Source organism: Pseudomonas sp. S2_E02, assembly GCF_054668355.1.
Map to the genome: position 1 here is coordinate 1,259,065 of NZ_CP162761.1, position 57,193 is coordinate 1,316,257.

Annotated in this window: 54 protein-coding genes and 3 pseudogenes (2 of these 57 running past the window's edge); 30 read left to right on the forward strand and 27 right to left on the reverse strand. The window is 59.0% G+C overall.

The features are described from left to right. The 3 genes from AB4O01_RS05600 to AB4O01_RS05610 form a co-directional block, all read right to left on the reverse strand. Window positions 1–2,238, reverse strand: the 5' portion of a protein-coding gene (locus AB4O01_RS05600) for a transporter substrate-binding domain-containing protein (RefSeq protein ID WP_460090935.1). The gene continues 1,395 nt to the left of window position 1, outside the view; 2,238 of the gene's 3,633 nt are visible here — the first part of the coding sequence; it begins with the start codon at window positions 2,236–2,238; its stop codon lies off the left edge, out of view. Between the two features lie 7 nt (window positions 2,239–2,245). Next, window positions 2,246–2,953: a response regulator transcription factor gene (locus tag AB4O01_RS05605; protein ID WP_099759160.1), complete on the reverse strand. Its 708-nt coding sequence runs from the start codon at window positions 2,951–2,953 to the stop codon at window positions 2,246–2,248. 174 nt (window positions 2,954–3,127) lie between these two features. Beyond that, window positions 3,128–4,348: an EAL domain-containing response regulator gene (locus AB4O01_RS05610; protein WP_116256129.1), complete on the reverse strand. Its 1,221-nt coding sequence runs from the start codon at window positions 4,346–4,348 to the stop codon at window positions 3,128–3,130. A 321-nt stretch (window positions 4,349–4,669) separates the two neighbouring features. Between AB4O01_RS05610 and AB4O01_RS05615 the strand changes: the two genes are divergently transcribed. The 3 genes from AB4O01_RS05615 (at window position 4,670) to AB4O01_RS05625 (ending at window position 8,759) form a co-directional block, all read left to right on the forward strand. After that, window positions 4,670–5,275: a fimbrial protein gene (locus AB4O01_RS05615; protein ID WP_093431558.1), complete on the forward strand. Its 606-nt coding sequence runs from the start codon at window positions 4,670–4,672 to the stop codon at window positions 5,273–5,275. 68 nt (window positions 5,276–5,343) lie between these two features. Then, on the forward strand, window positions 5,344–6,093 hold the full coding sequence (locus tag AB4O01_RS05620; protein ID WP_093431555.1) for a fimbrial biogenesis chaperone: 750 nt from the start codon (window positions 5,344–5,346) through the stop codon (window positions 6,091–6,093). 197 nt (window positions 6,094–6,290) lie between these two features. Beyond that, on the forward strand, window positions 6,291–8,759 hold the full coding sequence (locus AB4O01_RS05625) for a fimbria/pilus outer membrane usher protein (RefSeq protein WP_460092221.1): 2,469 nt from the start codon (window positions 6,291–6,293) through the stop codon (window positions 8,757–8,759). A 73-nt stretch (window positions 8,760–8,832) separates the two neighbouring features. On the opposite strand, the gene AB4O01_RS05630 is transcribed toward AB4O01_RS05625, so the two are convergent. Together AB4O01_RS05630 and AB4O01_RS05635 are read right to left on the reverse strand one after the other, a co-directional pair. Continuing rightward, a complete protein-coding gene (locus AB4O01_RS05630; RefSeq protein ID WP_008077533.1) occupies window positions 8,833–9,342 on the reverse strand; it encodes a nucleoside deaminase in 510 nt (169 codons plus the stop codon). A 31-nt stretch (window positions 9,343–9,373) separates the two neighbouring features. Further along, a complete protein-coding gene (locus tag AB4O01_RS05635; RefSeq protein ID WP_116256127.1) occupies window positions 9,374–10,705 on the reverse strand; it encodes a nucleobase:cation symporter-2 family protein in 1,332 nt (443 codons plus the stop codon). A gap of 214 nt (window positions 10,706–10,919) precedes the next feature. Between AB4O01_RS05635 and AB4O01_RS05640 the strand changes: the two genes are divergently transcribed. Then, window positions 10,920–11,834: a LysR family transcriptional regulator gene (locus tag AB4O01_RS05640; RefSeq protein ID WP_460090937.1), complete on the forward strand. Its 915-nt coding sequence runs from the start codon at window positions 10,920–10,922 to the stop codon at window positions 11,832–11,834. A 52-nt stretch (window positions 11,835–11,886) separates the two neighbouring features. Here the strand turns inward: AB4O01_RS05640 and AB4O01_RS05645 are convergent, their stop codons facing one another. From AB4O01_RS05645 to AB4O01_RS05660, 4 genes are all read right to left on the reverse strand, one after another. Continuing rightward, window positions 11,887–14,976 (reverse strand): efflux RND transporter permease subunit, encoded by a 3,090-nt coding sequence (locus tag AB4O01_RS05645; RefSeq protein WP_460090938.1) that lies wholly within the window; start codon window positions 14,974–14,976, stop codon window positions 11,887–11,889. Continuing rightward, window positions 14,973–16,082, reverse strand: a complete 1,110-nt coding sequence (locus tag AB4O01_RS05650; protein WP_460090939.1) for an efflux RND transporter periplasmic adaptor subunit — start codon at window positions 16,080–16,082, stop codon at window positions 14,973–14,975. The genes AB4O01_RS05645 and AB4O01_RS05650 overlap by 4 nt, the downstream gene beginning before the upstream one ends. Window positions 16,083–16,407: 325 nt before the next feature. Beyond that, a complete protein-coding gene (locus AB4O01_RS05655; protein WP_460090940.1) occupies window positions 16,408–17,034 on the reverse strand; it encodes a TetR/AcrR family transcriptional regulator in 627 nt (208 codons plus the stop codon). Between the two features lie 58 nt (window positions 17,035–17,092). Beyond that, on the reverse strand, window positions 17,093–18,259 hold the full coding sequence (locus AB4O01_RS05660) for an MFS transporter (protein ID WP_460090941.1): 1,167 nt from the start codon (window positions 18,257–18,259) through the stop codon (window positions 17,093–17,095). A gap of 94 nt (window positions 18,260–18,353) precedes the next feature. Between AB4O01_RS05660 and AB4O01_RS05665 the strand changes: the two genes are divergently transcribed. Then, entirely contained in the window at window positions 18,354–19,259 is a 906-nt protein-coding gene (locus tag AB4O01_RS05665; protein WP_460090942.1) for a LysR substrate-binding domain-containing protein, read from the forward strand. Window positions 19,260–19,320: 61 nt separating this feature from the next. On the opposite strand, the gene AB4O01_RS05670 is transcribed toward AB4O01_RS05665, so the two are convergent. The 3 genes and pseudogenes from AB4O01_RS05670 to AB4O01_RS05680 form a co-directional block, all read right to left on the reverse strand. Next, window positions 19,321–19,650, reverse strand: a complete 330-nt coding sequence (locus AB4O01_RS05670; RefSeq protein ID WP_460090943.1) for a hypothetical protein — start codon at window positions 19,648–19,650, stop codon at window positions 19,321–19,323. Window positions 19,651–19,694: 44 nt separating this feature from the next. Then, window positions 19,695–19,938: pseudogene (locus tag AB4O01_RS05675) on the reverse strand (hypothetical protein). A 141-nt stretch (window positions 19,939–20,079) separates the two neighbouring features. Further along, complete coding sequence (locus AB4O01_RS05680; RefSeq protein ID WP_460090944.1) at window positions 20,080–21,510, reverse strand: aldehyde dehydrogenase family protein; 1,431 nt, start codon at window positions 21,508–21,510, stop codon at window positions 20,080–20,082. Window positions 21,511–21,632: 122 nt separating this feature from the next. On the opposite strand from AB4O01_RS05680, the gene AB4O01_RS05685 reads away from it, so the two are divergent. Continuing rightward, the gene (locus AB4O01_RS05685; protein ID WP_460090945.1) at window positions 21,633–22,535 is read left to right on the forward strand and encodes a LysR family transcriptional regulator; all 903 of its coding nucleotides are present in this window, start codon (window positions 21,633–21,635) and stop codon (window positions 22,533–22,535) included. A 93-nt stretch (window positions 22,536–22,628) separates the two neighbouring features. Here AB4O01_RS05685 and AB4O01_RS05690 read toward each other — a convergent pair whose 3' ends face one another. Both AB4O01_RS05690 and AB4O01_RS05695 read right to left on the reverse strand, forming a co-directional pair. Further along, entirely contained in the window at window positions 22,629–23,222 is a 594-nt protein-coding gene (locus tag AB4O01_RS05690) for an NADPH-dependent FMN reductase (RefSeq protein ID WP_460090946.1), read from the reverse strand. Next, window positions 23,219–24,076, reverse strand: coding sequence for a sterol desaturase family protein (locus AB4O01_RS05695; RefSeq protein ID WP_093431520.1), 858 nt, complete (start codon window positions 24,074–24,076; stop codon window positions 23,219–23,221). Before AB4O01_RS05695 ends, AB4O01_RS05690 begins: the two co-directional genes overlap by 4 nt. 67 nt (window positions 24,077–24,143) lie before the next feature. Here AB4O01_RS05695 and AB4O01_RS05700 point away from each other — a divergent pair, with 67 nt between their 5' ends. Further along, entirely contained in the window at window positions 24,144–25,106 is a 963-nt protein-coding gene (locus tag AB4O01_RS05700; protein ID WP_320336756.1) for an AraC family transcriptional regulator ligand-binding domain-containing protein, read from the forward strand. A gap of 153 nt (window positions 25,107–25,259) precedes the next feature. On the opposite strand, the gene AB4O01_RS05705 is transcribed toward AB4O01_RS05700, so the two are convergent. Further along, complete coding sequence (locus AB4O01_RS05705; RefSeq protein ID WP_093431515.1) at window positions 25,260–25,649, reverse strand: winged helix-turn-helix transcriptional regulator; 390 nt, start codon at window positions 25,647–25,649, stop codon at window positions 25,260–25,262. A 113-nt stretch (window positions 25,650–25,762) separates the two neighbouring features. On the opposite strand from AB4O01_RS05705, the gene namA reads away from it, so the two are divergent. After that, the gene (namA, locus tag AB4O01_RS05710) at window positions 25,763–26,803 is read left to right on the forward strand and encodes an NADPH dehydrogenase NamA (protein WP_257355143.1); all 1,041 of its coding nucleotides are present in this window, start codon (window positions 25,763–25,765) and stop codon (window positions 26,801–26,803) included. A gap of 40 nt (window positions 26,804–26,843) precedes the next feature. Next, window positions 26,844–27,227: a nuclear transport factor 2 family protein gene (locus tag AB4O01_RS05715; protein WP_093431509.1), complete on the forward strand. Its 384-nt coding sequence runs from the start codon at window positions 26,844–26,846 to the stop codon at window positions 27,225–27,227. 123 nt (window positions 27,228–27,350) lie between these two features. Here AB4O01_RS05715 and AB4O01_RS05720 read toward each other — a convergent pair. After that, window positions 27,351–27,476 (reverse strand): annotated as a pseudogene (locus tag AB4O01_RS05720) (zinc-binding dehydrogenase); the annotation flags it as partial. Between AB4O01_RS05720 and AB4O01_RS05725 the strand changes: the two are divergent. Both AB4O01_RS05725 and AB4O01_RS05730 read left to right on the forward strand, forming a co-directional pair. After that, window positions 27,471–27,782 (forward strand): annotated as a pseudogene (locus tag AB4O01_RS05725) (LysR substrate-binding domain-containing protein); the annotation flags it as partial. The pseudogenes AB4O01_RS05720 and AB4O01_RS05725 sit on opposite strands and share 6 nt — an antisense overlap. A 170-nt stretch (window positions 27,783–27,952) precedes the next feature. Beyond that, window positions 27,953–28,414: a hypothetical protein gene (locus tag AB4O01_RS05730; RefSeq protein WP_099759175.1), complete on the forward strand. Its 462-nt coding sequence runs from the start codon at window positions 27,953–27,955 to the stop codon at window positions 28,412–28,414. Between the two features lie 16 nt (window positions 28,415–28,430). Here the strand turns inward: AB4O01_RS05730 and AB4O01_RS05735 are convergent, their stop codons facing one another. Further along, window positions 28,431–29,675 carry an MFS transporter gene (locus tag AB4O01_RS05735; RefSeq protein ID WP_093431704.1) on the reverse strand — a complete coding sequence of 415 codons (1,245 nt, stop codon included), beginning with the start codon at window positions 29,673–29,675 and terminating at the stop codon, window positions 28,431–28,433. Window positions 29,676–29,904: 229 nt separating this feature from the next. Here AB4O01_RS05735 and AB4O01_RS05740 point away from each other — a divergent pair, with 229 nt between their 5' ends. The 5 genes from AB4O01_RS05740 (at window position 29,905) to AB4O01_RS05760 (ending at window position 36,007) form a co-directional block, all read left to right on the forward strand. After that, complete coding sequence (locus tag AB4O01_RS05740; RefSeq protein ID WP_116256113.1) at window positions 29,905–30,837, forward strand: AraC family transcriptional regulator; 933 nt, start codon at window positions 29,905–29,907, stop codon at window positions 30,835–30,837. Window positions 30,838–30,912: 75 nt separating this feature from the next. Continuing rightward, on the forward strand, window positions 30,913–31,368 hold the full coding sequence (locus AB4O01_RS05745) for a (2Fe-2S)-binding protein (RefSeq protein ID WP_064118102.1): 456 nt from the start codon (window positions 30,913–30,915) through the stop codon (window positions 31,366–31,368). Next, window positions 31,368–33,620 (forward strand): xanthine dehydrogenase family protein molybdopterin-binding subunit, encoded by a 2,253-nt coding sequence (locus AB4O01_RS05750; RefSeq protein WP_460090948.1) that lies wholly within the window; start codon window positions 31,368–31,370, stop codon window positions 33,618–33,620. Before AB4O01_RS05745 ends, AB4O01_RS05750 begins: the two co-directional genes overlap by 1 nt. Window positions 33,621–33,637: 17 nt before the next feature. Beyond that, on the forward strand, window positions 33,638–34,990 hold the full coding sequence (locus tag AB4O01_RS05755) for a c-type cytochrome (RefSeq protein ID WP_257355147.1): 1,353 nt from the start codon (window positions 33,638–33,640) through the stop codon (window positions 34,988–34,990). Window positions 34,991–35,002: 12 nt separating this feature from the next. Continuing rightward, window positions 35,003–36,007, forward strand: a complete 1,005-nt coding sequence (locus tag AB4O01_RS05760; RefSeq protein WP_460090950.1) for an XdhC family protein — start codon at window positions 35,003–35,005, stop codon at window positions 36,005–36,007. 9 nt (window positions 36,008–36,016) lie between these two features. On the opposite strand, the gene AB4O01_RS05765 is transcribed toward AB4O01_RS05760, so the two are convergent. Next, entirely contained in the window at window positions 36,017–36,604 is a 588-nt protein-coding gene (locus AB4O01_RS05765; RefSeq protein ID WP_460090951.1) for a TetR/AcrR family transcriptional regulator, read from the reverse strand. Window positions 36,605–36,827: 223 nt separating this feature from the next. Between AB4O01_RS05765 and AB4O01_RS05770 the strand changes: the two genes are divergently transcribed. The 10 genes from AB4O01_RS05770 (at window position 36,828) to AB4O01_RS05815 (ending at window position 47,311) form a co-directional block, all read left to right on the forward strand. Next, entirely contained in the window at window positions 36,828–37,616 is a 789-nt protein-coding gene (locus tag AB4O01_RS05770; RefSeq protein WP_034154110.1) for an SDR family NAD(P)-dependent oxidoreductase, read from the forward strand. A 107-nt stretch (window positions 37,617–37,723) separates the two neighbouring features. Then, a complete protein-coding gene (locus AB4O01_RS05775) occupies window positions 37,724–38,722 on the forward strand; it encodes an NADP-dependent oxidoreductase (protein ID WP_460090953.1) in 999 nt (332 codons plus the stop codon). 118 nt (window positions 38,723–38,840) lie between these two features. Beyond that, window positions 38,841–39,653 carry a DUF1206 domain-containing protein gene (locus AB4O01_RS05780; protein ID WP_460090954.1) on the forward strand — a complete coding sequence of 271 codons (813 nt, stop codon included), beginning with the start codon at window positions 38,841–38,843 and terminating at the stop codon, window positions 39,651–39,653. Between the two features lie 116 nt (window positions 39,654–39,769). Further along, entirely contained in the window at window positions 39,770–40,672 is a 903-nt protein-coding gene (locus AB4O01_RS05785; protein ID WP_194935109.1) for a bestrophin family protein, read from the forward strand. 315 nt (window positions 40,673–40,987) lie between these two features. Continuing rightward, on the forward strand, window positions 40,988–41,545 hold the full coding sequence (gene folE / locus AB4O01_RS05790; RefSeq protein ID WP_034154114.1) for a GTP cyclohydrolase I FolE: 558 nt from the start codon (window positions 40,988–40,990) through the stop codon (window positions 41,543–41,545). Window positions 41,546–41,626: 81 nt separating this feature from the next. Then, complete coding sequence (locus AB4O01_RS05795) at window positions 41,627–42,169, forward strand: DUF3833 domain-containing protein (protein ID WP_460090955.1); 543 nt, start codon at window positions 41,627–41,629, stop codon at window positions 42,167–42,169. Continuing rightward, window positions 42,166–42,876: an SDR family NAD(P)-dependent oxidoreductase gene (locus AB4O01_RS05800; protein ID WP_427120171.1), complete on the forward strand. Its 711-nt coding sequence runs from the start codon at window positions 42,166–42,168 to the stop codon at window positions 42,874–42,876. Before AB4O01_RS05795 ends, AB4O01_RS05800 begins: the two co-directional genes overlap by 4 nt. Before the next feature lie 14 nt (window positions 42,877–42,890). Beyond that, complete coding sequence (locus AB4O01_RS05805; protein WP_034154117.1) at window positions 42,891–43,196, forward strand: DUF6482 family protein; 306 nt, start codon at window positions 42,891–42,893, stop codon at window positions 43,194–43,196. A gap of 325 nt (window positions 43,197–43,521) precedes the next feature. After that, the gene (locus tag AB4O01_RS05810; protein ID WP_460090956.1) at window positions 43,522–45,927 is read left to right on the forward strand and encodes a glucose/quinate/shikimate family membrane-bound PQQ-dependent dehydrogenase; all 2,406 of its coding nucleotides are present in this window, start codon (window positions 43,522–43,524) and stop codon (window positions 45,925–45,927) included. A gap of 85 nt (window positions 45,928–46,012) precedes the next feature. Next, on the forward strand, window positions 46,013–47,311 hold the full coding sequence (locus tag AB4O01_RS05815) for a carbohydrate porin (RefSeq protein WP_460090957.1): 1,299 nt from the start codon (window positions 46,013–46,015) through the stop codon (window positions 47,309–47,311). Between the two features lie 63 nt (window positions 47,312–47,374). Here AB4O01_RS05815 and AB4O01_RS05820 read toward each other — a convergent pair whose 3' ends face one another. Then, a complete protein-coding gene (locus AB4O01_RS05820; RefSeq protein WP_175559574.1) occupies window positions 47,375–47,629 on the reverse strand; it encodes a hypothetical protein in 255 nt (84 codons plus the stop codon). Between the two features lie 166 nt (window positions 47,630–47,795). After that, a complete protein-coding gene (locus AB4O01_RS05825; RefSeq protein ID WP_093431462.1) occupies window positions 47,796–48,443 on the reverse strand; it encodes a hydrolase in 648 nt (215 codons plus the stop codon). Between the two features lie 178 nt (window positions 48,444–48,621). Here AB4O01_RS05825 and AB4O01_RS05830 point away from each other — a divergent pair, with 178 nt between their 5' ends. Then, a complete protein-coding gene (locus AB4O01_RS05830) occupies window positions 48,622–49,545 on the forward strand; it encodes a LysR family transcriptional regulator (protein ID WP_460090958.1) in 924 nt (307 codons plus the stop codon). A gap of 38 nt (window positions 49,546–49,583) precedes the next feature. After that, window positions 49,584–50,045: an L-alanine exporter AlaE gene (gene alaE / locus AB4O01_RS05835; RefSeq protein WP_460090960.1), complete on the forward strand. Its 462-nt coding sequence runs from the start codon at window positions 49,584–49,586 to the stop codon at window positions 50,043–50,045. 86 nt (window positions 50,046–50,131) lie between these two features. Here alaE and AB4O01_RS05840 read toward each other — a convergent pair whose 3' ends face one another. From AB4O01_RS05840 to AB4O01_RS05870, 7 genes are all read right to left on the reverse strand, one after another. Continuing rightward, entirely contained in the window at window positions 50,132–50,494 is a 363-nt protein-coding gene (locus AB4O01_RS05840; protein WP_460090961.1) for a hypothetical protein, read from the reverse strand. Window positions 50,495–50,585: 91 nt separating this feature from the next. After that, on the reverse strand, window positions 50,586–51,074 hold the full coding sequence (locus AB4O01_RS05845; RefSeq protein WP_460090962.1) for a DUF2867 domain-containing protein: 489 nt from the start codon (window positions 51,072–51,074) through the stop codon (window positions 50,586–50,588). 138 nt (window positions 51,075–51,212) lie between these two features. After that, complete coding sequence (locus tag AB4O01_RS05850; RefSeq protein ID WP_460090963.1) at window positions 51,213–52,559, reverse strand: glutamine synthetase family protein; 1,347 nt, start codon at window positions 52,557–52,559, stop codon at window positions 51,213–51,215. Between the two features lie 21 nt (window positions 52,560–52,580). Beyond that, entirely contained in the window at window positions 52,581–53,138 is a 558-nt protein-coding gene (locus tag AB4O01_RS05855) for a helix-turn-helix domain-containing protein (RefSeq protein WP_093431445.1), read from the reverse strand. Between the two features lie 13 nt (window positions 53,139–53,151). Further along, a complete protein-coding gene (locus AB4O01_RS05860) occupies window positions 53,152–54,441 on the reverse strand; it encodes an NAD(P)/FAD-dependent oxidoreductase (RefSeq protein ID WP_460090964.1) in 1,290 nt (429 codons plus the stop codon). A gap of 56 nt (window positions 54,442–54,497) precedes the next feature. Beyond that, entirely contained in the window at window positions 54,498–55,826 is a 1,329-nt protein-coding gene (locus AB4O01_RS05865) for an ATP-binding protein (RefSeq protein WP_460090965.1), read from the reverse strand. Then, a complete protein-coding gene (locus AB4O01_RS05870; RefSeq protein WP_320336738.1) occupies window positions 55,823–56,530 on the reverse strand; it encodes a response regulator in 708 nt (235 codons plus the stop codon). Before AB4O01_RS05870 ends, AB4O01_RS05865 begins: the two co-directional genes overlap by 4 nt. 162 nt (window positions 56,531–56,692) lie before the next feature. Here AB4O01_RS05870 and AB4O01_RS05875 point away from each other — a divergent pair, with 162 nt between their 5' ends. Further along, the gene (locus AB4O01_RS05875; protein ID WP_093431433.1) at window positions 56,693–57,010 is read left to right on the forward strand and encodes a hypothetical protein; all 318 of its coding nucleotides are present in this window, start codon (window positions 56,693–56,695) and stop codon (window positions 57,008–57,010) included. Next, window positions 57,010–57,193, forward strand: the 5' end (the start) of a protein-coding gene (locus AB4O01_RS05880) for a DUF3313 domain-containing protein (protein ID WP_095049047.1). 476 nt of this gene lie beyond the right edge of the window; the window shows 184 of its 660 coding nt (coding positions 1–184); it begins with the start codon at window positions 57,010–57,012; its stop codon lies beyond the right edge, outside the window. The genes AB4O01_RS05875 and AB4O01_RS05880 overlap by 1 nt, the downstream gene beginning before the upstream one ends.

The window sequence follows — 57,193 nt, forward strand, 5'->3', positions numbered from 1 at the left end:
ATCGAAGTGGCCCTGCTCGGCGCGCTTGAGGGTGAGTTCGAGCATGCCGATCACGGCACTCATCGGCGTACGGATCTCGTGGCTCATGGTCGCGAGGAACGTGGTTTTGGCGCGGCTTGACTCATCGGCCAGCTCTTTCGCCGAACGCAACTCCTCGATCAGTTCGCGGCGTTCGCTGATGTCGATCCAGCCGCAGATCACGCCTCTGACTTCCCCCGTCGTGTCGTGATAAGGCTGGATCCAGTGATAAATGATCAGCCGCGTTTCACCGACATGCAGCGTGCGATCCACCTCGTAAGGTTCGTCCCGCTCGATGACGCGCAGATAGTCATCGTGAAATTGCAACGCTTCCTGGCGATTGCGCTTGCCGCTTTCGAGCACGGTCTTGCCGATCACGTCTTTTTCCAAAAGGCCAAACGTCTGCAGATAATTGTTATTGCAGGTGACAAGCCGACCTTCCCGATCGCGTACGTAAATGGGATGCGGCGTGCCGTTGATCAGCGCCCCCATGAACTTCAGTTGATCGCCGAGCAAGCGCTCTGCCCGACTGCGTTCGCGGATCTGCCGGCGAATATAGAAATTCCACGCCAGCGATCCGAGGATAATCAAGAAGGCACCAGCGCTGATTTGATAGATCAACACCTTGTAATCGCGCCACGACAGTCCCGAGAACGCGGCAATGGGACGCCAACGGTTGAGAATCACGTCCAGCTCGTCTGGTGGAATGCTCAGCAGAGCCTTGTTCAGAATGCTGACCAGTTCGGTATCGGCGCGCCGGGCGGCGAAGGCGAGGAAACCCTTGTTCATGCCGACGATGTTGGAGATGCGCAAACTGTCACTGTAGATGTGAGCGATGTAGTAGCGCGCACCGTGCAACGTGGTAATCATCGCGTCCGCTCGCCCATCCTTCACGTCAGCCAGCGCCCCCAGCACTGTCTCGCTGTCGACAATTTCAATGTCGGGATAATCCTTGAGCAACTCACGCTCCGCCGAACTCTCGGGAACGGCGACGCGCTTGCCGCGTAGCTCCTGCAGGCTTGAAGGCGCGCCAGCGTCCTTGGCGGTGACGATCACAAAAGGACTGGCGAGGAACGGGTGGGTGAAACGCATACCGACTTCACGGGAGACGGTTGGCGTCAGCAACGAGATATCGGCGCTGCCATCCAGCAGGCGTGTGCTCAAGCTGGAAAAGCTGTCGGTGCGCTTCACATCGATCTGCAAACCAGTGCGCCGCTGAATCAGTTCCAGCAGATCGGCGCCGATTCCGCCAAAGTTGCCATCGCCATCAAAGAACGCAAATGGCGCCTGATCATCATTGATCACGAACCGCGCGACCGGGTGCAGCTCAAGCCAGCGTGCTTCGCCGGGTGTCAGATCGATACGTTTGGGTGTCAGTGCCCCGCCGCCACCGGACCAGCGCTTGGTGATTTCGGCTATCTTGCCGTCACCCATCGACTCGATGACCGAGTCGATCAGACGCAGCAGTTGATCATTACCTCGGCGCAGGGCAAAGCTGAAACCGTTGGTTTGCGTTTTGACGAAAGAGTGCAGGCGCACATAGTTGAAGTAGTTGAGGTTGATCAGATAGTTGCTGGACACCGTGTCGCCCAGAAACAGATCGACTTTGCCAAAGGCCAGCGCAGCCAGTGCCAACTCGTTCGATGGGAAAAGTACGAACTCGGCGTTGGGATACAAGCCATGCAGCTGACTGGATGGCAGGTAATCGTCGGCAACCGCAATACGCAAACCGGCCAGATTGGCCGGCATCGGTCGCCGATCATCGCCGCGCATGAACATTGCCGGCACGTCTTCGACATAAGGCTTGCTGAGCGTAACGAGGCCGTCGATCAACTCGAAACTGTTGGAGCTGCCCAACATGTCGATGTCGCCACGTTCAAGCGCCGCCATGGCATCGCGACGGTCGGGATATGCCTTGACGGTAACTTCGACATGCAGGGCCTGACCGATAATGCAGGCGATGTCGGCGGCAATCCCCTCATAACGCGTACCGCTGGCGGTCATGACATAGGGCGGGAAATCCGGAAGCGCCGATCCCAATACGAGGCTGCGTTTCTGCCGCAGCCAACTCCAGTCTTCATTGCTCAGATCGACCTGCACCTCCTTGCAGTCTGATCGACCGAACACCTGCAGAGTGCGCGGCTCTGCTGCCCACAACGACCCGCTACCGAATACGAAAAGCACACTGACGAGCAAAACACCGCGCAACAGATGAAACATAAGCGAGTTATCCCTGGTTGTCGGCTGTCAGGCTGTGCTGCAACTTGAACAGCTCTGCATCACCACGAATGCCAAGCTTTTTGAAAGCGGCCTGTTTTTGCCCACTGATGGTTTTGCGACTGCGCGAGAACTTCAAAGCGATCTGCGTCACCCCCATGCCCTCGAGACAGCAGCGCAAGACTTCTTTCTCCTTCGGCGACAGCAAAGGATTGCTCAGAAAATCGTCGCTGTGCACCGCGCCGTCATCATTGGCACCAGCAGGCTCATCGACCGACGCAGGCAGCACATCAAGCTCGAAGGCCATTGCCGGCGACAGGTACAACTGGCCGGACGCTGCGCAGCGGATGCCCGTGATCAGGTCATCGACTGGCTGGGACTTGCCGAAGAATCCACTGACGCCCGCTCCGATCGCCATGTTCACCACCGCCGGGCGCTCTTCAGAGGATGAGACGAGGATGCGCATGTCTGGATATTGCTTGCGCAGCAGGCGAATCAGATTAAGCCCGTCCAGCTCGCCATCGTGCAGCTTGTAGTCGAGTATCAGCAGGTCGATGTCGACCTCGCGCAATCCAGCGAGCAACTGCGCGCTGCTCCCGTACACACCCACGACACTGAACTCGGCTTCGCGCGTCAACCGCGATTTCATCGCCAGACGTATGAGCGAGTGATCATCAAGGATGGCAACGCGTAACGGATTCACGACTGACCAATGCATGAGCAGCTCCATGATGAGGAGGGTTGAAGGATCATCAGCACTTGGCAACCGCAGCCGATCCCGGGCATCACCGAAGCTTTCAGGTGCATCTGATTGATTTCTCGGCACATGATGATTGTTTTAAAGACACGACGAAATAGGGCTTTGTCCCAAAAGTCAGACCGCGAGCGCGCATCAAAGGTCGGACGTACCTATTGCGCGGCGCCAGGACGACTTTTGACCCTCGAAGCGCCAATCGACCAGGTGCGCCCAATTCATGGGTCGAGCATAGAAGAAGCCCTGCCCCCACTGGCAACCGAGTCGAGCCAGGTGATGAACCTGGTCTGCGGTTTCAATACCTTCTGCGACCACACGCATGTCCAGCTCGCGCGCCAGGGCCAAGGCACCGTGGATGACCGCACTGTAGCGAGCCTGCTGGAAATTCTGCACGAAGCCGGCGTCGAGTTTGATTTCGTTGAACGGCATCTGACACAGTCGCTCCAGCGAAGAATAGCCGACACCGAAATCATCGATTGCCAGGCTGAAGCCGAGCATGCGCAGACGCACCATGTTTTCCATGCTGATCTCGGGCATCTGCAGCAGACCGGTTTCCGTCAGCTCGAATATCAGCCCGGCTGGCGAGGCACCGTGAATGCGCAACAGCGCCTTGATCCGATCGACAAGATTCGGGTTGGCCATCTGCGTCACGTCGAGATTGAACGCGAGCTTGAACGGTTTGCCGTGGGACTGCACGAAACGCTGCAGACTCAATCCTTGCGTGAGCAGGCTGAAAAACATTTCGTCAAGCAGCCCGCAACGCTCGATCGTGGGCAAGAACATGCCCGGTGAAAGTAACCCGCGACTGGGGCTTTGCCAGCGCACCAGCACCTCGGCGCCATCCACTTCACCACTGCGCAGATGAAACTTGGGCTGGAAGTACGCGCGAAATTCCTGCCGACGTATCGCTTCAAGCACTTCGTTCTCCGAAGGCTGATCGAGATGACTTTCCGCCACTTTGACATCGACCTGGCTGTGCGGGCGATAGCGCGCCAGCAATGGCGCCAGCACATCGACCATCAACGGCTTTGCGACACTGCCGAGCAATTCCAGGCCCTGCAACGTGACAATTCGATCAACCGTGCGCAACAAGTCTTCAGGCAGTGAACTGCAGATGATCACTGCGCGAATCAATCCAGCCTCTCTCGCCAGGCGCAAAAAGGTCAAACCATCCATCCCGGCCATGCTCAGGTCACACAACGCAACGTCCACGCCCCCTGCCTGGGAGATCACAGCCAGCGCATCTTTGCCGTCAGCCGCCTGAAAGATATTTTTGTAACCCAGACTATTAAGCGCGCTGACCGCAGCCGTGCGCTGGAAGGCGTGATCTTCCAATACCAATATACGAAGCGTGTTCACAAACCGGGAACCTCTTTCTATCAGCTATTAATAGCAAAACATCTGAACTATCTTTCAAGCAGAAAGAACACCGACAAACTTTGCACTGACTGAGAATTTCTGCATCCGCGAATACTAACCAAATAGAACCCGCGCGACTTTAAGAATTGTCTCATTTGGTCTGCCGTAAATTAACTGAAGATATAAATACTCACTTCCGATATTGCTGACTTGCTCGCACTTGCTACGATTTAAGACAAATCTCAAAGACCCATCGCTATCACCGACCTAACATGGCCTGGCATTTCAATGCAGCACTTCACAATAACTTCGGATATAAACATGAAAAAGTTCGCTTTCGCAGTACTCACTCTTTCCGTACTGGCTGCCTCCACTGGTGCACTGGCTGAAGAAGAAGCCGCTAAAGCCGTCAAGGGCGGCAGCGGTCAAATCAGCTTCACCGGCGTCATCAACAACGATGCGTGCTCGGTAGATGGCGCTTCGGGTAACGACAAGATGATTGCCGTGGACATGGGCAGCGTATCGATCAAAGACATGGGCACCGATTCTGCCCCGGGTGCTGGTCGCGTGGCTGCCAATGATTTCAACCTGAAAGTGAACTGCAACGCCGGCACCAAGGTGTCGATGCTGTTCAAACCAACCGTCAACGGCGGTTCGGGCCTGGTTGATGGCAAGAAAGTTCTCAAGCTGCAAGGTACTGATGCGGCCAAAGGCGTAGGTATCGCGCTGCTGGACAGCAACGGCCAGTTGATCGACCTGAGTTCCGAAGCCACAGCCAAAGTTCAGACCAGCCTGACTGGCGACGGCACCACTGGCGGCGACGGCACCCTGTCGTTCGCAGCCGCTTACGTCACCACCGGCGACAAGGCCACCGCTACTGCAGGTACCGGTAACGCCACTCTGCCGTTCGTTCTCGAATACGAATAAGCAGCGCGCAATACCTGGACGGGGCCGCTGTGCCTCGTCCTTCCCGACCAGATCAATCGGTGAAAACTATGTTAAGTCGCTATTTTCCGCTGTGTCTGGGGCTTGCCGGGGTGTTGATGACGCACTCGGCATTCGCCAGCATCTCCTTGAGTTCCACCCGGGTCATCTTCGATGGCGCGCACAAAGAGGCAAACGTCACCGTGCGCAACGGCGGGCAAACCATCCTGGCGCAATCGTGGCTGGATGCCGGCGACACCGCTGGCAGCGCGCCGCCATTTGCGGTGACTCCACCGCTGGCCCGACTCGAACCCAATCAACAGCAACTGTTGAGGATTCTGTATGAAGGCCGCGGCATGCCTGCGGACAAAGAGTCGGTGGTGTGGCTGAACGTGCAGGAAATCCCTCAGGCCAGTGCTGCCGATGTCAATACGCTGCAACTGGCGGTACGTCAGCGCATCAAGGTGTTCTTCCGTCCGGACGGACTGACCGGTGACGCTGCGCAAGCGCCGGTGCAACTTGTATGGCAATTGGTCACGCAAGCTGGCAAGTCGGTACTGAAAGTAAAAAACCAGAGTAATTACCATGTGTCGCTGGCCGACCTGAAAGTCGCTGCAGGAAAAAAAGCAGAGTTGGTGATTGATTCGACAATGATCGTTCCGGGCGAAGTTCGTTCCTTCAACTTGAAAGAGTTGCCACCTGGATCTCCGCGTCTGACGTTTTCAGCCATTAACGATTACGGCGCACAACAACGATTCGATGCACCACTCAGCGCTACCGAAAGTCATGCCGAGCGCGTGAAAGATGCATCCGCCCAGTAACTTCCCCGCCCCACCCCGCCAATTCACAAGCTATTTACGAGTTCCGGACTCCGGTTGAAGCAACACGGACTGATAAGGCAAATTGCATGTTTTCCTCCCAACACCACACATCTGCAAGTTGTGTAAAGCATCACGTTGCGCGCCATAAAAACAAACCGGCGTTGGGCTGCCTGCATCCATTGTGCTTTGCCATCAATATGGCCATTTGTGGATTCGCCATGGGTGCCGAAGCCCCCGCCGCAGTAGCGGGTGAGGCGTTCAATACCTTGTTTCTGGAAGGTTCATCGGCGGTTGATCTGCAACCCTTGTTGAATGCCAACAGCGTTCTGCCGGGCCGATATCGCGTTGACGTGTTCAGCAACGGCACGCTGGTCGGTCGTCGCGACGTTGATTTCGCGGCCAACCCACTCAACGGCAAAGTCGAGCCACGCATCACCCTGGAATTGTTACAGCAGCTGGGTGTGGACATGCGCAAACTGCGTGAGCAAGGTCTGGTTGATGAGCAACGGCCTGCCGATCACTACGATCTTGCGTCGATGATCGAGCAAGCCAGTATCAGTTTTGACGCCAACCGCCTGCGCCTCAATATCAGCGTGCCGCAGGTTGCTATGGCACGTGGCATGCGCGGCTATGTTGACCCAGAACTTTGGGACGATGGCGTGGCCGCCGGGTTCATCAACTATCAGTTGAGCAGCACCCGCAGCAAAACCGATTACTCGACGCAAATCTCCAATAATCTGGGGCTGCGCAACGGCATCAACTTCGGTGCCTGGCGTTTGCGCAACGAGTCCAATCTGAGCAGTGCCACCGGCCGGCCCAATCGGTTTGTCAGCAATCGCACGTTCATCCAGCGCGACCTCACGGCGATCAAGGGGCAACTGAGCGCGGGTGAAATCTTTTCCGACTCAGACCTGTTCGACAGCGTGCGCTATCAAGGCGTCAAGGTGGCCTCTGATGAGGGCATGCGTGCAGACAGCGAGCGCGGCTATGCGCCGATCATTCGTGGCGTGGCTGAAACCAATGCGAAGATCGAGGTCCGCCAGGATAACTACATTCTTTACACCACCAACGTGCCGCCGGGGCCGTTCGAGATCAGTGATATCTATCCATCGGGCTCCAATGGCGATCTGGAGATCACCATTGTCGAGGCGGATGGTCGGCGCAAGGTCACCCGGCAGGCCTTCTCCGCCTTGCCGACGATGGTGCGTGAGGGTCAATTGAAATACAGCCTGTCGAGCGGCAAATTCAACAACAACAGCGAGGGCTACGACAAGCCGGCCTTCCTGGGCGGCACTTTCGCCTACGGTTTGACCAGCAACCTGACAGGCATTGCCGGCATTCAGGCCAGCAACGGTTTCAAGGCGCTTTCCGTCGGTGCGGCGAAGAACACTTCGATTGGCGCGATGTCACTGGACGTCACGCAATCGTCCAGCAAGGCATTTGGCAAAACGACCCAGGGCAGCAGCGTACGCGCGCTCTATGCAAAGACCTTCACCGGCACCGATACCAGCTTCACCCTCGCCGCCTATCGTTATTCGACCGAGGGTTACCGCACGCTGACCGACCACGTTCAGGACACCAGCACCGGCGCTACGCGGCGCGCAGGTAACGCCAAAACCCGTACCGACCTCACGATCAACCAGACCCTGGGTGAAGCGCGCCAGTACGGCTCGCTGTACTTGAATGCCAGTGATCAGCGCTATTGGGATCGCGGTGGTTCGCGCAGCTTTTCTGCCGGTTACAACAATAATTGGCGCGACCTGAACTACAACATCAGTTTGAGTAAAACCGAAGAGTTCGGCGCACGCGGTGACACCACTCACGACACCCAACTGAGCGTTTCGATCTCATTCCCGCTCGGATCGACACCTCGCGCGCCTCGCGCCTATATTTCCAGCAATCATCAGAATACCGGCACCAGTACACAAGCCGGGATCAATGGTTATCTGACTGAAGACAGTGACACCTACTATTCCGTACAGACCGGCCGCAGTGTGCAAGGTGATCGCTCTGGCTCGCTCAGCCTGAGTACCCGCACAGCGATGGGTGATCTGGGATTGGGCTACAGCCGAGGCAGCGGTTATGAATCACAGAACCTGAGCGCGGCCGGCTCGATCGTGGCCCACGCGGGGGGAATCAACATGGGCCAGACCGTCGGCGAAACATTCGCACTGGTGGCGGTGCCTGGCATGTCAGGGGTAGAAGTCAGCAGCTACTCCGGCGTAAAAACCGGCCTCAACGGCTATGCCGTCGTTCCAAATGCACAGCCCTATCGCGTGAACTGGGTGACGTTGGATACACGCAATCTCGGCGGTGAAATCGAGTTGGACAACGCCACTCAACAACTCGTACCGAGACGAGGTTCAGTCGTGCTCGCGCGCTTCGAAGGCAGCAAAGGGCGACGGATCCAGTTCGAACTCTACGATGCCGAGGGCAAACCCCTTCCATTCGGAGCGGTATTGATGGACGCCGACGGTAAACAACTGGCGCTTTCCGACCCCACCGGCAAGGCGTTAGCGCTTGTTACCAAAGATCAAGGCATCATCACAATCAAGTGGCAGGGCAAGAGTTGCCCCGCCCCTTACAAGCTGCCAGAAAGGCTAAAGGATTTGAACTATGAGCATTACAGGCTTTCTTGCTCAACCAGCGTAGACACATCGAAATAACACATTCAATTCGTCAGTCTTAAACGACAAGGCTCTGATTTATTCAGAGCCTTGTCGTTTCTGGAGCTCCCTGTTACGACCAAAAACCCTTGTGCGGCTCAGCCGCCTCGCCCTCCAGCATCGGCCCCAACACACTGACCTTGCGCTGCCCCTTGGCGAACACCTCGCGGCACGGCAGCGAGAACGTCGGGTTCTCCGGATGGTCACCGGTCAATCCCAGTAACGCATGCTCCGACAAGGCATAAACCACCCGCCCGATGCCCGTCCAATACACCGCGCCGGCGCACATGCAGCAAGGTTCGGCGCTGGTATATAGCGTGCACAATTCCAGCTCTTGCGGCGACAGAAGTTTTGCCGCTGCTGCGGCCGCCACCAACTCGGCGTGCTGAGTCGGATCGCCTTCCGGTGGCATCGAATTGTTCCCGGCTTCAACAATCACCTTGCCGTTGCGATCGGCCACCAATGCCGCGAACGGATGGCGACCGCGTTGCTTCGATGCCTCGGACAAGGCGATGGTCTGGCGCAGCAACGTCAGATCAAGCTCGCTGACGCCGGCCGGGATGAGCTGAGTGAATTGATTCATGGGTAACTCCTGGGCAGTGGAAAACAAACAGTCAGTCGGCCAGTTCAGCGCCGATGGTTTCAGTGGATTTTTTATCGTTGTTGAGCAGGATGTTGAGGACGATGGCGGTGATCGCACCGAGGAAAATCCCGCTGTCGAGCACCAGTTTCAGGGTCGGGCCGACGTGCTCGAACAGCGCCGGAAAGGACATTGGCAGCACGCCGACGCTCACCGATACGGCGACGATGATGCCGTTGCGAGTGCCCTCGAATTGCACCCGTGACAGTTCCTGAATCCCCGCCACCGTGGTCATGCCAAACATCACGATCGCGCAGCCACCGAGCACTGGCGTCGGCACTGCGGCGATCAATGCACCGAGTTTCGGGAACAGCCCCATCAGCACCATGATTGCCCCAGCCGCGGCCACGACGAAGCGGCTTTTCACATTCGAAAGCGCGATCAAACCGGTGTTTTGAGTGAAAGCGTTGTAGGGAAAACTGTTGAACAAGCCACCCAGCATGGTCGACAAACCGTCGGCGCGAAACGCGTTGCCGAGGGTCTGTTGCGTGGTCGGTTTGCCGGTCAATTTGCCGATCGCCAGGCAGTTGCCGGTGGTCTCGGCCATGATCACCAGCATCGCCAGGGTCATGATCAGAATCGGCACCGGCGCGAATTCCGGCGCGCCGAACGCCATCGGCGCACTCAGCTCAAACCACGCCGCTTCGCTGACCCGACCGAAGTGAGTCATGCCGCAAGCCGCTGCGATCAGGCTGCCGACGAACAGACCAATCAGCACGCTGAGGTTGCCAATGAAACCCTTGAATTTGGCGTAGATCAGCAACGTCACGCTGACTGTGGCCAGGCCCAGCAACAAGTTCGCGGGATTGCCGAAGTCCGCCGAGTCGGGATTGCCCCCGCCCAGCCAGATCGCCGCTGCCGGCATCAGCGAGATGCCGATAATGGTGATCAGACTGCCAATCACCACCGGCGGAAAAAACCGCAGCAAGCGGCTGAACACCGGTGCCAGAGCAATGGTGATAAAGCCTGCCGCGATCACCGCACCGAAAATCTGACTGAGGCCGAATTCCTTGCCGATCATGATCATCGGCGCCAGGGCTATGAACGAGCAGCCCTGAATCAGCGGCAGCCGCGCGCCGAACTTCCAGAAGCCAAGGGTTTGAATCAACGTCGCCACACCCGAGGTCAACAGGTTGGCGTTTATCAGTAAAACGATCTGCGCCGAGGTCAGCCCCATCGCACTGCCGAGAATCAGCGGCACTGCCACCGCTCCCGCGTACATCACCAGCACATGCTGCAAGCCAAACGTGAACAACTGTCGCAGTGGCAAAACCTCGTCCACCGGATGAATGCGTTGTGTAGTCATTTCACACGCTCCTGAAGGTGCGGCATCTGTTGAGATCGCGGGCATGCTCAGGGGCGCTTGAAAGTCAGATCCGCCCCGGAGATCGTTTGACGCGGGGCCATAGTTGAACGTTTATTACGATGAAACAAATTAGCAACCATCGTTTTTTTCGATGGCACAATCAGGCATTCGTTAGCCACTCCAAACCTTTATTTTCGACCCGGGAGTTCACCGCTTGCGCTTCTCACTCGATCAACTGTTGATGTTCGTCCAAGTGGTCAAAAGCGGATCGTTTTCCGCCGCCGGGCGCCAACTGGGCAAGACCCAATCGACCATCAGCGCGGCGATTGCCAACCTCGAAACCGACCTTGGCGTCGACCTGTTCGACCGCAGCAACCGCAGCCCTGCCCTCACCGCCAGCGGCCACAAATTGCTGGTGCAGGCCGAAGCCGTGCTCGAACGCTGCATGACCTTCGAAGCCCACGCCGATTGCCTGTCGGACAACGTCGAAACCAGCCTGACGCTCGCCATTGAAACGCCGTACGGCCCGATCATGCCGGTGCTCAAAGCCTTCGAAGCCGCGTTCCCCTTCGTCGACCTGATCATCCGCCATCCGGTGTATGGCGACGTCAGCGAACTGGTCAGCAGCGGCGAAGCGGTACTCGGTGTGGCGTTTTCGCAGCCCGGCTACCCCAAGGAACTGGCGTTCCAGCAACTGGGCAAACTGATCATGCTGCACGTCTGCCATCCCGATCATCCACTGGCGCAACTCGATGACGTCACCTTCGACGACCTGCACGTCCATCGCCGCCTGGCCTTCAGCGCCCACGCAAGCAAACTGCCGAGCAGCGAATACCTGCGCTCGACCCAGTTGTGGCAAGCGGAAAGCTATCTGGCGTTATTGGAAATGGTCCGCGCCGGGCTAGGCTGGGCCACCCTGCCCCGGCAGCTTGTTCAGCGTGAACTGGCCAAGGGTGAGCTGGTGGAACTGCAGCTCTCGGCGTATCCGCATACGGACTGGCAGATCGGTGTGGATTTGTTGTGGGCGCGGCAGCGACCGCTGGGCAAGGCCGAGCGGTTGCTGAAGGAGAAATTGCAGGGCAACAAGGTGTATGAGCTGGACCGCAACGGACAGATCACCACACTTTGACGGGGGGGACAAAGAGGCCCGCGAAAGCGGGCCTCGATTGCAGGCGTTGTTACTACGCCAGTCTGACTGTTCCAGTCTGAGCCTGGTGCTCAGGGCGGATCTTGAACCAGATGGAATACATCGCCGGCAGGAACACCAGCGTCATGATGGTGCCGACGAATGTGCCACCGATCAGGGTGTAGGCCAGCGTCCCCCAGAACACCGAGTGTGTCAGGGGGATAAAGGCCAGGATGGCCGCCATTGCCGTCAGCAGTACCGGCCGTGCACGTTGCACCGTGGCCTCGACAACGGCGTGGAACGGGTCCAGCCCTTCCAGCGTGTTGTGATGGATCTGCCCGATCAGAATCAGCGTATTGCGCATCAGGATCCCCGACAGCGCAATCAGACCGACCAGCGCATTGATGCCAAACGGCTGATTGAAGATCAGCAGCGTCGGCACCACGCCAATCAAGCCTAGCGGTGATGTGAGAAAAACCATGATCATCGCCGCGATCGAACGCACCTGCACGATGATGATCAGCAACGTCATGGCGATCATGATCGGCAGCAAGGGCAAGATCGCCTTGCCCGCCTTGCCGGACTCTTCGATAGCCCCCGCCTGCTCGATCCGGTAACCGGAGGGCAGTGTCTCGATGATCGGCTGCAACTGCTTGAGGATCACGCTCGAAACATCCGGTGGCTGCAAACCTTCGGCAATGTCGCCACGCACAGTGATAGTAGGTGTGCGGTCACGGCGGCGCAGAATCGGGTCCTCCATGCGCACATCGACCTCGCCAATCTGCGATAACGGGATGCGTTGTCCCGACGCGCCGACCAAAGTGAAACCCTTGATCTGCGCCGGGTCGAGCCTGATATTGCCCGCCGCACGCCCGACGACCTGCACAGAACGAATATCCTCGCGAACCGCCGTGATCGGTACTCCGCTCAGCAGAAACTGCAGTTGCTGGGCGACCGCATTGGAGGTCAGCCCCACTGCCTGCAGACGGTCCTGATCGAGACTGAAATGCAAGGTCGGGGTCAGCGGTCCCCAGTCGGTGTTCACCGTTCTGATCATCGGGCTGTCTTGCAGCACGCTCCGGACCTGCTCGGCGATATCGCGCAGCTTCGCCGGATCAGGGCCCATCACCCGGTAGGCAACCGGAAACGGCGAATAAGGACCGAACACAATTTGCGTGGCCCTGACACGGGCTTCCGGCGCGAGCCCCTCGGCAACCGCTTCGCGCAGCCGGAACTTGAGGGTTTCGCGTGCTTCCTGACTGTCCGTCAGCACCACGATTTTCGCAAACGAAGGGTCGGGTAATTCTGGCGCCATCGCCAGGAAGAAACGCGGCGCACCCTGGCCGATATAGGCCGTGACGATTTTGGCCTCATCCTGCTTTTGCAACCAGGCTTCGACCTTGGCGGCCGTGGCGCTGGTCTGCTCGATCGAAGTGCCGTAGGGCATTTGCACCTCGATCATCACCTCGGGGCGGTCAGAGGTCGGGAAGAACTGTTTCTTCACCAGCCCCATGCCTGGCACGGCGACGAAAAACAGCGTGACCACCGCGCCTGCTACTAACCATTTGCGGACGATCACGGCGGTCAGCAGCCGACGGAAGCGGTTGTAATTCGGCGTGTTGTAGATCGCCGCGTGGCCACCTTCGACCTTCTTGATGTCCGGCAACAATTTCACGCCCAGATACGGGGTGAACGCCACCGCGACGACCCAGGAAGCGATCAATGCGATGCCGACGATCCAGAACATGTTGCTGGTGTACTCGCCGGCAGTGGACTGGGCAAAACCGTTGGGCAAAAAGCCGATTGCCGTCACCAGCGTACCGGACAGCATCGGCGCCGCCGTATGGCTCCAGGCATAGGCAGACGCCTTGATGCGGTCGTAGCCCTCCTCCATTTTCACCACCATCATTTCAATGGCGATGATCGCGTCATCGACCAACAGCCCGAGCGCAAGGATCAATGAGCCGAGGGTAATGCGATCGAAGTTCTTGCCAGTGGCGGCCATCACCACGAACACAATCGCCAGGGTCAACGGCACAGCCGCGGCGACCACCACCCCTACCCGCCAGCCCATGCTGAGAAAGCACACGAGCATGACCACCAGCAGCGCGACAAAAAACTTGACCATGAACTCGCCGACCGCCGAGTCGATATTGACCGCCTGGTCGGTGACTTTGGCGAGGGTCATGCCCAATGGCATTTCCGCATTGATCCGCGCGGTCTCCGCATCCAGCGCCTTGCCCAGATCCAGACCGTTCCAGCCCTCGCGCATCACCACGCCCAGCAGCAGCGCGTCTTCACCGTTATTGCGCACAACAAAGGTGGCCGGATCTTCGTAACCGCGTTCAACCGTCGCCACATCAGAGAGCTTGAGTGTGCGCCCCTGCACGGAGACCGGTGTGTCGCGAATTTTCTGCACCTTGTCGAAGGCGCCGTCGAGACGCAGAAAAACCTGCGGCCCATTGGTTTCGATGGAGCCGGCGGGCGTCAGCACGTTCTGACTGTTCAGCGCGGCGAAGATGTCCTGCGGCGACAAGCCGAGGGTCGCCAACCGGTCATGGGAAAACGAAACGTAGATGCGCTCGGCTTGCTCACCGATGATGTTGACCTTCTTCACCCCCGGCACGTGCAGCAGACGCTGGCGCATGGCTTCCGCATCACGCACCAGCAAGCGCTGTGGCTCGCCTTTGGCTTTCAAGGCGAACAGCGCAAAGGTCACATCGGAAAATTCATCGTTGACCATCGGCCCGATCACACCGGCCGGCAACCTGATGGCTTCATCGTCGAGTTTCTTGCGTGCTTGATAAAACTCTTCCTGCACTTGCGAGGGCGGCGTGCTATCGAGCAACGACACCATCGTGAACGCCAGTCCAGGGCGTGTGTAGGTTTCCGAGCGGTCGTACCACTTGAGTTCTTGCAGGCGCTTTTCAAGGGGTTCGGCGACCTGATCCTGCATCTCTTGCGCCGTCGCACCGGGCCACGCGGTAATCACGGTCAACTGCTTGACCGTGAACGGTGGATCCTCCGCACGCCCCAGTTGAAAGAACGACAAAGTCCCCGCAACGGCAATCAGAAAAATCAGAAACACCGTGATCGCCCGCTCGCGCACGGCGATGGCCGAAAGGTTGAAACGCCCCTGGCTCATAGACGACTCCCGGCAACGCTGGCTTCGCTCTGCTGCGGCAATCGTACTTCTTCGCCATCGCGCAGCAGATGGGCGCCCAACGCTACAACCTGCTCACCGGCAGTGAGGTCGCCAGCGATGCGCGCCGAATCATCGCTCAACCCCAGCACCTGAACCGCTCGCCAGGTCACCTTTGCCGGCGTTCCGGCGATCAGCCACACACCGGGTCCTTTGCCTGGGTCGAAAACGGCGCCGATGGGGACTTGTAACGCCTGTGTCTGGGTGGCGCCCTCGGCAATGCTGAGGGTCACGGTCGCACCGATCGGCGCATTGGCCAGCGGCCCTTCGAGCACATACCGCGCTTCGAATGTGCGCGTCGTTCGGTCTGCGGAGTCCGAAAGCAGCCGCAGTTTTGCCGTGACAGCCGCTGAATTCATGCCGTAGAGGCTGGCTTGCGCGGTGGAGCCGACAACCGGGCGCAGGGTTTCGGGCAGATGCACGATGGCTTCGCGTTGCCCTGCGCGGGCCAATCGCACCACCGGTTGTCCCGGGCTGACGACTTGTCCAGGTTCAGCGAGTGTTTCCACCACCACGCCGTCCGCATCAGCGACCAGCAGCGCATAACCCGAAGCATTGCGGGCCACGTCGGCCTGCGCTTGCGCGGCGTTGAGCTGCGCCTTTGCCGTCTCCGCGGCGGCTCTGAACTGATCGTAGGCTGATGCCGATATGGCGCCAACGCCGACCAGTTTGCGATAGCGAGCCTCATCGTCGGCTGTCTGTTTGGCGCTGGCGCGAGCAGCTATGACCGCCGCCTGCTGCGCCCGCGCTTGCAGCCCGAGGTCGACCGGGTCGAGACGCATCAGCGGCTGCCCTCGCTTAACGGCCTGCCCTGTATCAACCAGGCGTTCCAGCACTTTGCCCGATACGCGAAAACCCAGGTCGCCCTGAACGCGCGCCGCGACCACTCCGGTGAAAGAGCGAGCGACATCGGGTGACGCCTGAACAGCAGCGGATCTGACCAGCGGCGCCTGTGTGCGAGGATCCGCACCGCTGGAAGACTCGCCACAGGCACTCAGGGCAAGAGGCAACAAGCATGCGGCAATGGGGAAAGGTCGGAGCCGGCGCATAGGTTCCCTTACTGAGGAATAGGATGATCATCATATTCTCAGCCTTGTGACCAATATCGTCAACGGTCACCAATCAAGAAATAACTGCATCCTGACCAGCAGCGATATAGGACTGTCCATCGAATGGATGGCCCGACTCGCTATTGTTATGGTTACCTGGCATCTAGACTTGTATATAGCCATACCATTCATATGACCAATTCCGATAATGGTCACCTCTAGCTAAATGTATAGCTCGCCCGCCACTCATGTGCAGGGAACAGGAAATTTAATAGGAGGATGCCGCGTTGACTCGAATCGCCTGAAAACTTTGCTCAGCGATGGGTCAAGGCATGAGGCTGCGCAGGATGAGGTTGGTGGTCAGTGTGGGCGCTTGTTCGATCAGATCCAGATTGTGCTGCAACAGCAACGGGTTGACGAAAGGTCGCAGCGCCAGATTGATCGCCTCGACGGTCTCGTCCAGCGGGGTCTTGCGCTCGAACTCCCCCGCTTCTCGACCTTGACGCACGATGGCGAGGATAAAGCCCTTGATCTGCGCTTCGTACACCTGGGCGCTGTTCCAGCGCTCTGATGCGGAAAACGCCGCGATGTCGTAGAGCTTGCGATCGTTGAAGAACAGATCCACACCCGTGGCGATCACGGTTTTGACCAGCCTGCGCAAACGCTCGGTGGCTGAAAGCGCTTCTGCGTTAACCGCTTGTTCGACGGCTGCAGCGATTTGGCCCAGGCAGTTGCCACAAATGGCCTCGCCAATCGCCTGCTTGGAATCAAAGAATTTATAGATGTACGCCTTGGAAAAACCGATGGCCTTGGCCAGGTCGGAAACCGTGGTTTTACCGTAGCCATATTGGCTGAAATGCTCGTTGGCCGCGGCGACAATCTGGTCACGAATGTCGTGTTCGGCGGGGCCACGAGTGCTCGGCGAGGAGGCAGATAGGGATGGCTGATTCATGGGGGCAGCTTACTCACCCTATGAATGACTGACAACTCGCCGAGCATTGTTGAACGTGTTACACCACGGCGACTTCAACCGTTCTGGAACGCCACGCAAATCCCAACACCATCAGCAGCCCCAGGCCCGCCATCGCCGCGCCGGCCAGGGAGATCGCCGGGTAACCCAGCCCGCTGCTGATCACCGCGCCGCCCAGCGCCGCGCCAATCGCATTGCCGAAGTTGAAGGCGCCGATGTTCACCGCCGAGGCCAGATTGGGCGCGTCCTTGGCTGCTTCCATTACACGCATCTGTAGCGGTGGCACCAGAGCGAAGCTGGCGATACCCCAGATCAGGATGGCCACGGCGGCCGGCAGCGGCCAGCGCATCAGTACGGTGAACGCCAACAAGACCAGAATCAGCACGCTCAGCGAGACGATCAGGGTGCGATCGATCGAGCGGTCAGCAGCCTTGCCGCCCCACATGTTGCCCAGCGTCAACCCGACACCGTAAAGCATCAGCATGGCGGTGATGTAAGCAGTGGACGCATGGGTCTCGCTGCTGAGGATCGGTGCGATGTAGGTGAAGACGGTAAACATCGCGCTCGAGCCGACGACGGTCAGGGCCAGCGCGGCGAGCACCGGGCCGCGCCCCAATACCCGAATTTCCGCCATGACACCGACGCTTTGCGGCGCCCGCACGTTGGGCAAAGCGAACCACAACGCAGCCATGGTCAGCACGCCCAGGCCGGTAATGCCCCAGAAAGCCGTGCGCCAACCGAACAGTTCGCCAAACCAGGCGGCAAGCGGCACGCCGCCGATGGTCGCCAGGGTCAGGCCCATGAACATCGCCGCAACCGCCCCGGCACGTTTTTCCGGGGCGACCAGGGTGGCGGCGACGACGGAGCCGACGCCAAAAAATGCACCGTGGTTCAGTGAGGTGACCACCCTGGCGACCATGAGGCTGTAGTAATCGGTGGCCAGGGCCGACATCAGATTACCCAGGGTGAAAATCGCCATAAGCCCGATCAGCAGATAGCGTCGGGGAATCTTGCCGGTGGTCAGGGTCATCAGCGGTGCGCCGAGCAATACGCCCAGCGCATAAGCACTGACCAGCAAACCGGCAGCGGGAATGGAAACGCCCAGATCCGCAGCGATACCCGGCAACATGCCCATGGGGGCGAATTCTGTGACGCCGATGCCGAAGGCACCGATGGCGAGTGCAACAAGTGGTGGATTGATACGCATGGAAAGCTCCTTATCTATGCCGCCAATGCTACGATCCCGTCTTTTCAGGCGGTAGATAGCATTTTTGGCAATCACCTTTGCGTAGGAGGCACAAGTGGATTTCAACGGCAGATCAGGTGAAATGAGCGTATTCACCACCGTTGCGCAGGAAGGCAGCCTGTCGGCCGCCGCGCGTGCACTGGGCCTGACACCCTCGGCAGTCAGTCGGATCATTGCGCGTACCGAGCAACGTCTTGGCACCCGCCTGCTGCTGCGCACTACCCGAGCGATCACCTTCACCGCCGAGGGCGAAGCGTTCCTGCGCGGCGCCCGGCGGATCCTCGCCGACATGGACGAAGTTGAAGAAGCCATCGCCGATCAAGGCGTGCCCAAGGGGCGACTGCGGGTCAGTGCCGCCCTTGGCCATGGACGGCTGGCCATCGTTCCCTTGATCGCAGCCTTCAGCGCCCGTTACCCGAACATCGTCGTCGACCTCAACCTCGGCGACGAAGTGGTCGACATTCTTGGCGGGCAAGCCGACGTCGCGGTGCGCTTCGGCCATCTGCCCGACAGCCCGCTGACCGCACGCAGGATCGGCACCACCGGCCAGGTCGTGGTGGCATCGCCGGAGTATCTGCAACGCCACGGCATCCCTCAGGAACCGGAAGACCTGCTACAGCACAACTGCCTGCGCTTCAATTTCAAGCGTGCCGAACCCAACTGGCCATTCATTCGCGATGGCAAAGCGTTTTCCCTGAAGGTCAGCGGCAACATCGAATGCAGCAGTGGTGAAGCGTTGGCACAATTCGCGCGAATGGGCGCCGGCATTGCCCGTATCGGGGAGTTCAGCGTGAGTGAGGATCTGCAGCGCGGCGAACTGATTGCGCTGCTGGAAGCGTGGAACCCGGGGGACCAGGAACCGATTCATGCGGTGTTCGTCGGTGGCGCGGCAATGCCGGCGCGGGTGCGGTTGTTCGTCGACTTCTTGGTGGAACATCATCGGATGTCAGCCGAGACGTAAGCTGATATTTGCGGATATTCGTGATGTTGAATTCAACATATGTCGGCCTGGAGAGCGTGGATCAACTTAAATACCCTATCGCTCCCAGAGACTCAATCAAACGCACCAATGCCGGCTTGTCGGTTGGTTTTTCGCCGATGCAACACACACCCGGGTCGCTGAGAGAGCACCAAACCGACACCGGATCGCCTACCTTCAGCCCGTATGAGGCTTTACGCAGAGTTGCAGTTGACCAAGCGTCAATGGTTTCGTTGAGAGACTTGTGAAACCGCTTCCCATTGGCGCTATAACTGAAGCTCATGAACTGCGCTCCAATCCACGTCCCCTCACTCCCTACAAACGTTACGTAGCCTTGTACCACTTGCCCCACAGGTACATCGCCAGCGCTCATCAATTATCTCCTGAGAATGTGCCCGACATGCCGGGACGACGCGATCATCCATGTTCCGCTGCCAACATTGACCTGAACTGAGCAATGCTCTCTGAAGATAGCCCGGCACCTTCAAACACTGCGCAGGTGAAGCTGACGGGGGCGGTGCCTGGAGCAGTACAGCCAATCCACCCTGCGAACGAAACTGCCCCATAGCAGGAGCAAAAAACCTGACGTCGATCCCGTAAAACGGGGAAAGCATATTCCCAGTCCGCAACCGGATGTCAGTATCAAACCCACGCGAGCCATCAGCCAGGATCCTCCATGAATGCCCGTAACATATGACGACAACAAACAGACATCAAGGGCAGCTTCGGGCCGTTTTCAGTCGCTCGGTGAACGCTAAATTGCCATTCCCCCCCAGTGCCCCCAGACAGGAACCTGACCCAGTCATTTCAATGGGGCAGAGCTGATCAACGCCTTCGGCTCCAAATACGCGCTCATCCCCCACCTGCCCATTTCGCGCCCAAGGCCTGAATGCTTGAATCCACCGAAGGGCGCACGTGGTTCGTGGGCCAGGGTGTTGATGAGCACGCGCCCCGCATCGATCTGACGAGCGACGTTCATACAACGTTCCGAGCTTTTTCCCAGCACCAGGGCGCTCAGCCCATAGTCCGTATCGTTGGCAATGCTGATTGCATCGGCATCATCCTCGTAGGGAATGATTGTCAGCACGGGGCCGAAGATTTCCTCACGCGCGATGCGCATCCGGTTGTTGGCATCAGTGAAGATCGTGGGCTTCACGAACCATCCGACATGCAAGCCTTGCGGGCGACCTTCGCCACCCGCCAGCAACCTCGCACCTTCTTCCTGGCCGGTACGGATGTAGCGCTGCACCCGTTCCCATTGTTTCTGGCTCACCATCGGACCGATGTCGGTGTCGGTGTTACGCGGATCGCCCGATCGGATCTGTGAGACGCCCTCCTTCGCAATCCGCTCGAACTCTGCCAGCCGGCGGCGCGGCACGAGGATGCGAGTGCCTGCGATGCAAGCCTGGCCGCTGTTGAGAAATCCGGCTTGCAGCACCATCGGCATGACGGCCTGGAAATCCGCATCGTCAAGTACGACGGTGGGCGACTTGCCGCCGAGTTCAAGCGTCACGCGCTTCATGGTGTCAGCACCGGTTTTTACCAGGTGTCGCCCGATAGCGGACGAGCCCGTGAACGAGATCTTGGCGACATCGGGATGTCGCGCGATTTCCTCACCGACCACATCGCCTCGCCCGTTGACGATGTTGAATACACCCGGTGGCAGCCCCGCTTCGTGCAACGCCCTGACCACGACCTGCGTCTGCAATGCGCTCATCTCGCTAGGCTTGATGACGGCGGTGCAGCCTGCTGCCAGCGCGGTGGCCAGCTTGTTGCAGATGAAGCCTGCATTGCTGTTCCAGGGCGTGATCAGACCGGTCACGCCCACCGGCGTCAGAATGACCCTGGCCATGCCGACCTGTTCCTCGAAATCGAATGCCTCCAGTGCATCGATTGCCTGCGCGATCACCTCGGCCGGATAAGTCGCCATCCAGCGCCCGCGAACCGCAGGTGCGCCGTACTCCACGAGGATGGCTTCCAGCAGCTCCTCCTCCCTTGCCGCCATGGCCCGGTGCATGCGGTGCAGTGCCGCAATGCGTTCCTCCCGGCTGGTACGGGCCCACGCCGGGAACGCAACCTTGGCGGCTGCGATCGCACGCTGTGCGTCCAGTGCGTCGCCCAGCCGAACCTGGCCGATGACTTCCTCGGTACTCGGGTTATGAAGATCAAACCACTCCTGACCGTGTGGAAGGACGAACTCGCCGTTGATGTAGATATGTTCAATGCGTTGCATGGCGACTCCCGCTCAAAAACGGCTCGCCTGAATCGAGCCTCTGTGAAGGAGTCTAAGAAGGGTTCATTATTCCGATAAGCCATCCTTTGGCTGATGAAGCATCCTTATATTCAGGACAATCCATGCACAGAACAGCAATGACCGAGCTGGAAGTGGTACTGGCCGTGGCGCGCCGCAGCAGTTTTCGCGGCGCAGCACAGGAGTTGGGCATGTCCACCACCGCCGTGAGCAGCGCAGTGGCCGGCCTGGAAGCTCGCCTGAAAGTGCGCCTGTTCAATCGCTCCACGCGCAGCGTTGCCCTCACCGACATCGGCCAACGCTATGTGGCACGCATCGCACCTGCGTTGGCACAGATCAAAAGTGCCGGCGAGGAAGCCAGCGCCGGCCCCGATGAACCCAGCGGCACATTGCGCATCAATGCGCCGCATGGCGCGGCCTACCTGCTGTTGGATCCGCTATTGAAGCAGTACGCTCAGCGCTATCCCGAAGTGCGCATCGACATCGTCAGCGAATCAAGCATGGTCGACATCATCGCCGGTGGCTTCGACGCCGGGATTCGCCTGGCAGAGTCTGTGCCGCAAGACATGATTGCCGTGGCACTGTCAGGTGACATCCGCATGCTCGTGGTGGCCACGCCCGAGTACCTCGAACGCCACGGCGTGCCCGAGCATCCGCGAGATCTGCTCACCCACCGGAGCATCGGCATGCGCATGGCCCATGGTGGCCTCTACCAGTGGGAATTGGAGTGCGATGGCCAAAAACTGCAGATGGATCTGCCGGTGTGCTTCGCGTCCAACGAGTTGCTGGCCATCAAACAGGCCGTGGTGTCGGGCCTCGGCATTGGGTTCATTTCCGAGTGGTTCATCCAGGAAGAACTGGCGAGCGGCGCCCTGGTGCCGGTGTTGCTGCCGTGGTGCCCGTCGTTTGGCGGGTTGAGGCTCTACTACTCGGGCCATCGCTTCGTGCCGGCGCGATTGCGCGCACTGATTGAACTAGCGCAGGAGTTACGGCCCACTGTGGTTTGATCTGGACTGAGTTGGAAATAGTTGACCTTTACCGGCAGCCACTAATGTTTAGCTTTAACAGTTGCACTTTAAACTTATTGAGGTGCGACAATCTCACATCCCCGTAGAGAACTCAGGAGGATGTTTGATTGAAGTTCGTATCGTACGCAAGGCGTCATTGTATTGGCAAAGAACATGCAAAACCCAATCGGCACGTGCGCGGATGCGCATATCATTTTCATCTGAAGGGCACTCACTGTTAAACATTGATTCAACGTTTCTTATAATCAGTTGCTCAGGCAAATACAGGATCCGGCTATTTTTATAGCTTGAAGCACGTAATTCGGTAATTGGGTAGGCTCCCCCAAGTCCAGCCGAAACGCCAACTAGAAGCGCGGGCTTATGCCCTAGTTCGCTGAACCCTGCGTACAAAAAGAAGTTCTTCAGGGCCGGGCAAGCCATGCCATTCCACTCTGGGCTAATCACGATCAATGCTGTTGCTTTTTTGAGGGTGGATTGCTGGGCACTCCAGGCTTTCTGAGTGTCTTCTTCTGGCCACAGCGGTAGCGGACTCGACGCCAGATCTATCAGTTCGCTTGAGTCACAAAGCTCAAGTGCTTCTAACCGCTCGCGCAGATAATGCGCAACTTTGATTGATTGACTGTTGAATCTATTCGATCCAGACAGCAGAACGATATGGCGACTCATTGTGCGACCTTCTGTTTAGCTTCACTTACCTTGGGTGCCGTGCGATGGGAGCGAACGATTGGCCAGAACAATTCTTCTTTCCAGGTTATCGGTGACAAGTGTTCGATACCGTATGCTGGCGGACGCCTACGGGTAATTTTGGCTGTTCCGAACAACACATCCCATAAAAATAACAGGTTACCGAAATTACCTTTGTAGTGAGTCACGCCATCCTCTGCAGTCAAACCGTGATGCGCAGAATGAGTGGATGGAGTGGAAATGGTTCGCTCAAGAACCCAGATGATCGGCCGTAAAGCGCGAATGCGATAAAGTTTGTCGTCCCACGCAACATTGCTGTGTGCGGCGAAGATCACAGTCATTTTTATAATCAAATAAACATAATAAACGGGTGCGAGCCCCAGATAAATCAACACGCCAGATAGCCAGATGCCCGGCATCAAGAGATAGTAGAAACTATTGTTGCGATAGACGATGCGAATGCTCATATAGGGCGCGGAATGATGTGCGCGATGCAATGCATAAAGAGCAGGAATACGATGCGTCAGGCGATGCCACCAATATTGGGTCATGTCATCCAGCAGTAGAAACAACGCAAATCCTGCGATCCATGGAATAGAGGTCAGTGCGCCCTTCATTTCCGGGATGGCGTGATTTAATATCAGACCACTTAGCCACATGACTAAAGGAAATGTGACCATCACTAATATACCGGAGCCGACGACTTCAATGAGTACGTCACGTTTACTACCTGACGACTGACGAAGCGAGGAACAGGCAAGTTCCAGTAAAATGAAGGAGAGGAAAATCCCGGCTACTATCACTGCGGGGTTATTGACGAGCATTGTTGTATTCATGGCACTCTCGATTTAGGCCCTTCCGGGCAATGCCCTTTCATTAGAAACCTGCGAGCAAGTCCTCCCAATGCGCGAAATGGACAAAATTGAGCTAGAACCGGCCAACCGCGCCCCCCAACGCTTTCATCGCGGCAGGCTGGGCCAGGTATTGGAGCGCTTCCTTGATAGCCAGGTTGCCCGGAAGAGTACGGATTACAACCTGATCGAACTGGATCAACTGTGGCGCGAAGCGGCACGTATCGATCCGGCGATCGGATTAAAATTGTTCGCGCTATTCACCCCCCAGGACTGGCATGTCTTGGCTTATCTTTGCTTGTACAGTCCAGATATTTTGTCAGCCATGCACCTTTGGGCCCGTTACGCACCTCTTGCCTCGGACACAGACAATGTCAGGTTGGTTAATGACGAAAACGGCGTCGGAGTCGAATTGAACGTTGATGCGCCAGGAGAGTTGGCGCGGTATGTCGTCGAACACTACGGGGTGATGTCCATAGCGCAGTTACGACGAGGTACAGGACACAATGTGCAGCCGATTTTGGCAAAGTTCACTCATTCGCGTCCGTCGTATTACAAGCAATACACCGAATGGTTTGGTGATCGTGTTGAGTTTGATTGCTCGATCAACTGCTTCTATTTTCATGCTCGAAGCTTAAGCCTGCCAATGCAAACCCGTCATCACGGGATGTTGGAATTATTAACGCAGGAGCTGGATCGACGGATCGCCGCGCATCGGAATTTCAGCGGTTGGTCAGCCAAGGTTGCTGAAGGAGCGCGACGATCTCTAGCGAGACGTGAAACTCCCAATCTGGACAATCTGGCGAAGTCGCTGCACCAGACGCCAAGGACCTTGCGCAGACGGCTGGAGGAGCAAGGTACAACCTTCAGACAATTGCTCGATCAGATTCGCGCAGAATTGGAAATGCATCTTGAATTGCAGGGAGAGTCATTAACGGAGATTGCAGCTCAACTAGGTTACAGCGATTTGACGGCGTATCTACACGCCCGAAGCCGATGGCGTGACATGAAATAAGGTGGCGGCCAGAATTTTTCGTAACGGCAGTGCGACCTCAAAAATTCGCCTCATCACGCGCGAGTGATTTCTCTCGTGCAGTTTCAACCCTGCGCCAAGCGGGCATCAAACTTCGCATTGTTCACCCCCTCCACCTCTCAACATCGGCGTGATTCAAGCCAGAGATTCCAACTTGTCGTCACAGACGGCAGAGCGCCTGAGTTCCAGGATCGTGCGTTCATGCACTGCTCCCCACTCTCGCATCGCACTCACCAATGGCGCGAGTGAGTCACCTAACGCTGTAAGCGAATACTCCACTTTGGGGGGCACCTCGCGATAGATTTCGCGATGAATCACCCCGTCAGTCTCCAGCTCTCTCAGCTGGAGTGTCAGCATCCTCTGCGTGATATCTGGAATTAGCCGACGCAGCTCGTTGAAGCGCTTCGTGCCTGACATCAGGTGAAAAAGTATGAGCGATTTCCATTTTCCACCAATGACATCGACAGTGAATGCGACGGGACAAGCGAAAGCCTCGATTTCATCCTGAGGGTTACATTTTTTCACTGTTATTACCTTGGTATAAAAAGTGTGCCTACCGCACAAAATTGTGCGTACTTACGTCAATGTGCTGCAAAAGTTAGCATGGATTCCATATTCACCACTATGGAATCGGACAGATGAGTTTGTTGTTATCACCCTATGAAATTAAGGGCCTCACCCTGAAAAACCGGGTCGTCATGTCCCCTATGTGCATGCACATGGCGGCGGATGATGGCTTCGTGACTGACTGGCACCGCGTTCATTACGGAGCTCGTGCCCTGGGTCAGGCAGCACTGATTTTTCCCGAAACGCTGGCCATTCAGGCTGACGGTCGTATTGGAGCCGGTGACCTTGGCATCTGGAGCGATGAGCACGTTGTCGGCTTGAAGGCGCTAACAGAATTGCTTCACGGCTTTGGTGCAAAGGCCGGCGCTCAGATCGGCCATGCGGGGCGCAACGCTGACCTGCCCGGTCTGATTCACATCGCGCCATCGGCGATTCCATTTACGCAAACCAGCCCCGTTCCTCGCGAACTCGCGGCTGATGAGATTCCGTCTTTGGTAAAGCTTTACGGCGATGCCGCACGTCGCGCCAGCGAAGCTGGCTTCGATGTGCTTGAGATCCATGCCGCGCACGGCTACTTGTTAAGTGAGTTTCTCTCGCCGTTGGCTAACACCCGCGACGACGAATATGGCGGTGATGCCAAGCGTCGCTATCGCTTCTTGCAAGAGGTGCTGGAAGAGGTCAAAACGCATTGGGGAGATCGCCCTCTGTTCGTGCGCATCTCCAGCTCTGATTACGCCGAAGGCGGAAACACGCCCGAGTCGTTCCTCGAATATGGTCGCTGGATGAAAGCTCAGGGCGTTGACTTGATCGACTGCAGTTCCGGCGGGGTCAAGATGGTCAAGGTCGAGACCTACCCGGGTTACCAGGTGCCGGCCGCTGAATTACTGCGTAAGGAATTGCATATTGCGACAGGCGCTGTGGGGGTTATCCAGAGTGGGCGTCAGGCTGAAGAAATCTTGCAGAACGGCCGAGCTGATCTGGTGTTTGTCGGGCGGCAAATGCTCCGAGACCCATTCTGGGTTCGCACCGCTGCAGATGATCTTAAGGAAATCATCGAGATTCCTACCGCCTACACACGTTATGGATCTGTCTGGCTTGATACGAAAGCCTGATGCCTTTGTTGCACTAATCCTATGAAGCAGGAGCAAGCACATGAGCAAACCGACTTACGTTGAAGAATACCAAGCCATCACCGAGGTGCTTAACCAGTACATTGAGGGCTGCAAGCAGGCCAAAAGCAGCATCATGAAGCCGGCTTTCAGTGAGCAAGCGACCATGTTCAGCGTCGATGGCGACGGTAAGCTGGCGGGCGGCGCAATTTCAATCCTGTTCAACGGGATCGACAAGGGTTTCCGCCCTTCTCCTGACGCACCAGCAGCTATCGTCCGCGTCGAAGTCGTCGGTACGGCGGCTAGTGCTCGCATCGACGCCAACGACATGTCAGGCATCTCTTTCACCGACTTTTTTCATCTGCTGAAAGTTGATGGCAAGTGGACTGTGATCAGCAAGATTTTTCAAACGCATGGAGCAGCTTGATGACTAGTGCCGTCCGGCGGTTTAGTGTTCGACTCTCCCTGCTCACGCGTTGACATTAGAATCTGCGGGCAAATCTGCTGCGATGAGCGAGAAAAAAGGCGCCAAATTGGCGCCTTTACGTTATTAAGCGACTTTGATCACAACCTTTCCAAATGCTCCCCTCGCGAGATGCTCGTAAGCTTCTCGTGCTGTCTCGAATGGATAAACCTGATCGATCACGGGACGGATCTTGTGCTCGTTGAGCCCTGGCATTTTTCGGTGAAAGGTCAGGATCGATCCTTTGTGCCTGACGCTGGCATCACCGTCACCGAGTCGAATGCGTACGTTCAGTGTGGCGTGTCGGGCTTCGGAATAATTCAGGCACCCGGGATCGCCGTGGCCAAGCATTTGGAAAGTCGCGGTTTGGTGGAAATTCTAAAGCCTTATCGGCCAGCCCCTCGCCCGGTGTCGTTGCTATACCCGAGCCGGACTCATCTGGCGCCCCAGGTTCAAGCCTTTATCGAGTGGCTGCAAGAGCGATTTCCGCAGCTTCATTCTGACTGGCTGGAACTCTAGCGATCGAGCTGTGTAAACGGTGGTTAAGGGGCGGAACCGGTCCTTCGCGAACGTCGGTTCTTACCCAACTCACATAACACCCTTATGTAACCCGAAAACACGCCGATACCGTGCTGCAGCAAGGAAGCACCGCAGCAGCACTTACTTCATGGACGGCAGGAACCCGATCAATGTTGGAACACCTCTGGCGCAGCATCCATTCCCCGGACTACTTCCCCAACGTACTGGACTGGATGCTCCATATTCTCCTCAGCCCGTTCATGGTGATCATGTGCCTGATGGTCGGGGCGCTGGCCGGCAAATGGTGGAGAGCACTGCCCTACGGCAGTCTGACTTGTTATGTGGTCTTTCTGAGCCGGTCTTCTTTCTATCGCTGGGAAAGCATTTTCCCCCTAGCCGGCCTGCCTGCGCTGGCGATAGATGGCGCACTGCTTGCGCTGCTTGGTTTTTATTTGAAAGGCCTACTCAGAGCCCGCGCAGACGCAAAACCCGAAGGCCATTGGCTGCGCAGGCTTTATCAAGGCCTTAAGGTCGTCATGCTGACAGTCATGGTGTTGTTCTGGGGGCTCGTCGTGCTGTTTGTCGTGGTCTTCACTGTCTCGGTCGCGACCCAACCGTCATTGGTGCACTGAGCCGCTTCCTGCGTGATCAGACAAATCGGGACTCAGGAGCGCCGGAAACAGCGCTCGAATGAGCTGTCGGTTCGACAAGATGCACTTCCGTGGCATTGCGCCCCGCCAGCCAGGCCAGCACTGAGGCGACAACCAAGACAGCGGCGCTAAGCTCGAATGTGGCTTTGTAACCACTCAGATCGAAGGCCAGACCTCCAATGATTGCGCCTCCTGCGATCGCCAGTTGAACAATCGCCACGAGCAAGCCGCCTCCGGCTTCCGCATCATCCGGAAGCGTCTGCGCCAACCATGTCCACCAGCCAACCGGCGCGGCCGTCGCAACCAGTCCCCAGAGTCCGAGCAACATCGCGGTGAGTACCGGTGATTTGCCGAAGCTGACCAACGCCAGCGCGATGGCCGCCATGATCAGCGGGATGATGGTCAACGTGCGGTAGAGGCCGCGACCCATAAACCTTTCAATCAGAAAGGTGCCGATAAAACCGGCCAGTCCCAGCCCCAGCAACATCAAGGACAACGTAGAAACGCTGACGCCCGTCACGCCTTCAAGAAAGGGCCGCAGATAGGTGAACAGCATGAACTGGCCCATGAAAAAGACGCTGACGGCGACCATGCCCAAGGCCACTGGCAATTGCTTCATCAGCCGCAGGACGTTGCCGCTACCGGCCTGGCGCTCGGCCTTGAACGACGGAAGGCTGATCAGCAGCCACACGGCGGCCAGCACTGCGACCGGAACCACACAGAAGAATGCCCCACGCCAGCCGATCAGCGAACCGAGAAAGCTCCCTGCCGGAGCGGCTATCACCGTGGCCAAGGCGTTACCGCCATTGACGATGGCCAGCGCTCGCGAAACCTGTTCAGGCTTCACCAGACGCATTGCGGTCGCCGCCGACAATGACCAGAAACCACCAATCGCGATCCCGATCAGCGCACGTCCGAACATGAATGACGGGTAGCCCGGCGCGACCGCGACGACCGTACCGGAGACGATCATCAGCAAGGTCAGGCCCAGCAGCAGCTTCTTGCGTTCGACGCGAGCGGCGACCGAGGCAATCAGCAGGCTGGTGATCAAGGCAAAGGCTCCGGACACGGAAATCCCCTGCCCGGCCTGGCCTTCGGTGATGTGCAGGTCGGCCGCAATCGGCGTCAGCAGGCTGACCGGCATGAACTCTGAAGCGACCAGGGCGAATGCGGCTAGCGACATGGCCAGCACGGCGCTCCATCCGCCTGTTCTTTTAGAAGGATCTGTAGAAGGAAACGTCATGGGAACTACCTGTGGTGCGAAAAACTTGTGGATGTGATGCGCAGGGGCAAGCAGTTTGATGCCCATCCGGGCACTGCCCCTGTAACAGATAGACACATTCTCCCGGTCAATCCGGCCCTTCCCTAGCGCATTCCTCTTGAATGCTTGCCTGATCCTCTGGGGATGCAGGGTGATGGATAGGAAACGTCTCGCGCGCGGATTAGAGTTCGGTCAACAGGAGTGACCCGACATGATCCCTACCCCTCTGCCCCAGGAATCGCCTTTGGCGTTGAACATCGACCCGCGTGTGAGCGCGCCGGGTGACTTCGCCACAGCCATACCCGGGCTGTCGCTGTTTCGTCGCGACCAGCCAGCGCCGCCCGTGGTGTGCATGATCGAACCCAGCCTGATTCTCGTCGGTCGCGGCGAAAAGCGCTTGTGGGTCGGTGGTGAGGGCTACAGCTATGACCCTTCACGGTTTCTGGTTACGTCGCTGGACCTGCCCGCCAACTCCGAAGTGATGCTCGCCAGTCCCCAACAGCCTTGTGTCGGCCTCGTGCTGAAACTGGATGTGAGCATGCTCGCCGAAGTCATCACCAAGAGCGGCTTGCCGGCCAAGCGCCAGCCAGCAACGGGCACGGGCGCCGCGATTGGCAGCCTGTCGTCCGCGCTGGAGGGCGCACTTGATCGCCTGCTGGCATTGCTCGATGAACCCGAGGCGATCCCGGTGCTGGCGCCGCTGATTCTGCGCGAAATCCACTATCGCTTGCTGCACACCGACCAAGGCGCACGGCTGCGGCAGATCACGGCCGTCGATGGTCAGGGTTATCGTATCGCCAAGGCGATTGACTGGCTCAAGCTCAACTACGCAGATGCATTGCGCATCGACGATCTGGCCGCGCGGGTGCAGATGAGCGCGCCGACCTTTCACCATCATTTCCGCCAGCTCACCGGCATGAGTCCGCTGCAGTACCAGAAATGGCTGCGGCTCAACGAGGCCCGCCGTCTGATGCTGGTAGAACGCCTCGACGTTTCGCGAGCGGCGTTTGCGGTCGGCTATGAAAGTCCGTCGCAGTTCAGCCGCGAATATGCCCGGCTGTTCGGCACCGCGCCGAGTCGTGACATCGCCCTTTTGCGCGGGCAGCCATTCGAGGCAGAAGCGCTCGGCACAGTCGCGAATTGAACGAACACCGGTGATGCGCCTCGCCGCGCCACCGCTCATAACAATGCACGTCAACCGATGATCAGCGGGTGAATCATGGAACTACGAATCAACCAGAAGACCTATCAGGTCGATGCCGACGCCGATACGCCCTTGCTCTGGGTGATCCGCGATGATCTGGGCATGACCGGGACCAAGTACGGCTGCGGACTGGCGCAATGTGGCGCCTGCTCGGTGCTGGTGGATGGCAACGTCGTGCGCTCGTGCGTCACGCCGGTGGCCGGTGTGGTCGGCCGCGAGGTCACCACGATTGAGGCCATCGAAAGCGATGAGGTGGGCAAACGAGTGGTCTCGACCTGGGTCGATCTGCAGGTCGCGCAGTGCGGCTACTGTCAGTCCGGGCAGGTGATGGCCGCCACTGCGCTGCTCAAACAAAACCCTAAACCGAGTGACGCGCAGATCGAGGCAGCGATGGTCAATCTGTGCCGCTGCGGAACGTACAACGCCATTCATGCCGCCGTGCATGAGCTGGCCGGCAAGGGAGACGCGTGATGAACGTTCGAATCGACCCTTCACTGCAAGCCTCAGCACTGGATCTGCACGAACCGATCAATGTTTCGCGTAGACGTTTTCTCACCGGTACCGCCGTCGGCGCACTGGTCCTCGGCTTCGGCCTGCCGCTGGGTGCGACGCGCGTGCAAGCTGCCGTGGCAACGGCGACGGCTGAGCGCGGCACGCAGGTGCCGGCGTTTCTCGAGATTCGTCCGGACAACCGCGTGCGTCTGCTCTGCCCGTTCATGGAAGGCGGGCAAGGCACGTTTACCGCGATGGCGCAAATTGTCGGTGAAGAGCTGGATGCCGATCCGTCGACCTTTCTGGTCGAGGCCGCCCCGCCCGGCGAAGCCTATGTGGTGTTAGAAAACGGCATGCGCATCACTGGCGGCAGCATGTCGGTGCGCATGAGTTACCCGGTGATGCGCCGCCTCGGCGCCCTTGCCCGCGCCATGTTATTGCAGGCGGGCGCGCAGCAACTTGGCGTACCAGTGAGCGAGTTGAGCACCGAGCCAGGCAACGTCGTGCACGCCAAGTCGGGCCGCTCGCTGGCTTACGGTGAACTGGCCGAGCGCGCGATGGATCTGCCGGTTCCCGATCCGGCCTCCGTGAAGCTGCGTGATCCGAGCCAGTTCCGCTGGATCGGCAAACCGGTGAAGCGCCTCGATGCTTACGACAAGTCCACCGGCAAGGCGCTGTACAGCATCGATCTGAAGGTCAACGACATGCTCCATGCCGCCGTGCAACATGCCCCGCGCCTGGGAATGACCGTAGGCAACCTGCGCAACGAAGACCAGGTCAAGGCAATGAAAGGCGTGCATTCCGTGCATCGTCTGCCGGGTGCCGTGGCGGTGGTCGCCGAGCGCTGGTGGCACGCCAAACGTGCCGTCGAGGCGATTCAGGTTGACTGGCAAGAGCCAACGGCCGACAGCAAAGTGCGGCCGATGCCCGCTGACTTTTCCAGCGATGCCTGGTTCAAGCGCCTCGCTGAAGATAAAAGCCCGGCCAAAGATGATGAAAACGAAGGCGACGTGGCGGCGATTCTCAAGGAGGCCAAGACCCGGATTGACGCCACTTACCACAACCAATACCTGAACCACGGCCAACTGGAGCCGCCTTCAGCACTGGCGCGATTCAACCCGGACGGTTCGCTGGAAGTCTGGTTGCCGAATCAGGCGCCGGACATGTTCCGCGCCGACATCGCTAAACGCACTGGCCTTGATCCGTCGCGCATCACCTTACATTCGCCGCTGCTGGGTGGCTTCTTCGGTCGGCATTTTCTCTACGATTCGGCCAGTCCCTATCCGCAGGCGATCGCGCTGGCGAAAGCGGTCGGCCGCCCGGTCAAACTGATCTGGAGTCGCGAGGAAGAATTTCTGCGTGACGTGCTTCGTCCCGTTGCCGCAGTGAATTTCCGTGCCGCACTGGACAGCGACGGCTGGCCGCTGGCAATCGAAGCGATCAGTGCCACCGAAGGCCCGACCGAAGCCCTTGCCGGCAAGCAAGGTGAAAAGCTCGATCCGACGGCGCTTGAAGGTTTGTCGGGCAAGTCCTACGCAATCGCCAACAAACGCATCGCGCAGATCTACGTCAAAGGCCCGGCGATGCTCGGTTACTGGCGTTCGGTGGGTAACTCGCTGAACGACTTCTTCTATGAATCGTTCCTCGACGAACTGGCCGACAAGGGCGGCAAAGACCCGTTCGATTTGCGCCTGCATCTGTTACGCGACAACAAGCGCTTGACCACTCTGCTGCAAGCAGTGGGTGAACTGTCCGGTGGCTGGAAGCGCGGGCCGTTTACCGCCGAGGATGGCAGCAAACGTGCGCGCGGCGTGGCCATGGCTTCGCCGTTCGGTACCGAGACGGCGGTGATCGCCGAGGTGTCCATCGAGAACGGTCAGGTCAAGGTGCACGACATCTGGCAGGCGATCGATCCGGGCAGCATCGTCAACCCGGCGATTGTCGAAGCGCAGGTCAATGGCGCCGTGGCGCTGGGGCTGTCGCAAACCCTGGTGGAAGAAGCCGTGTGGGTGGATGGCAAACCCCGGGCGCGCAATTACGACTTGTATCCGATCCTGCCGCCTGCGCGGATGGCTCGGGTCCATGTGCGTGTGGTCGAGAGCGGGGAAAAAATGGGTGGCATCGGTGAACCGCCGTTGCCTGCGGTCGCGCCCGCCGTCGCTAACGCGGTGGCAAGGCTAACCGGTCAGCGGGTGCGCAGCCTGCCCATGAGCCGACACACCTTCACTTGATCAGCGCCGGAGCGTCCATGAATAACAGCCGATTCGCAAGAACCGCTGGCTGGCTGGCAGTGCCGTGCCTGGTCGCGGCAGGCCTGCTGGCCTGGTATGTCACCCGCGAGCCTGTCTCGCGCCTGGAAAACCATCAGATCGCCGTGGCCGACATCGACCCGGCGCTGGTCGCCCGTGGCGAATACGTCGCCCGGCTCAGCGATTGCGTGGCCTGCCACAGCGTGCCGGGCGGCGCGCCGTTCGCTGGCGGTCTGGAAATGGCCACACCGCTGGGCTCAATCCATGCGACCAATATCACCCCGGACACGGAAACCGGCATCGGCCACTACAGCCTGGCAGACTTCGACCGGGCGGTGCGCCACGGCGTAGCACCCGACCGTCGCCGTCTGTACCCGGCGATGCCCTACCCGTCCTACGCCAAGCTCAGTGATGACGATGTGCGTGCGCTGTATGCGTTCTTCATGAAAGGCGTGGCGCCCGTGAAACAGGCGAACATCCCCAGCGCGATTCCGTTTCCGCTGAACCTGCGCTGGCCGATTGCGCTGTGGAATGGCGTGTTTGTCGACCCCGAGCCTTATGCGGCCAAACCTTCGCAGGATGAACGCTGGAACCGTGGCGCTTACCTCGTTCAAGGCGCCGGGCATTGCGGCAGTTGCCACACGCCGCGCGGTTTGGCGTTCAACGAGAAGGCACTGGATGAGGCCGGCAAGCCGTATCTCGCTGGTGCGTTGCTCGATGGCTGGTACGCACCGAGCCTGCGTGATGATCACAACACCGGGCTGGGCCGCTGGAGCGAACCGGAGATCGTCCAGTTCCTCAAGACCGGTCGCAACAAACATGCGGTGGTCTACGGCTCGATGACCGAAGCATTCAATAACTCCACGCAGTTCATGAGCGATGACGATCTGACCGCGATTGCCCACTACCTGAAGTCCTTGCCTGGCGACCGCCAGCGCGATGGCGAGCCTTGGCAGTATCAAGCGGTTTCGGCGGCGCAACGTCTGGACTCGCCCGGTGCTCATACCTACGTGACGCGCTGTGCTTCCTGCCATGGTCTGGACGGCAAGGGCCAGTCCGAATGGATGCCGCCGCTGGCCGGCGCGACTTCTGCACTGGCCAAGGAAAGCGCCTCGGCGATCAACATCACCCTGAATGGTTCGCAACGCGTGGTGGCGGCCGGCGTGCCGGATGCCTACCGCATGCCGGCCTTCCGTGAGCAGCTGTCGGATCAGCAGATCGCCGAAGTGCTGACCTTCATGCGCAGCACCTGGGGCAACCAAAGCACTGCGATTGATGCGCAGACGGTGGGCAAACTGCGTGAACACACCGATCCGGCCAGCAGCAGCCCGATCATTCTGCAGATGCGCTAAGAGGAGACACTGATGGAAAGCATCGACTTGCTGGTCCTGCGCACAGCGCGGGACTGGCTTGCCGCTGGCGAGCGTGTGTTGCTCGCCACGGTGGCGCGCACCTGGGGTTCTTCACCACGGCCGACGGGGTCGATGATGGCGTTGCGTGACGATGGTCGCGTGGTGGGCAGCGTGTCTGGCGGCTGCATCGAGGACGATCTGATCCATCGCTACACCACGGCCCATGGCGGCAGCGCTTTCAGTGGCAGCACGCCAGAAGTGGTGCGTTATGGCGTCAGCGCCGATGAAGCGCATCGCTTTGGCTTGCCGTGCGGTGGCACGCTTGAACTGATCCTTGAGTTCAACCCGGCGTGGCAGTCGCTCGATGAACTGCTGACGCAACTGGACGCCGGGCAACTGGTTCGCCGTCGCCTGACGCTGGAGTCCGGTCAGGTCACAGTTGAATCTACCGCAACGCCGGAACAGTTCAGCTTCGATGGCGTGCAGATGCTCAACACCTTGGGGCCGGGCTATCGAATGCTGATGATCGGTGCCGGCGCGCTGGCCGAGTATCTGGCGACCATGGCCTTGTTCAACGGTTTCAAGGTGGCAGTGTGCGATCCGCGTCCCGAGTACATCGATACTTGGGCGGTAGACGGTGTGGAGCGCATTGTCGGCATGCCGGACGACGTGGTCCGCGACTTCGCGGTCGATCTGCGCACTTGCATCGTCGCCCTGAGTCATGACCCCAAACTCGACGATCTGGCCTTGCTCGAAGCGCTCCACAGCCCGGCGTTCTACATCGGCGCCATCGGCTCGCGGCGCAACAGCCAGCTGCGTCGCGAACGCCTGATCGAGCATTTTGGCGAGACCGAGGCGTCGCTTGCGCGTCTACACGGGCCGATCGGTCTGTACATTGGCAGCAAGACGCCTGCGGAAATCGCCGTCAGCGTGATGGCCGAGATTCTTGCGGCGAAGAATGGCGCCCAGCTGCCGCAAGCATTTTCCATCGCCAGGGCCAAAGCGCTCGCCGAATGAGCCGCGCTGCTACTCTGCGACGGCGTTTTCGGTCGGCAACGAAGCGAGCATTTCTGCGCGGCATACCTCAAGAATCTCGTCTGCCAGCGCGGAATCATCCGGGCAGGCACGCGACAGGATAATCGCGCCGACGGCCCGCGACAGCAGGTCGATCATCTGCTTGCGCCCCTCACCCACCTCGGCATCCGGCGCTGTCGGGTATTTCTCCCCCAGCGTTTGCAGGGTGTGCTCAATGCCCTCGGCAAACGTCGCCTTCACCTCATCCGACTGACGCGCCGCGTCGCCGCCCAACGCGGCCATGGTGCAACCGTCGCCGCGTCCGTCGCGATGTTCTCTGTTCACATAGACGTTGATAAAGCCCGGAACATCCAGCGCTTGGGCGCCAGTCAGCGATTTGGCCAGACTGCACGCCGAAGCTTCGGCCATCAGGTCGGCCTTCGACCCGAAATGTTTGTAGAAACCACCATGGGTAAAACCGGCGGCCGCCATGAGGTCCGCCACGCCGACGCCGTCAAAGCCGCGCTCACGGAACAGCTCTGAAGCGGTTTCAACGATGTGCTCTCGATTGGCCTGCGCCTGGGCCTTGGTCACTCTCACGTGCAATACCTCGTGTTTCCGGGGAAATCCTGCGTCCGATAATACATAGATGTTGGCCATAATCAAAACCGTTGACAGTTTAGATTTAGATCATCATCCTAATTGCTCACACCATCGATCTTAATCAATGGGCACGGAACAACATCAATCGTCGCTGACTGAATCAAGCATCAACGTAAGCTAAGCGCGTTCTGTTTCTCACACCCTCAAAGAGAGATAAACCATGAGCACTCGCCCTACTGTTCTGATCACTGGCGCCTCCACCGGCATCGGCGCGGTCTACGCCGAACGCTTTGCGCAACGCGGCCACGACCTGGTACTGGTCGCCCGCGATCAGGCGCGCCTGGATGCACTGGCTGCGCGCTTGCGCAGCGAACACGATGTCGCCGTCGATGTGATCCCGGCGGACCTGACCCAACCGGGCGATCTGACCACCGTTGAAAACCGCCTGCGCGACGATGCCCGTATCGGCGTCCTCGTCAATAACGCCGGCGCGGCGCTGTCTGGCCATTTCGTCGAGCAAAGCACCGATAAAGTGGCGCAACTGGTCGCCCTCAACACCACCGCACTGGTGCGGCTTGCGAGCGCCATCGCTCCACGCCTGGCCAAGGCCGGTGACGGTGCGATCATCAACATCGGTTCGGTGGTGGGCCTCGCACCGGAGTTCGGCATGACGGTCTACGGCGCGACCAAGGCTTTTGTGCTGTTCCTGTCTCAGGGTCTGAGCCTGGAACTGTCGCCACAGGGCGTCTACGTGCAGGCCGTGTTGCCGGCCGCCACACGCACGGAGATCTGGGATCGTTCCGGCGTCGACATCAACACTTTGAGCGAAATCATGGAGGTGGGTGATCTGGTGGATGCTGCGCTCGTCGGCTTCGATCGTCGCGAACCAGTGACCATTCCGCCGCTGCACGAAGCAGAGCGCTGGGATGCCCTGCAGGGCGCACGGCTGGGCCTTATCGGGCAAATCCGCCAATCTGAGGTTGCCCAGCGCTACCAGACGCCAGAGTGATCTTCAGCTAGCGAGCATGCTCGGCGCATTCGATGCAGTCACAAGGCGCTGCATCGAATCCGCAACGCACCGACTACCATCCGTACACCGACAAGAGCCGCCCTCCGATGAAAGCATTTTTGATTGATCGCTATGGCAAGCACACCGGGCGCATGGGCGAAACGCCCGTCCCGGCAGTGGGTCCTCACGACGTCTTGATCGAGGTCCATGCCAGCAGCGTCAACGTACTGGACTCGAAGATCAGCACCGGCGAATTCAAGTTGATCCTGCCCTACGCGTTTCCATTGATTCTGGGCAACGATCTGGCAGGCGTGGTGACTGAAGTCGGCACGCAAGTGACACGCTTCAAACCGGGAGACGAGGTGTACGCTCGCCCGCCGGAAGCACGAATCGGTACCTTCGCCGAGTTGATCGCCGTGAACGAAAACGCGATTGCCCTGAAACCGGCCAATATCGACATGGCACAGGCTGCTTCCCTGCCCTTGGTGGCACTGACTGCCTGGCAAGTGCTGGTCGACACCGCCCAGCTGAAAAAAGGCCAGAAAGTACTGATTCACGCCGGTTCCGGCGGCGTCGGCACCGTCGCCATTCAGCTTGCCAAACACCTCGGTGCCTTTGTCGCCACAACCACCAGCACCGCGAATGTCGAATGGGTCAAGGCGCTAGGGGCTGACGTGGTCATCGACTACAAACAGCAGAACTTCGAGAATGTCTTGCACGGCTACGACGTGGTGTTGAACAGCCTCGGTTCTGATGTCCTGGAGAAGTCAATCAAGGTACTCAAACCCGGCGGACAGCTCATTTCCATTTCCGGGCCGCCGACTGCGCAATTCGCACAGGAGCAAGGTTTGTCCTGGCCCTTGCAGCAGGTCATGCGCTTGCTGAGCTTCGCTATTCGGCGCAAGGCCCGCAAGCGTGACGTCAATTACGCGTTCGTGTTCATGCGCGCCAACGGCGCCCAACTGCAACAAATCAGCTCGCTGGTTGCGGCCGGCATCATCAAACCGGTGATTGATCGAACGTTCCCCTTTGAATCAACGGCCGAGGCGTTGAATTACGTCGAGCAGGGACGCGCGAAGGGCAAGGTCGTCGTTTTGATCAAGTGAAGATTCCGGCTATTGCTGAATTATCCGTAGAAACCAGCTCACTGCGTTCTTCGACAGGTCATAGAACCCCTCCCGGCAAGAAGGGTCTGCTCTCTTATAACCTCTCAGGAATACCCCCATGTCCGCGCAACGCAACCTTGTCCTCCTCGCGCGGGGAGGCTATGCCGCCCGAGGAATGCTTTATCTGATCATCGGTATCTTTGCGTTGCTGGCAGCCCAGGATTCGACTAAACCGAAGGACAGCCACAAGAGTCTGGAAGCCTTGCTGGCTCAGCCATTCGGCTATTTTCTGGTTGGACTTGTCGTGGCGGGACTGCTCGCATTTGCCGCTTGGCGTGTTCTGCAGGCAACGCGTGATGTCGATCATCACGGCACAAAACTCAAAGGTCTGGTGATTCGCACAGGGCTGTTTGTGGGAGGTCTGGTCAACGGTGCTCTGGCGTTCTTTGCATTGGGCCTGCTCATCAGCGGGATTAAAAGCTCGGGCAATTCCGCAGGACAAACCCAAGACTGGCTGGCGCATCTTCTGTCCTGGGAACATTCGAACTGGCTGGTGTACCTGATCGCCCTCGTGCCGCTCGGTGTAGGCATTGCTCACATCATCAAGGGCTGGAAAGCGTCGTTCGAGAAGTATTTCGAGGCCGACGAAGAGGTCATGCGCTACGTCCGCCCGGTCTCGCGGTTTGGCCTGATCGCGCGCGGCGTCGTGTTTATAGAGATCGCATTGCTGCTGGCAATCAGCGGCTCTACCTATCAAGCCATGGATCCCCCGGGTATGAAAGAAGCGCTCGATGCACTGCAGAATCTACCCGCTGGCTGGCTGATCTTGATGGTAATAGCCTTGGGGCTGATGGCGTTCTCGGTCTACAGTCTGTCGGAAGCTTGCTGGCGCAAGATCAATATGGATGTGCCAGGCGTATCGAGCACATAGCGTCTAACGTCTTTGGCGATGATCACCCGGGCGCTGCATCGGTGAGCGAACCTTTCCCCCGAAAACAACGTCCGAGCTAAAGCGTTAACGCTTACCGCTCGCCACGAGGTTTCCGTTTGAAAGCTGCCATCGTCAGAAAATACCGATTGATCATCAAAACGCTGGGCTACGTCGGCTGGGCCTTGTTCTGGCTGTTGCTCTGGGACATCGCTGTCACTGTCGACTTCATGTTGTTTCTCAACACCAAGCTGAATTTACCCCTCATGCCCCTGACTTTATTGGGTTCGGCGTTGATTGTGTTGATCAGTTTCCGCAACAGCAGCGCCTACAACCGCTGGTGGGAAGCAAGGACGCTGTGGGGGGCGATGATCAACAACTCGCGCAGTTTCGCCCGGCAGGTGCTGACGTTGCTGGATGACGCTGACAACGAGGTCAATCCGGTCAAGTCGACTCTATTACGCCGCCACGTCGCCTATGTGAATTGCCTCGCAGCGCATCTGCAAGGCCAGCCTTGCCCTGAGGAAGTCCGCGCGTTCATTCCCGCCGAGGAGTTCGCCCGCAGCGGCACCACCAATAACTTTGCCAACGATATCCTCACCGGCTCGGCGACTTTGCTCGCGCGGGAATACAAGGCCGGGCGCCTGGACAGCATTCGCCTGGCGCGGTTGGAATCGACGCTGGTGGACCTGTCCAACAGCCAGGGTGGCATGGAGCGAATTGCCAATACGCCGCTGCCCTACCCTTATGTGTATTTCCCACGGCTGTTTATCTCGCTGTTCTGCCTGATCGTCCCGGTCGGTCTGGTGGAGTCGCTGGGCTGGTTCACGCCGCTGGCGTCGACCGTGGTGGGCTTTATGCTGCTGGCCATCGAGCGCATCGGCACCGACCTGCAAAGTCCGTTTCGCCACAGCGAGCATCAGATTCAGATGGAAGCGCTGTGCGAAACCATCGAGAAGAATCTGCAGTCGATGCAACGTGACTCCCTGGGTGACGTGCGCAGGCTTGCAGAGAACGCTTGAGGTGCAGCAATCGGGAACCGTCAGGACGTCTGACGGTTTCCAAATCAATCAGAACGCCGCACAACATCGCTTGTTATCGCACCGCGCTCACACATCTCCCGGAGCGCTCACTGTCATCCCCCTCTGCTTCCCGCTCCTCGCGGTCTCACATTTTGCGATGTGAGGTTTTCGCATCTGCATAAAAAAGATTGCCGATTCATTGTCAGGTGATTTTTTTCAGCCTATCTTCAATAAAACCTATACAAAGAACTTCATCGCGTACAACTCTTTCGCTATGGATTGGCCCCACGCACAGCACTGCCGCGAGCACCTTGAATGAACCCACTATTAGCCAGCCATTACCGTGAAATTCTCGTCGGCGTCGGTGAAAACCCCGAGCGCGAAGGTCTGTTGGACACACCCCAGCGCGCCGCCAAAGCGATGCAGTATCTGTGCAATGGCTACACGATGAGCCTGGAAGACGTCACCAACGGTGCCCTGTTCGAGTCGCAGAGCGATGAAATGGTGATCGTCAGCGACATCGAGCTGTATTCCTTGTGCGAGCACCACATGCTGCCCTTTATCGGCAAGGCACATGTCGCGTACATCCCCACCGGCCGGGTGCTGGGGCTGTCGAAGGTCGCGCGGGTGGTAGACATGTTCGCGCGGCGCCTGCAGATCCAGGAAAACCTCACGCGACAGATTGCCGATGCCATTCAGCAAATCACCGATGCCGCCGGTGTCGCGGTGGTCATTGAAGCCCGGCACATGTGCATGATGATGCGCGGCGTTGAGAAGCAGAATTCGGTCATGACCTCCTCCGTGATGCTGGGTGCTTTTCGGGACAGTTCGACGACACGGCAGGAATTCCTGCAACTGATCGGGCGGCGATAAAGCTATACAGGAGACAGTCACTGTACAAGCCGCCAGTTCGAATCTCACCCTCTTCACTCGTGCGTTTCAGGGAGTTAGGCAATGACCCGATTTCTGCTGTTACTGACACTGGCACTCAGCGTCGCAAGCTGCGGCAGCGTGGATGTTGCCCGTTATGCCGAGCAACAACCGGCCTTGGACCTGCAGCGTTTTTTCAGCCAGCCCGTCAAAGCCTGGGGAATGTTTCAGAAGCGCAGCGGTGAGGTGGCCAAACGTTTTCAGGTCAACATCGTCAGCCGGCGTGAGGGTAACAACCTGATTCTCGACGAGCGCTTCCTGTACAGCGACGGCACCCGCCAACGTCGCGTCTGGACCCTCACGCCCGAAGGCCAGGGGCGTTGGAGCGGTCGCGCGGCTGACGTAGTGGGTGTCGCCGAGGGCCAGGTCGCGGGCAATACGCTGCACTGGCGTTATCGCCTGAACCTGCCGGTCGACGACTCGACTTACGAAATGAGCATGGACGACTGGATGTACTTGATGGACGAGGACACGTTGATCAACCGCACCAGCATGTCCAAGTTCGGTGTAGAGGTCGGCCAAGTGACACTGTTCTTCCGTCGCCAAGGCGCGGGAGTCAGCGAGTGAACCGCGCATTGACCCTGGCCTCGCTCGGCGACGGTTATCGCGCGCTGGTGATCGGCGCCAGTGGCGCCCTCGGTACAGCCTTTTGCCAACGGCTGAAACAGGATTCGCGCTGTGCCGGCGTTCGCGCGCTGGGGCGCCGTACCCTCCCCGCGCTCGACCTTGAACGACCTGAAACGATTGCCAGCGCCGCCGCCGAACTGGCAGGCGAAGCGCCGTATCAACTGATCATTCACGCGGCTGGTCTGCTCCATCGTGACGGGATCAAGCCGGAAAAAAGCTTCAGCGCGATCGAGCCGGAGGCGCTGCAAACCGTGTTTCAAGTGAACACGCTGGGACCGGCATTGGTGTTGCGTCATTTCCTGCCACTGCTCGATCCTCGGGGAGCGATGGCGATGCTTTCGGCCAAGGTCGGAAGCATTGGCGACAACCGATTGGGCGGCTGGTACGCCTACCGCGCTTCCAAGGCTGCGCTGAACATGCTGATCAAGACCGCCGCCATCGAACTGGCACGCACGCGCCCGCAGAGTCGCTTGCTCAGTCTGCACCCGGGCACGGTGGTGTCGGGGTTGTCGCAACCTTTTCGCGGCGCCTCCAGCGCGCGTCCGGCAGACGTTGCCGCTGAACAGTTACTGACCTTGATTGACCAGTTGACGCCGGCCGACAGCGGCCATTTCTTTGCCTACGATGGAGAACGCCTACCCTGGTAGGCAAGGAGTGAAGCATGAACCTGCAAGCCCTCACCGAACGTGCGGCCAACAGTGAAATACGCGAACTGGAGCTGCTGTCACTCGAAGGTGGTTTTTATCTGGCGCGGATCCGCCTGGATCACGGCCAGTTCACCTTGCTGGATGACGCGGCCAAGCCGATGCACCTGCGCTCGATCACCCACCTGCGGGACTTGCTACAGACCGTGCCGGCCTTTCCCTGCGTACTGGTGCAGCAATGCGTGCACGACGAAATGTGCGGGCGCGATTCAGGGCCTGTCGAAGAGCTGCGCATTCCGTTTTCGCTCACTACGCCCGTATGAGTCGAACCACGCACATCAACTGGTAATGAGCGGGGCCTCCCCATTTGTCGCGTACCCGCTAAGCTGGTTTTACGGCCGTGCGTCAGTTGAACGTTGTTGTCTGACTGAAAACAGCAAAATACAAATGCTGTCATAACCATGATTTTTTCTGACAAAACGGCGTCTTTTGCAGGTTTTCAAAAGCTCTGCTGAAGCCTGTTAGAGCGCCATTTGCGGCCCAAGCGGGTTATCAAAAATCCAACAACGCTTTATTACTGAATTAGTGATTTAACTAGGTAGTTACCTAACTATATAATGCCCTCCTCATTTCAACGGGACATTCAACGTGAAGCAGAGTCAACGCCTCTCGGGCATATCAAAATTCATTCTGGTCGGGCTGGGCGTCGTCATCGCCCTGCTCGGCTTGGCGCTGGCTGCGGGCGGCGTGAAGTTGGTCAGCCTGGGAGGCTCGTGGTACTTCCTGGTGGGTGGCTTGGTCATGGCCGTTTCCGGTCTGCTGATCGCGCGCTACAAGCCAGCCGGTGCGTGGTTGTTTGCCGCGTTCCTGGTCGGAACAGCGATCTGGGCAGTGAGCGATGCCGGGCTGGTGTTCTGGCCAGTGTTCTCGCGACTGTTCATGTTCAGCGTGATCGGCCTGGTCGTGGCGCTGGTTTATCCTCTGCTCAAGCGTGCCAACGGCAGTGTTGCGGGTCGCGGCGCTTACGCTGTGGCTGCGGTGCTGGCGGTCGGCGTGGTTGTGGCGGCTGGCAACATGTTCGTCGCGCACCCGACCGTTGCCGCCACCGGCACTGGCCCGGGCCTGACCCCGGTCGAGCCGGACAAGGCACAAAAGGACTGGGCGCACTACGGTAATACCGAAGGTGGCAGCCGCTTCGCCGCGCTGGACCAGATCAACCGCAACAACGTCGACAAGCTGAAAGTCGCGTGGACCTACCACACCGGTGACGTCGCCGAGAGCGATGGCAATGGCGCTGAAGACCAGCTCACTCCGCTGCAGGTTGGCAACAAGGTGTTCATCTGCACCCCGCACAACAACCTGATCGCCCTTGATGCCGACACCGGTAAAGAGCTGTGGAAGAACGCGATCAACGCCCAGTCGAAAGTCTGGCAGCGTTGCCGTGGCATGGCCTATTTCGACGCCAGCGCTGCCATTGCTCAGCCAGCCAATTCGAAAATCATCGAAGCCAAACCGGCGCCGGCCGCCAACTGCCAGCGCCGTCTGCTGACCAACACCATTGATGCCCGTCTGATCGCGGTCGATGCTGACACCGGCGAGTTCTGCCAGGGTTTCGGCAACAACGGTCAGGTCGATCTGAAGGCCGGTTTGGGTAACGTGCCGGACAGCTACTATCAGTTGTCCTCCGCGCCGCTGATGGCCGGCACCACCGTGGTGGTTGGCGGTCGCGTGGCTGACAACGTGCAGACCGACATGCCCGGCGGCGTGATCCGTGGTTTTGACGTGATGACTGGTGCCATGCGCTGGGCCTTCGACCCGGGCAACCCGCAGGATAAAAAAGCGCCGGCAGACGGCAGCACCTATGTGCGCAGCACGCCGAACAGCTGGGCACCGATGTCCTATGATCCGGCGACCAACACCGTGTTCCTGCCGATGGGCAGCTCGTCTACCGACATTTATGGTGTCGAGCGCAGCAAACTCGATCACACCTACGGCGCTTCGATCCTCGCGCTGGACGCCACCAGTGGTGAAGAACGCTGGGTGTTCCAGACTGTGCACAACGATCTGTGGGACTTCGACCTGCCGATGCAGCCGAGCCTGATCGACTTCACCAAGGACGGCAAAACCGTACCGGCCGTGGTCATCGGCACCAAGGCCGGGCAGATCTACGTGCTCGACCGTGCCACCGGCAAACCGCTGACCGAGGTTAAAGAAGTCCCGGTCAAAGCGGCGAACATCCCGAACGAACCGTACTCGCCTACTCAGCCAAAATCGCTGGGCATGCCGCAAATCGGCGCACAGCACCTGACCGAATCGGACATGTGGGGCGCTACTCCGTACGATCAGTTGCTCTGCCGCATCGACTTCAAAGGCATGCGCTACGACGGGTTGTACACCGCGCCGGGCACCGACAAATCGCTGAGTTTCCCGGGTTCGCTGGGCGGCATGAACTGGGGCAGCATTTCCACTGACCCGGTGCACGGCTTCATCTTCGTCAACGACATGCGTCTGGGCCTGTGGATTCAGATGATCCCGTCGCAGAACAAAGGCCAGGCTGCTGGTGGCGGCGAAGCGCTGAACACGGGTATGGGCGCCGTGCCGTTGAAAGGCACGCCATACGCGGTGAACAAAAACCGCTTCCTGTCGGTAGCCGGCATTCCGTGCCAGGCTCCACCGTTCGGCACACTGACTGCGATCGACATGAAAACCCAGAAAGTCGCCTGGCAGGTTCCGGTCGGTACCGTTGAAGACACCGGTCCACTGGGCATCCGCATGCACCTGCCGATCAAGATTGGTCTGCCAACCCTCGGCGGCACCCTGTCGACCCAAGGTGGTTTGATCTTCATCGCCGGCACCCAGGACTTCTACCTGCGCGCGTTCAACAGCGGCAACGGTGAAGAAGTCTGGAAAGCACGTCTGCCGGTCGGCAGCCAAGGTGGCCCGATGACCTATGTTTCGCCGAAAACCGGCAAGCAATACATCGTTATCACCGCCGGTGGCGCGCGTCAGTCGACCGATCGCGGCGACTACGTGATGGCTTACGCCCTGCCGTAAACCACGGTGTTCACGTAAAGCGCGGCACCTTCGGGTGCCGCGCTGCTTTCCCCCTATTGCTCATGTTTTTTGCAGGAAGATTTACATGCTATCGGCTGTTGGTTTTTCCCGTTCCGACCTGTTCAAAGGCCTGTTGCTGGGCCTGACGTGCACCACCGCTCTCCCCGCGCTGGCCGACATCGATTCCGATTTGTTGACCCGCAGCACCCTCACTGGTGACTGGGGTGGCTTGCGTCACCAGATGGATGAACAGGGCATCAAGTTCACTGGCGACTACAGCGGCGAAATGGCTTACAACGCCGACGGTGGCTTGCATCGCTCGGCGCGTTACTCGCAGAACATCAAGCTCGGCGTGCAGTTCGACCTGAGCAAACTGTACGGCGTAGACAACGCCGGCAAGGTCCAGTTGACCATCAACGATCGTCGCGGCAACAGCGCCTCGGAAGATCTGGTCGGCAACCGTCTGCCGATCCAGGAAAACTACGGTGGCCTGTACACGCGCCTGACCGAACTGAGTTACGAGCACACGCTGTTCACTCCAGCGCTCAATGTGAAACTCGGCTACATGGCCATGGGCAACGACCTCGGCGGCCTCGACAGCGGCATTCTGTGCAACTTCATGAACGCCGGTTTCTGCGGCCATCCGCTGAACATGTCCGGCGGCAGCGGCTGGACCAACTACCCCAATGCGCGCCTCGGTGTGCGGGTGAAATACGACCTGTCGTCGTCGTGGCAACTGCGCGTGGCCGCGTTCAACGTCGACCCCGAGAGCAACGGCAACTCCAGCCGCGCCTGGCACCTTGATCCGAAACACACCACCGGCACCGTGGTGCCGATCGAGCTGGTTTACAAACACGCGGGCGCCCTGCCCGGCGAATACAAGCTCGGCTACTACTACGACAGCTCCGACGTAAAACGCATCGGCAGCGACAAAGAAGTGTCCGGTCGCGGCGGTCATTATCTGCTGATCGACCAGGCCGTCTGGAGTTCGTCGACGTCCGAAGGCCGCAGCTTGCACGCGTTCGGCCAATACTCGGCGGCCAGCGAAGCGGCGTCGCCGTTCAGCAAGTGGTACGGCACCGGCGTGGTGCTGTACAAACCGTTCGAGGGTCGCCCGCGAGACACCGTCGCGCTGGGTTATGGTCGCGCCGTGCCGAACCCGCGCAGCCGCGATGTGCAGCAGGACGCCGCATTGAACAACGGCACGGCGTTCCCGAACCTGGACAGCGCCGAGCAACTGATCGAACTCGGCTACGGTTATCAGGCCACGCCTTGGCTGACCCTGCGCCCAAATGTGCAGTACATCATCGAGCCGGGCGCGTTTTCCGGGCAGGACATCGACAATGCGCTGGTGATTGGCTTGCAGGTCAAAGCGGCGCTCTGATCTCCAAATAGCAGACAATAAAAAACCCGGCGCGAATTGCCGGGTTTTTTCTTGCCTTCAAGATCACTTTTTCTTTTTGGCCGGCTTATCAGCCTTCTTCGAATCCTTGGCCTTCTCAGGCTTGCTGTCGGCTTTTTTCGCCGACTTCTTGGGCTCGGCGTCTTTCTTCTTGTCTTTCTTGTCGGAAGACTTTGAAAGCGTCGAAGCTGCCGCTGATTTCTTTTCTGGTGATGACTTTTTGTCTTTCAGATCCTTGCTGGCTTTCGAAGCGTCACCTTTGTCTTTGCTTTTCTTTTCGTCTTTAGCCACGTTGACCACCTCTCGGAGTGTGCCGTTATTGACACATCGCCTGTGCGATTGACCACAAGCTAATCATTAGGCGAGCGGCTCCGACAGCGGTTCAGATTATTTTCAAACGTTGAAACAGGCCAAATGAAGGCAGCGCCGGCTATCGCCCACGCCACCTTCAGCAACACCTGGTGAATCAGGCCTTGTTGCCCGCTGCTTCCAGCGCCTTTTCAGCATTGAAACCGTCGAAGTTTTCGAACACGCCCATAAAGCCTGGCACGGTCACCTCGCGCGCCCAGTCGCGCTGCAGTTCGCAGTACATCTGTACCCGGCTGATAAGCTTCGCCCCCGCCTGCTCCATTCGGCGCAACGCTGCCTCGTGTGCGGCGAGCGACGTGCCGCCCACCGCATCGACCGGCACGTAAACTTCATAGCCTTCCTGAATAGCGTCGAGCACCGGGAAGGTCAGGCAGGCTTCGGTCCACAGCGCGGTCATGATCAGTTTCTTGCGCCCGAGCGCTTTGACTGCCTGCTTGAACCCGGTGTCCTCCCAACTGTTGATCGACGTGCGGTCATAGGTGGGCAGATGGCCGAGTACCGCTTGCAACTCTTGAATCGGCGGTTTGTTGCGACCGGTCGCGACATTGACGGTCGAGTGGATGATCGGCAGGTTGTAGTTGAGCGCCGCCTTCGCAACGCTGGTGATATTGAAGACCAGTTCATCCCGTGGCATCGAGCGGATCGAAGACACCTGAACCGGTTGATAGTCGATGATGATCAACGCTGAATTGTCGGGCGTCAGGAGTTGATCGGTGTGCGGGTTACGGATGGGTTCGCTTGCCATTTGCAGGTCCTTTTGTATGGGTAACGCACGTCGGTAAAACGGCCGGAGCCCGTGCAGTTTTTGGTTCCAGAACGCACGCGAGTGACGCCGTGCCTGGAAAACCCATTGTGCTGTTCCCCTATTCGCAGCAGTAGTAGCATCCCGAGGCGAACTGTGTCGCGCCAAGGGGAACGCGAGAATGGATATCGAAGAACTGCAAACCTTCGTCGAAGTGGCCGATGCCGGGGGCATTTCACAGGCAGCGCTGCGGCTCGGGGTTTCGAAATCAATCGTCAGCCGCCGTCTGGCGCGGCTTGAAGCGGAACTCGGCGTGCAACTGCTGGCACGCTCGACGCGCGGGGCATCACTCACCGAGGCCGGCGCGACGTTCCGCGATTACGCCGCCCGAGTCTGCAGCGAAATCGACATCGCCAAGGAAACCATCCTGCCCGCCGGCGCCCTGCGCGGTCGCTTGCGCGTGGCGGTGCCGTTGTCGTTCGGGCCAACGCACTTCGCCCCGGTGCTGGCGGAAATGGCTCGCCGTCATCCTCAGTTGCACATGCAGACCTGCTACAGCGATCGCTTCGTTGACCTGATTACCGAGGGCTATGATTGCGCCATTCGCGTGGGTTACCTGCAGGACTCCAACTTGATCGCGAGGCGTATCGGCCCGGTCTACACCAAGCTCGTCGCAAGCCCCGAATACATCAAAGCGCACGGCGCCCCGGAAACCCCGGACGAACTGCACGCCCATCAGGCGCTCATGCAAGGCACCGAAGCCTGGCAATTCATGGCGGCTGACAAGGTCATCACGGTTCGCCCGCAAGGACGCTTCAAGGCTGACAACGGCACGGCCCTCGCCGCAGCCGCGGCTGCCGGCCTCGGTATCGCCTACCTGCCCGATTGCCTCACCCACGAACACATTGCCTCGGGTGCACTCGTGCCGATCATGACTAACCATCCCCCGCCCCCGGCCGGTGCCTACCTCCTCCGCGCGCCGGGCCCGCATCCCGCGCGCAAGATACGCGTGCTCACGGATCTGCTGATCGAGTACTTCGGCGAATCTCCGCACCTCGCCGTGCAGCCGCTGTCACAGCACGATGAAATGTCGGCGTCCAGCTGAGGAAAGATCAGTCCCGAAGCCATGAAAGGAGAAGTGAGGTGCCGCAACGCCTGCAACAGTCAACGCGTCGGACTGCATTTATCGCAGACACCACAGCGCTGATCCTGTTTTTCACCATCACCGGCATCCTCAATGAACGTTTCATTGCCGGCATGACGTGGGATCAGGTTCTGCACGCGCGCCTGCTGGGCGCGGTGCTGATGATTCCGGTCGCGCGACCTTACGGTATCTGGCGCGATTGGGTGATGACACGAGCCAGTCAGGGTCGGGTGTCGAGGTTGTTATGGGACAGCATCGCCCTGGTCAGTTTTCAGGTGCCCATCTATGCCGCGATCATTGGCTTCAGTGGTGCATCGGGCGAAGGTCTGGTGCGCGGCACACTGGGTGCGGCCGTGATGATGCTGGCTCTGGGGCGACCCTATGGGGCGTTTCTTAATCGGGTGCGGAAGCTGTTTGGTTTGCCGCCGGGTGGGGACAAGCCGATGTCGTTGAAGGGTTGAGTGGCTGGGGAAAATTTCAGGGAAGACCCCATTCAGAAAAACGTGATCTGTTCTTTAATCCCGCTCTACTGGCCAGTTTCAGCAGTTCATGCTCTTGCTCCGGTTTCATAAAAGTGGTCAACGCAATAGGCTCTTCCCTTGAGTACAGGTTGCTGGCAGTCCTTCGCCAGACAAGCAGATGTATCCAGACCGCCATGATTTTCGACCATGCGCAGCTTTATCAAAGTTTCCATTTCAGCTGATTCCCAGCCCTCGGGCGAGTCCAGTTTGCGGGCGTACAGGGTTTGATATTTATCCCACTCATCCGCTCGCCAAAGCTGCCCGCACCCGGCACATTGCAATAGTTTGATCCAGTCCCCCGTCGCCAGGCAGCGCATTCCTGCGACAAACGCCGTGTAACGCTGACTGATATCTACCAGGTTGTTTTGACCGTTGCAGGTGCATTGCATGGTTCCACTCCAAATCTTCTTGCTGCTACTCGTTCCACAGTCAACGTCTGCCTCTGCCCCACCGCGGCTGTCCCGGCGCGGGCACCGTTAACTACACTTCGGCGGCGCCTGTATTCCGCTTGAGACGCTCAAGGTCCCTATTGACCAGCACCTTATGGACTACGCCCACCGGCAACATATAGACGCGCCCAAAGACGTTATGCGTTACGACAGACGATGTGATTGTGAACACATGATCTGTTATCGACAGGCAAATCATGACATCCAGATGTCGGTCTCTTACGCTCAGAACGAGCACGTCGGGGCCACTATGCTCCACCAGAAAAAAATCCAGCTTTTCGCCAGCCTGTATTGCCTCTCGACGGGCGCCAGAGAAACCGCCGATGCGCTTCACGCCAACTAACGAGCAAATCGCATCCCTCGTTCGAAACGCCAGTCGCATGACCAGTCCCGGCTTGGCCCGCATGCAGTTCCAGGCTTCAAGAGTGGTTATTTCAACAGGCAGCAGCACCGATCGGCTGTGATAGTAATCAAGATCAGGCAATGCCCTCAGGGTGTGAGCAGGTGAAGGGGTGGTCATACATGATTCCTTTCAATGGGCCGATTTGTTACTCGACATCACTTTCCTTGCGTCTCTGCGCAACGCGATTTCCACGCCAGCAGACGTGCAATGCGCGTAAAAGCGGCCATTCAAGGCGCGCTCTGGATAAGCACCGGGTCACAAATACCAGCGATACTCCCGCGCACTGATCTCCTGCATAAACGCCAAATGATCCTGGCGTTTATTCTCGCAATACACATCCACAAACTCCGCGCCCAACCCTTCCCGCAACTGCGGCTGATGTTGCATCGCACGCACTGCCTCGAACATCTCTTTAGGGAAGTCGATCCCGCTGCTGCGATCTTCATTCAGCGGTGTGATCGGTTCCTTGCCCGACGCCAGCCCGTGTTCAAGCCCCACCAGAATCGCCGCCAGCACCAGATACGGATTGGCGTCCGCGCCCGCCAAGCGATATTCAACCCGCAAATTCTTCGCGTCCGACTCGGGAATCCGCAGACACGCATCACGATCCTCAAAACCCCAACTGGCCTTGGTCGCGGTGTTCACCGTGCCGCCCAATCGGCGCATGGCGTTCTGGTTCGGCGCGAAGATCGGCATGCTGTGCGGCAGTAATTCCAGGCACCCCGCGACTGCATGGCGTAGCGGCTGCTGCTCATTGGCCGCCAACAGATTATTGCCGGCTGCGTCGTACAAACTGACATGCACATGCATACCGCTGCCCGGATGTTGCAAGTACGGCTTGGCCATGAAACTGGCGCGATAACCATGCTTGAGCGCCACACCGCGCGTGCTGCGGCAGAATAACGCCGCCCAATCCGCCGCACGCAAACCGTCGTCGAGATGGCCGAAGTTGATTTCAAACTGTCCGGGGCCGAGTTCAGCGGTAATCACCGTGGCGTCGATGCCCTGCGCCCGAGTGGCTTCGACCATTTCATCCAGCACCGGCGCGAAGCGTGAAAGCCGCTCGATGTGCAGGTTCGGTTGATCATCGGCGTCGTCAGTCAGGTCGTCGCGGGGGAATTGCGGCAGACCGTCGCGCAGCTTTTTATCGAACAGGTAGAACTCCAGCTCAAAGGCCACCACCGGGTGAATGCCTTTGCGCGCCAGGCGCTTAAGCACCTGTGCGAGCACTTCACGGGGTTCGAATTCGATCGGCTTTTCAGTGCCGTCGGAAGTGATCAGCATCTGCCCCAGCGGCTGCGCTTCCCATGTCACCGGTTTCAGTGTGCCCGGCACCAGACGGCGCACGGCATCCGGGTCGCCGTCGTTGAAGCAGTAATCGCCAATCGGGAACAAACCACCCTGCACGCCCAACAGTACGCAATTCTGCGGCAGCTTCAGTACGCTGCCGGCGGCGACTTTTTCGAGCATGTCTACCGGATAACGCTTGCCGTAAAAATGCCCCGGGATGTCCAGGCAAATCAGGTCGACATAACGCACCTCGGGGTAGCGTTGGCGAAACGCCCGTACTTCGGCGAGCAGGTCAGCGCAGACAGCGTCCATCGTGTTCATCCTTTATGGTTATCAGGTGTAGACCCAGAGCACGCGGGTGAGCTGCTCGGTGAGGTTGCCGTAGCGGCAGCGGGTATGACTGTCGAACTGAAAGCTGTCGCCGGCCTTCAACGTAGCCGGCTCTTCATCGTCGCCCAGCCACAACGTCAGTTCGCCTTCGAGGACGTAACCGCCCTGCTCCGAGCTGTCGGTCAGATGGCGATCGCCGCTGCTGGCGCCGGCTTCGAGATGACTTTCGAGCATGGAGAACGAGGCGCGCATCTGCGGCGATACCAGAATGTCGGTGATGCCATTGGCGTAATACAGCGTGCGACGCTCGTCCGGGCGCGTCACCCACGGCAATTCCTTGGGCTTGGGCAGGCTGTAGAAATACGTGGTCGGCACGCCGAAGGTTTCGCTGATCGCAGTCAGGTCCGCCACGGTAGGCCGCGACAAACCGCGCTCGACCTGCGACAGGAAGCCGACCGAACGGCCGATCTTGTCGGCCAGTTCCTTGAGGGTCCATTTCTTGTGCTTGCGCAGGTCGTGGATGAGGATCGCCAGCGCGGCGATTTCTTCTTGCTTGTTCATGGTCAAAGTCTCATCAAATGCTGTCGCGCAGTCGATACCAGGCCTTGCCGATGGCTTCCAGCGGTGCCGCGAAATGTTTGCCACCGGGAAAACGGCCATTGCTCAGGCCCTGGTACAACGCCAATTCATCGCTATCGCCGAGGATCGCATGGGACACCGCACGTGCGGCGGCCAATGTCGGCAGGACGCCGTGTCCCGAGTAGCCTTGCAGCCAATAACGGTTACCCTCGCCGCCAACGTCCGGCGTGCGGTTGATCGTCAGGTCGATATGCCCGCCCCAGGCAAACTCGATGCCGACACCCTGAAGCTGCGGGAATACTCGCTCAAGAAACGGCCTCGTCGCCGCCGCAATGTCCTTGGGCATGCCGCCCAGGTAAGTGCAGCCGCCGCCGAACAACAAGCGGTTGTCCGGTGTGCGGCGGAAGTAATCGAGGACGAACTGGTTGTCGGTCACGCAAACGTTGCGCGGCAACAGCGCGCTGGCCTGCTCAGGGGTGAGCGGTGCAGTGGCGACCTGATAAGTGCCCACCGGCAGAATGCAACTGGACAGTTGCGGGTCGAGTTCATCGAGGTAGGCATTGCAGGCCAACACCAGCACATCGGCGCGCACCAAACCGCGCTCGGTGTTGACCCGAAAGCCGTCGCCCTGCTCCTGATAACTCAGCGCTTTGCTTTGTTCATGAATACGTCCGCCGGCCCGCTCGATGGCGGCCGCCAGGCCCAAGGCCAGTTTCAGAGGATTGAGGTGTGCGCCCTCAGGATCGTAAAGCCCGGCCTGATAGCGATCGGTGGCCACCCATTCCGGCAATTGTTCACGAGGGATGAACTGCAACGCATCGTGGCCCCACTTGTGGCTGGCCTCATGTTGCCATTCGCTGAGCAGGCTGACCCGCCGTGGCATCACCGACGTCCACAAATGCCCGGGGCGATAGTCGCAATCGAAACCATGGCGGCCGGGCAATTCGCGCAGTTCGTCGGCAGCCCAGCGCATGCCATCCCAAAGCCGTCTGGCCCGCTCATAACCGAGCGCGGCTTCCAGCGGCGGCATGTCGCACGACCAGCCGAGAATCGCCTGACCGCCATTGCGCCCCGACGCCGCCCACGCCACGCGACTGGCTTCCAGCACCATCACGCGCTTGCCAGCCAAGGCCAGACGCAGCGCCGTGTGCAGACCACTGAAACCGGCGCCGATGATCACCACGTCGGCGTCATGTTCGCCTTCCAGCACCACTCGATCACGCAGAATATCGGCGCAACTGTGGGCGTAATAGCTGTCGACGTGCTGGCTGGATTGCTGAAACATTCACGATCCCATGAAATTTGTTTCTTGTAATTTCATGAAAATCTACAGAAGAAATTTCACACAGGCAACTCGACCTTCGCGATCAACCCTCCGCTCTTGCGATTGCTCAGCGTCAATTCACCGCCCTGCTCACGGACGATGGCTCGCGCTGCGGAAAGACCCAGACCCACACCGCCGGTGTCACGATTGCGTGAAGTCTCCAGCCGAAAGAACGGATCGAAGACCTGCTCCAACGCCACCTCGGGAATGCCGGGGCCTTCGTCGCTGACCTCGATGCGAATCGAATACTCGTCACGCTTCAACGCAATGACCGGACGCTGCGCATACTTCAGCGCATTCTCCAGCAGATTGACGATCACCCGTTTGATCCCCAGTGGCCGGCCTTCATACACCAAATGCGCCGGGCCGCCGAAGTCGACATTGATCTGCTGATCACGGTAATCGTCGACGATGGTTTGCAGCAGCTCCGACAGATCAAATGCTGTGGTTTGCTCGCGATGGGTGTCTTCGCGGAAGAACGCCAGCGCGGCGTTGATCATCGACTGCATCTCTTCAACGTCGCGAATCAGTTTGCCCTGATGATCGAGGTCTTCCATGAACTCACTGCGCAAACGCATGCGCGTCAGCGGCGCACGTAAGTCATGGGAGATCGACGCCAGCATGTGCGTACGCTCGGCAATGAAATGCTGGATCTGCGCCTGCATGGTGTTGAAAGCGATGATCGCTTGACGGATTTCGTCGGGGCCTTCGAGCTTGATCGGCGGTGCGCGCAGATCGGTGCCAAATCGTCTGGCGGCACGCGTAAAGCGCTGCAACGGATTGGCCAGTTGCCGGGTGGCGACCCAGGCGACGAGCAATGTGGCAATCAGTCCCAACGCGATGACGATCACGATACGCACGCCAAACTCCAGACCCCAACTGCGCTCCGGCGGGATAAAGGATAACCAACTGCCATCGACCAATTGCACGACGGCGGCGTAATGCGCCTGGGCACTGCCTTTCGGCCAGTCGCCCGGGCTGAACACCTCGATTTTTCGATCATTGCCCAGCAGTTGCTGCAGCACCGGCACCCGGCTCGCTGGCAGGCGAAGGCCGTCATTGGGCAGATCGAAGTCGGCGCGCTGTGCTTTCCATGACACTTGCAGCATGGCGCTGCTCGCCGCTGCGGCCAGTTGCGGGCGCAGGTTGGCCGGGGCGGCTTCGATCACCCGCGAGGTCGCCGCAATCTGCTCGAGCAGACCGGTGCGTTCAATCGGTGGCCGCGCCCAGATCCCGGCGACTTGCACGAACAGCGCATTCAACGCCAGCGACGCGACCATCGCCGCAATGATGGTCAGGGCGATGCGCCGGCGCAGGGTGTCGCCACGCCACAGTCGGCGAATCACGAGCGGCTGACCTTGGCGGTGAACAGATATCCGCCGTTGCGCACGGTACGGATCAGGTCCGGGCGCTTGCTGTCCGGCTCGATCTTGCGCCGCAGGCGACTGACTTGCACATCGATGCTGCGGTCGAAAGCGTCATGGCCATGGCCGTGGGTCAGGTCGATCAACTGTTCGCGGGTCAGAATGCGTTGCGGATGATCGAGGAACACCACCAGCAAATCGAACTCGCCGCCGGACAGTGGAATCATCACGTTTTCCGGCGAGCGCAGTTCGCGACAGGTGATGTCCAGATGCCAACCGGCGAAGCCGATCACCGGGCGTGATGGTTCAACCGGATGCCGCTGTTCACTGGCACGACGCTGCAAGGCGCGCACCCGCGCGAGCAGTTCCTGCGGGGCGAACGGTTTGGTCAGATAGTCGTCCGCGCCCAGTTCCAGCCCGACAATGCGATCACTCAGTTCGGCCATGGCAGTGAGCATGATGATCGGAATGCCCAGTTGCGTATGCACCTTCTGGCACAGGCTCAAACCGCTTTCGCCGGGCATCATCAGATCAAGAATGATCGTGTCCGGACGGTTCTGCGCGATCGCCGCCCACATGGCCTCGCCATGCGGCGCGACGTCGACTTCATAGGCGTGCTGCACGAAGAATTTCTTCAGCAGCGCGAGAATTTCCACGTCGTCGTCGACGAACAGCAGTCTGCTCACAGTTACAGATCCATGCGGCGAAAAAACGCCAATCTAAAGCCATTTCGCCGCCCGGGTCATTTATTTCAATCGAGCAACATTTCTACGCGCCAGACATCAAGCGGACATTCTCTGGCAAAACCGCGCGGGCATTCTGCGGCCATTCCAATCCAGGGGGTTCGCATGAAGCTATTGAACGACAACCATTGCGCCGAGGGGCACAACAGCAATCGTCCCTTGATCCTCAGCCAGCGCACCGCCGCGCTCGGCCCCGACACGCCGATTGTGTTTCAGGAGTCGTGCCTGAGCGTTTCCAGCGATCAGAGCCGCATCGTCCTGCGCCGCTACTTCGAGCAGTTCAGCCCGACCAATGCGCACTGGGTCGAATACGTCCACAGCATCGCTGCCGCCGACCTGATCCAATGGATCATGAGCCACGGCCAGTTGCACATCGAATGCTCGGACAGCATCGCCACGCAACCTCACAAGGAAACCCGTTAATGACCCGCACGCATTCGCTGTCGCTGGCCCTCGCCACCACCCTGAGCCTGTCCGCCTGCAGCAGTAACAAGGTCGAACACAGCGGTTTTCTGCATGACTACAGCGTCTTGGCCGAGCGCCAGTCGCCGTCCGGTCAGCCGGTGCTGGCGTGGGTCAGCCCGGCACTCGCCCGGGGCCGATATA

Bases quoted from the DNA above. Each gene is read 5' to 3' on its own strand.
- AB4O01_RS05605 (WP_099759160.1), bottom strand. From the start codon at position 2,953: ATGCATTGGTCAGTCGTGAATCCGTTACGCGTTGCCATCCTTGATGAT.
- AB4O01_RS05615 (WP_093431558.1), top strand. From the start codon at position 4,670: ATGAAAAAGTTCGCTTTCGCAGTACTCACTCTTTCCGTACTGGCTGCC.
- AB4O01_RS05620 (WP_093431555.1), top strand. From the start codon at position 5,344: ATGTTAAGTCGCTATTTTCCGCTGTGTCTGGGGCTTGCCGGGGTGTTG.
- AB4O01_RS05625 (WP_460092221.1), top strand. From the start codon at position 6,291: ATGGCCATTTGTGGATTCGCCATGGGTGCCGAAGCCCCCGCCGCAGTA.
- AB4O01_RS05630 (WP_008077533.1), bottom strand. From the start codon at position 9,342: ATGAATCAATTCACTCAGCTCATCCCGGCCGGCGTCAGCGAGCTTGAT.
- AB4O01_RS05635 (WP_116256127.1), bottom strand. From the start codon at position 10,705: ATGACTACACAACGCATTCATCCGGTGGACGAGGTTTTGCCACTGCGA.
- AB4O01_RS05645 (WP_460090938.1), bottom strand. From the start codon at position 14,976: ATGAGCCAGGGGCGTTTCAACCTTTCGGCCATCGCCGTGCGCGAGCGG.
- AB4O01_RS05650 (WP_460090939.1), bottom strand. From the start codon at position 16,082: ATGCGCCGGCTCCGACCTTTCCCCATTGCCGCATGCTTGTTGCCTCTT.
- AB4O01_RS05655 (WP_460090940.1), bottom strand. From the start codon at position 17,034: ATGAATCAGCCATCCCTATCTGCCTCCTCGCCGAGCACTCGTGGCCCC.
- AB4O01_RS05660 (WP_460090941.1), bottom strand. From the start codon at position 18,259: ATGCGTATCAATCCACCACTTGTTGCACTCGCCATCGGTGCCTTCGGC.
- AB4O01_RS05670 (WP_460090943.1), bottom strand. From the start codon at position 19,650: ATGAGCGCTGGCGATGTACCTGTGGGGCAAGTGGTACAAGGCTACGTA.
- AB4O01_RS05680 (WP_460090944.1), bottom strand. From the start codon at position 21,510: ATGCAACGCATTGAACATATCTACATCAACGGCGAGTTCGTCCTTCCA.
- AB4O01_RS05685 (WP_460090945.1), top strand. From the start codon at position 21,633: ATGCACAGAACAGCAATGACCGAGCTGGAAGTGGTACTGGCCGTGGCG.
- AB4O01_RS05690 (WP_460090946.1), bottom strand. From the start codon at position 23,222: ATGAGTCGCCATATCGTTCTGCTGTCTGGATCGAATAGATTCAACAGT.
- AB4O01_RS05695 (WP_093431520.1), bottom strand. From the start codon at position 24,076: ATGAATACAACAATGCTCGTCAATAACCCCGCAGTGATAGTAGCCGGG.
- AB4O01_RS05700 (WP_320336756.1), top strand. From the start codon at position 24,144: ATGCGCGAAATGGACAAAATTGAGCTAGAACCGGCCAACCGCGCCCCC.
- namA (WP_257355143.1), top strand. From the start codon at position 25,763: ATGAGTTTGTTGTTATCACCCTATGAAATTAAGGGCCTCACCCTGAAA.
- AB4O01_RS05715 (WP_093431509.1), top strand. From the start codon at position 26,844: ATGAGCAAACCGACTTACGTTGAAGAATACCAAGCCATCACCGAGGTG.
- AB4O01_RS05730 (WP_099759175.1), top strand. From the start codon at position 27,953: ATGTTGGAACACCTCTGGCGCAGCATCCATTCCCCGGACTACTTCCCC.
- AB4O01_RS05735 (WP_093431704.1), bottom strand. From the start codon at position 29,675: ATGACGTTTCCTTCTACAGATCCTTCTAAAAGAACAGGCGGATGGAGC.
- AB4O01_RS05740 (WP_116256113.1), top strand. From the start codon at position 29,905: ATGATCCCTACCCCTCTGCCCCAGGAATCGCCTTTGGCGTTGAACATC.
- AB4O01_RS05745 (WP_064118102.1), top strand. From the start codon at position 30,913: ATGGAACTACGAATCAACCAGAAGACCTATCAGGTCGATGCCGACGCC.
- AB4O01_RS05750 (WP_460090948.1), top strand. From the start codon at position 31,368: ATGAACGTTCGAATCGACCCTTCACTGCAAGCCTCAGCACTGGATCTG.
- AB4O01_RS05755 (WP_257355147.1), top strand. From the start codon at position 33,638: ATGAATAACAGCCGATTCGCAAGAACCGCTGGCTGGCTGGCAGTGCCG.
- AB4O01_RS05760 (WP_460090950.1), top strand. From the start codon at position 35,003: ATGGAAAGCATCGACTTGCTGGTCCTGCGCACAGCGCGGGACTGGCTT.
- AB4O01_RS05770 (WP_034154110.1), top strand. From the start codon at position 36,828: ATGAGCACTCGCCCTACTGTTCTGATCACTGGCGCCTCCACCGGCATC.
- AB4O01_RS05775 (WP_460090953.1), top strand. From the start codon at position 37,724: ATGAAAGCATTTTTGATTGATCGCTATGGCAAGCACACCGGGCGCATG.
- AB4O01_RS05780 (WP_460090954.1), top strand. From the start codon at position 38,841: ATGTCCGCGCAACGCAACCTTGTCCTCCTCGCGCGGGGAGGCTATGCC.
- folE (WP_034154114.1), top strand. From the start codon at position 40,988: ATGAACCCACTATTAGCCAGCCATTACCGTGAAATTCTCGTCGGCGTC.
- AB4O01_RS05795 (WP_460090955.1), top strand. From the start codon at position 41,627: ATGACCCGATTTCTGCTGTTACTGACACTGGCACTCAGCGTCGCAAGC.
- AB4O01_RS05805 (WP_034154117.1), top strand. From the start codon at position 42,891: ATGAACCTGCAAGCCCTCACCGAACGTGCGGCCAACAGTGAAATACGC.
- AB4O01_RS05815 (WP_460090957.1), top strand. From the start codon at position 46,013: ATGCTATCGGCTGTTGGTTTTTCCCGTTCCGACCTGTTCAAAGGCCTG.
- AB4O01_RS05825 (WP_093431462.1), bottom strand. From the start codon at position 48,443: ATGGCAAGCGAACCCATCCGTAACCCGCACACCGATCAACTCCTGACG.
- AB4O01_RS05830 (WP_460090958.1), top strand. From the start codon at position 48,622: ATGGATATCGAAGAACTGCAAACCTTCGTCGAAGTGGCCGATGCCGGG.
- AB4O01_RS05840 (WP_460090961.1), bottom strand. From the start codon at position 50,494: ATGCAATGCACCTGCAACGGTCAAAACAACCTGGTAGATATCAGTCAG.
- AB4O01_RS05845 (WP_460090962.1), bottom strand. From the start codon at position 51,074: ATGACCACCCCTTCACCTGCTCACACCCTGAGGGCATTGCCTGATCTT.
- AB4O01_RS05850 (WP_460090963.1), bottom strand. From the start codon at position 52,559: ATGGACGCTGTCTGCGCTGACCTGCTCGCCGAAGTACGGGCGTTTCGC.
- AB4O01_RS05855 (WP_093431445.1), bottom strand. From the start codon at position 53,138: ATGAACAAGCAAGAAGAAATCGCCGCGCTGGCGATCCTCATCCACGAC.
- AB4O01_RS05860 (WP_460090964.1), bottom strand. From the start codon at position 54,441: ATGTTTCAGCAATCCAGCCAGCACGTCGACAGCTATTACGCCCACAGT.
- AB4O01_RS05875 (WP_093431433.1), top strand. From the start codon at position 56,693: ATGAAGCTATTGAACGACAACCATTGCGCCGAGGGGCACAACAGCAAT.